Source organism: Paenibacillus dendritiformis, from assembly GCF_015845845.1.
Classification (GTDB): domain Bacteria; phylum Bacillota; class Bacilli; order Paenibacillales; family Paenibacillaceae; genus Paenibacillus_B; species Paenibacillus_B dendritiformis_C.
Genome location: NZ_LDIG01000045.1, coordinates 1 through 57,671, shown reverse-complemented (window position 1 = coordinate 57,671; position 57,671 = coordinate 1). Strand labels below are relative to the sequence as shown.

At 57.5% G+C, this 57,671-nt stretch carries 45 protein-coding genes and 4 pseudogenes (1 of these 49 running past the window's edge); 7 read left to right on the top strand and 42 right to left on the bottom strand.

What is annotated here, in order from left to right; all coding sequences use genetic code 11:
- The 8 genes from ABD76_RS00920 to adhE all read right to left on the bottom strand — a co-directional run.
- A protein-coding gene (locus ABD76_RS00920; protein ID WP_197253501.1) for an ABC transporter substrate-binding protein crosses the window boundary here: on the bottom strand, window positions 1-1,185 show its 5' portion. It extends 498 nt beyond the left edge of the window; 1,185 of the gene's 1,683 nt are visible here — the first part of the coding sequence; the start codon lies at window positions 1,183-1,185; the stop codon falls past the left edge of the window.
- Between the two features lie 113 nt (window positions 1,186-1,298).
- On the bottom strand, window positions 1,299-2,189 hold the full coding sequence (locus ABD76_RS00915; protein ID WP_197253500.1) for a carbohydrate ABC transporter permease: 891 nt from the start codon (window positions 2,187-2,189) through the stop codon (window positions 1,299-1,301).
- Between the two features lie 17 nt (window positions 2,190-2,206).
- A complete protein-coding gene (locus ABD76_RS00910; RefSeq protein ID WP_197253499.1) occupies window positions 2,207-3,184 on the bottom strand; it encodes an ABC transporter permease in 978 nt (325 codons plus the stop codon).
- Window positions 3,185-3,335: 151 nt separating this feature from the next.
- Complete coding sequence (locus tag ABD76_RS00905) at window positions 3,336-5,747, bottom strand: AraC family transcriptional regulator (RefSeq protein ID WP_197253498.1); 2,412 nt, start codon at window positions 5,745-5,747, stop codon at window positions 3,336-3,338.
- Window positions 5,748-5,989: 242 nt separating this feature from the next.
- Entirely contained in the window at window positions 5,990-6,919 is a 930-nt protein-coding gene (locus tag ABD76_RS00900; protein WP_197253497.1) for an alpha/beta hydrolase, read from the bottom strand.
- 231 nt (window positions 6,920-7,150) lie between these two features.
- Window positions 7,151-7,888, bottom strand: a complete 738-nt coding sequence (pflA, locus tag ABD76_RS00895) for a pyruvate formate-lyase-activating protein (RefSeq protein WP_197253575.1) — start codon at window positions 7,886-7,888, stop codon at window positions 7,151-7,153.
- Window positions 7,889-7,927: 39 nt separating this feature from the next.
- Window positions 7,928-10,186 carry a formate C-acetyltransferase gene (gene pflB, locus ABD76_RS00890; RefSeq protein ID WP_197253496.1) on the bottom strand — a complete coding sequence of 753 codons (2,259 nt, stop codon included), beginning with the start codon at window positions 10,184-10,186 and terminating at the stop codon, window positions 7,928-7,930.
- A 449-nt stretch (window positions 10,187-10,635) separates the two neighbouring features.
- Complete coding sequence (gene adhE, locus ABD76_RS00885; protein WP_420901902.1) at window positions 10,636-13,230, bottom strand: bifunctional acetaldehyde-CoA/alcohol dehydrogenase; 2,595 nt, start codon at window positions 13,228-13,230, stop codon at window positions 10,636-10,638.
- A gap of 435 nt (window positions 13,231-13,665) precedes the next feature.
- On the opposite strand from adhE, the gene ABD76_RS00880 reads away from it, so the two are divergent.
- The gene (locus tag ABD76_RS00880) at window positions 13,666-14,376 is read left to right on the top strand and encodes a Crp/Fnr family transcriptional regulator (RefSeq protein ID WP_040730586.1); all 711 of its coding nucleotides are present in this window, start codon (window positions 13,666-13,668) and stop codon (window positions 14,374-14,376) included.
- Between the two features lie 620 nt (window positions 14,377-14,996).
- On the opposite strand, the pseudogene ABD76_RS00875 reads toward ABD76_RS00880, so the two are convergent.
- The 3 genes and pseudogenes from ABD76_RS00875 to nirB form a co-directional block, all read right to left on the bottom strand.
- Window positions 14,997-15,778, bottom strand: a pseudogene (locus ABD76_RS00875) (formate/nitrite transporter family protein).
- Window positions 15,779-15,824: 46 nt separating this feature from the next.
- On the bottom strand, window positions 15,825-16,175 hold the full coding sequence (gene nirD, locus ABD76_RS00870; RefSeq protein WP_197253493.1) for a nitrite reductase small subunit NirD: 351 nt from the start codon (window positions 16,173-16,175) through the stop codon (window positions 15,825-15,827).
- Between the two features lie 19 nt (window positions 16,176-16,194).
- Entirely contained in the window at window positions 16,195-18,618 is a 2,424-nt protein-coding gene (nirB, locus tag ABD76_RS00865; protein WP_197253491.1) for a nitrite reductase large subunit NirB, read from the bottom strand.
- A gap of 367 nt (window positions 18,619-18,985) precedes the next feature.
- On the opposite strand from nirB, the gene ABD76_RS00860 reads away from it, so the two are divergent.
- Window positions 18,986-22,141, top strand: coding sequence for an alpha-amylase family protein (locus ABD76_RS00860; RefSeq protein WP_197253489.1), 3,156 nt, complete (start codon window positions 18,986-18,988; stop codon window positions 22,139-22,141).
- 102 nt (window positions 22,142-22,243) lie between these two features.
- Here the strand turns inward: ABD76_RS00860 and ABD76_RS00855 are convergent, their stop codons facing one another.
- From ABD76_RS00855 to ABD76_RS00835, 5 genes are all read right to left on the bottom strand, one after another.
- Entirely contained in the window at window positions 22,244-22,984 is a 741-nt protein-coding gene (locus tag ABD76_RS00855; RefSeq protein ID WP_197253487.1) for a hypothetical protein, read from the bottom strand.
- A 155-nt stretch (window positions 22,985-23,139) separates the two neighbouring features.
- On the bottom strand, window positions 23,140-25,080 hold the full coding sequence (locus ABD76_RS00850; protein WP_197253485.1) for an ABC transporter permease: 1,941 nt from the start codon (window positions 25,078-25,080) through the stop codon (window positions 23,140-23,142).
- A complete protein-coding gene (locus tag ABD76_RS00845; RefSeq protein ID WP_197253483.1) occupies window positions 25,052-25,831 on the bottom strand; it encodes an ABC transporter ATP-binding protein in 780 nt (259 codons plus the stop codon). Before ABD76_RS00845 ends, ABD76_RS00850 begins: the two co-directional genes overlap by 29 nt.
- Before the next feature lie 249 nt (window positions 25,832-26,080).
- Window positions 26,081-27,136 (bottom strand): sensor histidine kinase, encoded by a 1,056-nt coding sequence (locus ABD76_RS00840; protein ID WP_197253481.1) that lies wholly within the window; start codon window positions 27,134-27,136, stop codon window positions 26,081-26,083.
- The gene (locus ABD76_RS00835; RefSeq protein WP_197253573.1) at window positions 27,133-27,843 is read right to left on the bottom strand and encodes a response regulator transcription factor; all 711 of its coding nucleotides are present in this window, start codon (window positions 27,841-27,843) and stop codon (window positions 27,133-27,135) included. The genes ABD76_RS00840 and ABD76_RS00835 overlap by 4 nt, the downstream gene beginning before the upstream one ends.
- Before the next feature lie 277 nt (window positions 27,844-28,120).
- Here ABD76_RS00835 and ABD76_RS00830 point away from each other — a divergent pair, with 277 nt between their 5' ends.
- Together ABD76_RS00830 and ABD76_RS00825 are read left to right on the top strand one after the other, a co-directional pair.
- Window positions 28,121-28,435, top strand: a complete 315-nt coding sequence (locus ABD76_RS00830; RefSeq protein WP_197253479.1) for a DUF485 domain-containing protein — start codon at window positions 28,121-28,123, stop codon at window positions 28,433-28,435.
- Window positions 28,432-29,964, top strand: a complete 1,533-nt coding sequence (locus ABD76_RS00825) for a solute symporter family protein (protein WP_197253477.1) — start codon at window positions 28,432-28,434, stop codon at window positions 29,962-29,964. The genes ABD76_RS00830 and ABD76_RS00825 overlap by 4 nt, the downstream gene beginning before the upstream one ends.
- 96 nt (window positions 29,965-30,060) lie before the next feature.
- Here ABD76_RS00825 and ric read toward each other — a convergent pair whose 3' ends face one another.
- The 4 genes from ric to ABD76_RS00805 form a co-directional block, all read right to left on the bottom strand.
- Window positions 30,061-30,747 carry an iron-sulfur cluster repair di-iron protein gene (gene ric, locus ABD76_RS00820; protein ID WP_197253475.1) on the bottom strand — a complete coding sequence of 229 codons (687 nt, stop codon included), beginning with the start codon at window positions 30,745-30,747 and terminating at the stop codon, window positions 30,061-30,063.
- A gap of 129 nt (window positions 30,748-30,876) precedes the next feature.
- Window positions 30,877-31,737, bottom strand: a complete 861-nt coding sequence (locus ABD76_RS00815; RefSeq protein ID WP_197253473.1) for a DegV family protein — start codon at window positions 31,735-31,737, stop codon at window positions 30,877-30,879.
- A gap of 470 nt (window positions 31,738-32,207) precedes the next feature.
- Window positions 32,208-32,723: a cob(I)yrinic acid a,c-diamide adenosyltransferase gene (locus ABD76_RS00810; RefSeq protein ID WP_197253471.1), complete on the bottom strand. Its 516-nt coding sequence runs from the start codon at window positions 32,721-32,723 to the stop codon at window positions 32,208-32,210.
- Window positions 32,724-32,864: 141 nt separating this feature from the next.
- Window positions 32,865-33,239: a winged helix-turn-helix transcriptional regulator gene (locus tag ABD76_RS00805; protein ID WP_197253468.1), complete on the bottom strand. Its 375-nt coding sequence runs from the start codon at window positions 33,237-33,239 to the stop codon at window positions 32,865-32,867.
- A 195-nt stretch (window positions 33,240-33,434) separates the two neighbouring features.
- Here ABD76_RS00805 and ABD76_RS00800 point away from each other — a divergent pair, with 195 nt between their 5' ends.
- Entirely contained in the window at window positions 33,435-34,691 is a 1,257-nt protein-coding gene (locus ABD76_RS00800; RefSeq protein WP_197253466.1) for a CapA family protein, read from the top strand.
- 366 nt (window positions 34,692-35,057) lie between these two features.
- The gene (locus ABD76_RS00795; protein ID WP_242069282.1) at window positions 35,058-36,194 is read left to right on the top strand and encodes a GNAT family N-acetyltransferase; all 1,137 of its coding nucleotides are present in this window, start codon (window positions 35,058-35,060) and stop codon (window positions 36,192-36,194) included.
- A 16-nt stretch (window positions 36,195-36,210) separates the two neighbouring features.
- On the opposite strand, the gene ABD76_RS00790 is transcribed toward ABD76_RS00795, so the two are convergent.
- From ABD76_RS00790 to ABD76_RS00740, 11 genes are all read right to left on the bottom strand, one after another.
- On the bottom strand, window positions 36,211-37,008 hold the full coding sequence (locus ABD76_RS00790) for a LutC/YkgG family protein (protein WP_197253465.1): 798 nt from the start codon (window positions 37,006-37,008) through the stop codon (window positions 36,211-36,213).
- A complete protein-coding gene (locus tag ABD76_RS00785) occupies window positions 37,008-38,480 on the bottom strand; it encodes a LutB/LldF family L-lactate oxidation iron-sulfur protein (protein ID WP_242069281.1) in 1,473 nt (490 codons plus the stop codon). Before ABD76_RS00785 ends, ABD76_RS00790 begins: the two co-directional genes overlap by 1 nt.
- Window positions 38,477-39,208, bottom strand: coding sequence for a (Fe-S)-binding protein (locus ABD76_RS00780; protein ID WP_197253463.1), 732 nt, complete (start codon window positions 39,206-39,208; stop codon window positions 38,477-38,479). The genes ABD76_RS00785 and ABD76_RS00780 overlap by 4 nt, the downstream gene beginning before the upstream one ends.
- 96 nt (window positions 39,209-39,304) lie before the next feature.
- Complete coding sequence (locus tag ABD76_RS00775) at window positions 39,305-40,156, bottom strand: fumarylacetoacetate hydrolase family protein (protein ID WP_197253461.1); 852 nt, start codon at window positions 40,154-40,156, stop codon at window positions 39,305-39,307.
- A gap of 79 nt (window positions 40,157-40,235) precedes the next feature.
- Window positions 40,236-41,009: an SDR family NAD(P)-dependent oxidoreductase gene (locus ABD76_RS00770; protein ID WP_197253459.1), complete on the bottom strand. Its 774-nt coding sequence runs from the start codon at window positions 41,007-41,009 to the stop codon at window positions 40,236-40,238.
- A 214-nt stretch (window positions 41,010-41,223) separates the two neighbouring features.
- The gene (gene rbsD / locus ABD76_RS00765; RefSeq protein WP_197253457.1) at window positions 41,224-41,610 is read right to left on the bottom strand and encodes a D-ribose pyranase; all 387 of its coding nucleotides are present in this window, start codon (window positions 41,608-41,610) and stop codon (window positions 41,224-41,226) included.
- Complete coding sequence (locus tag ABD76_RS00760) at window positions 41,607-41,831, bottom strand: hypothetical protein (protein WP_168179465.1); 225 nt, start codon at window positions 41,829-41,831, stop codon at window positions 41,607-41,609. The genes rbsD and ABD76_RS00760 overlap by 4 nt, the downstream gene beginning before the upstream one ends.
- Window positions 41,828-42,499, bottom strand: coding sequence for a cyclase family protein (locus ABD76_RS00755; protein ID WP_197253454.1), 672 nt, complete (start codon window positions 42,497-42,499; stop codon window positions 41,828-41,830). Before ABD76_RS00755 ends, ABD76_RS00760 begins: the two co-directional genes overlap by 4 nt.
- Before the next feature lie 9 nt (window positions 42,500-42,508).
- Window positions 42,509-43,303: an SDR family NAD(P)-dependent oxidoreductase gene (locus ABD76_RS00750; RefSeq protein ID WP_197253452.1), complete on the bottom strand. Its 795-nt coding sequence runs from the start codon at window positions 43,301-43,303 to the stop codon at window positions 42,509-42,511.
- Between the two features lie 98 nt (window positions 43,304-43,401).
- Complete coding sequence (locus ABD76_RS00745) at window positions 43,402-44,565, bottom strand: UxaA family hydrolase (RefSeq protein ID WP_197253450.1); 1,164 nt, start codon at window positions 44,563-44,565, stop codon at window positions 43,402-43,404.
- A gap of 50 nt (window positions 44,566-44,615) precedes the next feature.
- The gene (locus tag ABD76_RS00740) at window positions 44,616-44,939 is read right to left on the bottom strand and encodes an SAF domain-containing protein (RefSeq protein ID WP_197253448.1); all 324 of its coding nucleotides are present in this window, start codon (window positions 44,937-44,939) and stop codon (window positions 44,616-44,618) included.
- A gap of 448 nt (window positions 44,940-45,387) precedes the next feature.
- On the opposite strand from ABD76_RS00740, the gene ABD76_RS00735 reads away from it, so the two are divergent.
- Entirely contained in the window at window positions 45,388-46,392 is a 1,005-nt protein-coding gene (locus tag ABD76_RS00735) for a LacI family DNA-binding transcriptional regulator (RefSeq protein ID WP_197253446.1), read from the top strand.
- Between the two features lie 2,559 nt (window positions 46,393-48,951).
- On the opposite strand, the gene ABD76_RS00730 is transcribed toward ABD76_RS00735, so the two are convergent.
- The 11 genes and pseudogenes from ABD76_RS00730 to ABD76_RS29085 form a co-directional block, all read right to left on the bottom strand.
- Entirely contained in the window at window positions 48,952-49,836 is an 885-nt protein-coding gene (locus tag ABD76_RS00730) for a carbohydrate ABC transporter permease (RefSeq protein WP_197253445.1), read from the bottom strand.
- Between the two features lie 31 nt (window positions 49,837-49,867).
- Window positions 49,868-50,749, bottom strand: coding sequence for a carbohydrate ABC transporter permease (locus ABD76_RS00725; RefSeq protein WP_197253442.1), 882 nt, complete (start codon window positions 50,747-50,749; stop codon window positions 49,868-49,870).
- Window positions 50,750-50,839: 90 nt separating this feature from the next.
- Window positions 50,840-52,180 (bottom strand): extracellular solute-binding protein, encoded by a 1,341-nt coding sequence (locus ABD76_RS00720; RefSeq protein ID WP_197253440.1) that lies wholly within the window; start codon window positions 52,178-52,180, stop codon window positions 50,840-50,842.
- Window positions 52,181-52,422: 242 nt separating this feature from the next.
- Complete coding sequence (locus tag ABD76_RS30785; protein WP_420901901.1) at window positions 52,423-52,758, bottom strand: helix-turn-helix domain-containing protein; 336 nt, start codon at window positions 52,756-52,758, stop codon at window positions 52,423-52,425.
- A gap of 474 nt (window positions 52,759-53,232) precedes the next feature.
- Window positions 53,233-53,523, bottom strand: a pseudogene (locus ABD76_RS30780) (DNA-binding response regulator); the annotation flags it as partial.
- Between the two features lie 249 nt (window positions 53,524-53,772).
- Window positions 53,773-54,075, bottom strand: a pseudogene (locus tag ABD76_RS30775) (response regulator); the annotation flags it as partial.
- A gap of 3 nt (window positions 54,076-54,078) precedes the next feature.
- The gene (locus ABD76_RS00710) at window positions 54,079-55,872 is read right to left on the bottom strand and encodes a cache domain-containing sensor histidine kinase (RefSeq protein ID WP_197253435.1); all 1,794 of its coding nucleotides are present in this window, start codon (window positions 55,870-55,872) and stop codon (window positions 54,079-54,081) included.
- A 269-nt stretch (window positions 55,873-56,141) separates the two neighbouring features.
- Entirely contained in the window at window positions 56,142-56,444 is a 303-nt protein-coding gene (locus ABD76_RS29090; protein ID WP_242069280.1) for a helix-turn-helix transcriptional regulator, read from the bottom strand.
- The gene (locus tag ABD76_RS00705; protein ID WP_242069279.1) at window positions 56,392-56,868 is read right to left on the bottom strand and encodes a response regulator; all 477 of its coding nucleotides are present in this window, start codon (window positions 56,866-56,868) and stop codon (window positions 56,392-56,394) included. The genes ABD76_RS29090 and ABD76_RS00705 overlap by 53 nt, the downstream gene beginning before the upstream one ends.
- Before the next feature lie 192 nt (window positions 56,869-57,060).
- Window positions 57,061-57,288 (bottom strand): sensor histidine kinase, encoded by a 228-nt coding sequence (locus ABD76_RS00700; RefSeq protein WP_197253433.1) that lies wholly within the window; start codon window positions 57,286-57,288, stop codon window positions 57,061-57,063.
- Between the two features lie 218 nt (window positions 57,289-57,506).
- Window positions 57,507-57,671 (bottom strand): annotated as a pseudogene (locus ABD76_RS29085) (IS1380 family transposase); the annotation flags it as partial.

The window sequence follows — 57,671 nt, the reverse complement described above, 5'->3', positions numbered from 1 at the left end:
ATCATAGAAACCGTCCGCCCAACGGAAGGCGACATCCGGATGCTTGGCGTTTTTCGTAATGAGATACGAGCCGACCGAGTACCCGAATGGGTCATAGGCGGCGTATTGGACGCCGTTCGGTCCCTTCAGCGGAGGCACGGTCACATAGTCGAGCCAGCGTCCGCTCTCCCCGGCAATCTGAGTGAAGACGCCCTGGTGTCCGCCCAAGGCCGCCCCGACAATCGGATCGCCGGACGCTTCGCCCAGCTTCAGCAGTTGATCGCTGTCCTGCGTGAAGATTTGCGGATCGATCAAGCCTTCCTTGTACAGCTTGTTCATATAGGCGAGACCGTCGCGCCAGCCCGGCTTGTCGAAGGCGACTTGGATGCGCCTGTCTTCCACGTACATATGACTGCGCGATTCGCTGAATACCGGGTTCAGCACGAAGGAGTTCATCAGGAACGCGTCGATGGACGAATACCAGCCGCTCCCGCGCGGAGCTCCCGTCAGCGGCACTTCATCCGCCTTGCCATTGCCGTTCGGATCCTTTTCCTTGAACGCCTTCAATACGGTGTACAGCTCATCGGTCGTCTTTGGCACGTCCAGCCCCAGCTTGTCGAGCCATGGCTTGTAAATCCACATCTTCTGCGCCATCGAGCAATGGTAGCAGTCGTTGATGCTCGGCAGCGCATAGATATTGCCGTCCGGCGCCGTAATCGCGGTGGCCAGCCCCTCATTGCTGTCCAGCACCTTCTTGAAGTTGTCTCCGTACTGCTCGATCAGGTCATTGAGCGGCAGGAACACGCCCTGCTTGCCATAGATCATCTGCTGCGCCGGCGTGACGCCGAATCGCATGATGACGTCCGGGTAATCGCCCGAAGCGAGCATCAGATTCAGCTTCTCGCTGGCGCTCTGCTGCGGGACGACGATCCATTCCACATGCACGTTCGTCTTCTCTTCATACCATTTCGTGAACTCGTTTGTCTCGAAATTTTCGACCAGCGCCTCCGATGGAACCATAACCTTCAGCGTCACCTTCTCTTCTACGATCGGGTACGTGCCCTTCGGCGTCACGATCGATTCGCTGGCCTGGCCGCCGTCATTCGTTCCGCTCGCATTGCCGCCGCTTCCCGAGCAGGCGGTCAGCATGAGCGAGAGCGTCAACACCGCCGCCAGACATGCCGTACTCCAACGCTTCCATCTCATCACGAATTCCCCCTTTTGTCCTGTTCTTAGTCATCTTGCCATCTATGCCTCATGAAGCGGGCGCTCCAAAAAGCCGGTGCCGAACCTTGAAAAACCTTGCGCCTTTTCATGCCTTATCCTTTGATCGAGCCAATCATCATGCCTTTCACGAAATATTTCTGCACGAACGGATAGATAGCCAACAGCGGCACGGAAGATACGACGATAAGCGAGTATTTGAGCAGCTCGCGCAGCCCTTGGCGCGCGGCTGCCGTCTTCGCGTCCCCGAGCGTCTCCTGACTGACCTGGTTCTGGACAAGAATATCCCGGAGAACGAGCTGCAGCGGGAACAATTTTTCTGATTTGAGGAAAATCAATGCATTGAAATACTGGTTCCACTGGTCCACCGCGTAGAACAAGGTCACAACGGCGATAATCGGCCCCGATAAGGGTAGCAGGATGCGCAGCAGGAAGGTGAAGTCGCTGCAGCCGTCCATCTGGGCCGATTCCAGCAGCTCCAGCGGAATGCTGGTGCGGAAATACGTCATCATGATCATGACATTCCAGACGGACAGGGCCGCCGGGACAATCATGGCCCAGGCCGTATCCAGCATGCCGAGCTCCTTCACGAGCAGATATGTCGGGATAAGCCCGCCGTTGAACATCATCGTGAAGACGAACAGTAGCGTGAAGCCCCGTCTTCCCTTGAAATCGTTCCGGGACAACGGATACGCCGCCAGCACGGTGACCGCCACGCTGATTAAGGTGCCGGCGAACGTATAGAGGAGCGTGTTCTGCAGACCGGTCCATACCATCCGGTGCCGGAATACGGCTTCGTAGCCGTCTAGCGAGAATTCGACCGGCCACAGCCATACTTTGCCGGAGATGACGGCGCTCGCCGAGCTGAAGGAAGCGCTTACGACATACAGCAGCGGATACAGCACGATAAGGAGAAATACGCCAAGCGCCGCATTGTTCACGATATGGAAGATACGGTCGCTTTTATCATGAGCCAGTGAATCCATCTATGTCCTCCCTCCCGTCACCATAAGCTCTCCTGCCCGGTCTTGCGGGCGGTATAATTGACCATCACGATAAGCAAGAGCGAGATGACCGACTTGAACAGGCCGATCGCCGTCGCGTACGAGAAATTCATCGCTTGGGACAGCAATCCGATTTTGTACACGTAGGTGTCAATCACTTCCGATGTCTTCAGGTTCAGCGGATTCTGCATCAAATAAATTTTCTCGAACCCGGTCTCCAGCAGCTGGCCCGTATTCAAGATGAGCAGAATCATGGCGATCGGGAGCACCGCCGGCATATCGATATGCCAGATTCGCTTCATCCGCCCGGCTCCGTCCAGGACGGCGGCCTCATGCAGGGCGGGATCGACGGTAGAGAGCGCGGCGAGGTAGATAATACAGGAGAACCCGATATGCTGCCAGATGCCGGACCAGACGAAGATCGACTTGAAAAACTGCATTTCCCCCATAAAATGAATCGGCTCTACGCCGAACAGTCCCAAAAACTGATTGATCATGCCGGAGCGGGGATCGAGGAACTGCAGCAGCAGGCCGACCATGACGACGGTGGAGATGAAATGGGGGGCGTAGCTGACCATTTGCACCGTATTTTTGAACCACCGTATCCGCACCGCATTCAAGCTCAAGGCGAGCAGTACGGGCAAAGGCGTGCTGACCGCAAGGGAATACAGGCTGATAATGAGCGTGTTCTGCATAATGCGCCAGAAATCATAGGAGTTGAAAAAGCGCGCAAAATGCTTGAATCCTGCCCAGTCGCTCCCCCATATGCCCTTGACGACGTTGTAGTCCTTGAAGGCGATCTGAGCGCCGACCATCGGACCGTACTTAAATAAGATGACATAGAGCAGCGGAAGGGCGAACAGCGCGTACAGCTGCCATGATCGCTTCAAATAGGATACGAACGCGGGCTTGCGCCCCGGTATCGCCGCCGCTGCCGGAATCGATGTTCTTGCCTCTGGCTGCCATTGTTCCGACAAAAGCACACCTCCTGTTTCCGGTCGTGACCGTTATATTGGCGCAGCGATGATGACGCTTACATCTCTCGCTGCGTGCTCACAGTGTATAACGGGACCCCGGAACGGGAAAAGAAGCCGTTTTTAGCGGTTGTGCGATTTTTATGAAAAGCCATTATTCCTTTTTTTGTTCGCTTAACCATTTTCGATATTCGGTGGCGCTCATCCCGTGCGCACGCTTGAATGCGCGGCTGAACGAGTTCAAGGAATTGTAGCCGACCCGCTCGGCAATCGAGGTCAAGGCGTCCCCTTCCAGCATTAACTGCTTGGCATGCTCCAGCCTTAGCTCCTCCACATACTCCGAGAAATTGCGTCCGGTCTGCTCCTTGAAAAACGCGGACACATACGCTTCCGACACCTGCAGCCGATCCGAGATGACAGTGAGAGAGAGCGATGAATCTACATAACCCTCGCGAATGCAGGCCATCATATCCTCCAGCAGCGCCGCGTTGCGGCTGCGCTTGCGTTCATGCACCGTCCGGCTCAATTGAACGAATTCGTTCCGGACAAGCGGGAACAGCTTATGCAGCTCCGACCCTTTCTTTAATACTTTTTGCTGAAAGGCCGCGCTGTCGGTCTGCAGCGGCAGATCGAGCGACTGCGCCAGCTTCATTGCTGCGGCATACATCTCCATCAGCAGCCATCGCTCCATCGGACAGGTAAGCGGCCGCTTCTCCCAATTGTCCTGCCAGACGGTCTGGCACAATCTCGCCACCTCTTCCTCATCCCCGCCGCGGACGGCGTGCGTAAGCCGGTTCTCCATCTCGGCGTTGAACCGGTACATCCCCCCATCCGCATGCTCTTCCTCGTTCCACCAGATCCAATCCTGGCTTCCGTCGGACATTCCGTACAACTGCTGAGCCTGTTCCAGCGACCGCGGCACATCCATCCGATCGGAGACGATGCCGCCGATCGTATACATCGGCAAAATATGGGCGCTTTTCAGCCGCTCGTTCAATTCCATCAAAGTCTGTTCAATCAAGGCCGCGAAGCGGATGGACGCATCTCGGCCCGCTTCCGTCCCCGCCTCGGTGCCATAGAACAGCAAGGCGACCTGATCCTGGCCTACCTCGTGAAGATCGAAGGGAACCCGCTCCAAGCCGGACGCCTCCTCCTTCACGACGAGCATCTTCAGCCCCATCTCATCGAGGACCGGGGCGCTCCAGTCATCGCCATGCCAGCCGAGATGAAGCACCGCGACCGCATACATGGTGGCGCTCCGCTGCAATCCCGCATGCGCCAAGGAGGACTCCAACTGCTGTTCGGTGGCGTACCCCCCGCGCAGCCAGCGATCGAACACCGCCATGCGGGCATATTCCTGCCGCTCGCTCAGCTTCTGATCCAGCGTTTTCGTCGTCTCGAGCAGTTCCGTGAATGCATCGCGCAAATAAGCGAAGATGTCGGACTTGCGGCTCCGCTGCCCCATTCCCGGCTTCGCGTTCGTATGCACGTAGGAGTACAACCCTTCCAAGGGCCGGCTGTTCCGGCGGGACAGCCACAGCGCCAGCAGCACAATGACGACGAGCGACAGCCCTACCAGCGTGAAGGTCGTCCGCTTCATCGCATGGACGCTCTCCAGCACTTCGTCCGCCGGCTGCGCGGCGATATAAGTCCAGCCCGTCTTCGGAGACATCGTCTTCGAGACGAGCATGTCCCTCCCGTTCAGCTCCGTCCGGTAATGGGTATTCGGCCGTTCCAGGATGGCGGCCAGATCATCCCCTCCACCCGGCTGTCCGCTCCCGGCTTCGTCCCCGGCCCGGCCAATGAGCTGGCCGTTCTTGTCCAGCACGCGCACCCATCCCCCGGTCTGCACATTGATGCCGCTGAGCAGCTTGCCCACTTCCGCATGCGGGATGAGCGCCACGACCGCTCCCTGATAATAACCGGGATAACCGAGGGAACGGATGTACGTGATCATCTCCTCCTCGGTTGATCCGTATTTCACGGTATGAAGTCCGATGAAATCTTTGGAATGATACGTCTCCAGCGTCTGTTCCCGCCATTCGGTCATCTCCCAGTCCCGATAGCGAAGCACATCCCCGTAGAACTCATCCAGTCCCACTACCCGATGCGGGGAGATGACGAGAGAGCTGTTGCGGAAGACGACAAAATAATCCTTCAAAAACCGGTTGCTGATGCTGTAATCATCAAGCGCCTTTTGCGTGCTCATGACCTTGTACGTGTTCGTGCCGGCAAAAGGCTTCTGGACGACTTGAAAGCCTCTGACCTTCGGGTGATCGGCTACCTGCTGCACGATCGATTCCACTTCCGCAATCCGTGTCTCCAGCAGCGTCTGAGCTTGATGCAGCGCCTTGTCGTTGCGCTCCAGCACTTCCCGCTCCAGCACGGCGATCGTCTCCTGGTAGGCGATCCAGCCGGCTGCCAAGGTCAGGATCAGAAACAACAAGTAAGGAAGGAGAAACCGGAACCAGAGTTTCCCCATCCATTTCCGGGTCCAGAAGGAAACCATCCGCCCTTTTATGAATTCGCTTACATAATGATTCGGCTTCGGCGCCGGGCTGTTCATTCGAGGCCCCCCTTTTTTGTCTAATTTGTGATATTAAACATACCAGAAAATAAGGCGCTCGAACATCCTATTGTCGGATTTTGTCGATTGGAATGGCACAGGGGGGATTGTGACCTTCGGGGACACCTACATCATGGGCTGCGACCCGGGGGAGGGGGCCGGCCAGGGATATTTATTTCCTCGCACGGCAAAAAGCTCCTGCATTCAGAACGGGCACGTTCCGGTTCAGGAGCTTTTCAACCTTATTTATAGGCTGAATTGGCCAGGAGGGCGGCGACATCCTGCAGCGCCTGTCGGCCTGCCATGCTGATGCCGGCAAGCTGAAAGAAGCCGTGGTTCACGCCAAGATATCGCTTGCATTGCGCCTCGACGCCTGCCTCCGACAAACGGCGATATAACGCCTCGCCCTCGTCAACAAGCGGATCAAATTCCGCAGTAATGATATAAGTTGGCGGGAGCCCTTGCCAATCATTGCGGAAGAGCGGGCTCGCTTCCGGGTGATCGAGAGGCAGATCGGCTAAATAAGCCTCAAATCCGCTTAACAAAGCGTCCCGCGTAACGACATAATCATCGCCGTATTTTTGATAGCTGTCGCTTGCGCCCGTGGCATCCAGCATCGGATAAATGAGAACTTGCCGCTGTGGCATCCACTGCCCTTGCGCTTTCAAGCGAAGACAGGTCACGAGCGCCAAATGTCCGCCTGCGCTGTCCCCGGCGATCGTGATGTTTTCGGGGTCGCCGCCCCAAGTTAGGGCATGTTGGCGAACGAGATGAGAGGCGGCCAGCGCATCGTCATGCGCAGCCGGATACACATGCTCCGGAGCCAAGCGGTAATCGACGGCGATCACCAGTGCGTTACCCAGATTCGCTAACAAACGCATTTGACGATCATGCGTTTCGAAATCGCCGCTCACAAAACAGCCGCCATGATAAAAAATCAAAACCGGAAGATTGCTTCGTTCCGATGGTTTGTAGATGCGAAGCCGTATGCCGTCAATCGTTTGTTCAAAAATATGATGGACCGGGACCGCTTCTCCGGCCAAGCGGACCGAATCCAAGTATCCTTGCCTGCGCTCCCGGATACTTTGCTTTCTTGCCGACGGACGCCCGCTCTCGATAAATTGGGTCACCAAATCGCGAATACCCGGTTCAAGACCGCTAATATCTGCCATTTTTCATTCACTCTCCAAATTTTCACAATAGTATGATTCAGCATAACCGCAGCTTTCAGGTTTTCATCACTGCAAAATATTTTAGCATACTTTGTCTTCTATTGCGGGAGAGCCGTGACAAAATACGATTCATTCAGAGAGTAGCTGCGTTCACGGAAACGTGGGCAAACACAAAACGTGCAGCGTCCCCGTTCGCCGGGCGACACTGCACGTTCCGTTAGCGATATGCGATTATTTTTGAGCTGCGGCTTCGGCCCGGCCCTGTTCAATCAGCCGCTGCGCCCGCTCCGCTTCTTCCGCCGTCGGCGACGGAATGCCTTCCAGCGAATATTTCTCGCCGAGCTGCTCCCATTTATAGACCCCCATCTGGTGGTATGGAAGCACATCCACCTTTTCGACGCCCTGCAGCGTGCCGATAAAGCGGCCAAGATTCAGCAAATCCTGCTCGTCATCGTTAATTGTCGGGACGAGCACATGCCGGATCCACATTTTCTTGCCGTGGTCTGACAGCCAGCGCGCCGTCTCCAGGGTGCGCGTATTGGGCACCCCGGTCAAGGCCATATGCTTCTCATTGTCGATATGCTTGATATCGAGCAGCACCAAATCGGTCAGGTCATACAGCTCGGTCAGCTTCGTCACATCGTTGACGCCGTTCGTATCGAGCGCCGTCGGCAAGTTCCAGCGCTGCTTCACCTGCTTGAACAGCTCCTTCACGAAGGGAACCTGCAATGTCGGCTCCCCGCCCGATACGGTCAAGCCGCCGCCGGAGCTGCGATAATACGGAAGGTAGGACTCGATTTCCGAGAGCGCTTCTTCTACGGACATCTCGGTGCCGCCGTGCAGATCCCAGGTATCCCGATTGTGGCAATATTTGCACTTCAGGGCGCAGCCCTGCATGAACAGTATGAATCGGATACCCGGCCCATCCACCGTGCCGAATGTTTCTACGGAGTGTATGCGTCCAATCATGTCGCTCACGGTCCCTTCTCTTCCGGCTCACATGTCTGATTACATGCTGCCGTGGAATGTGCGGTTGATGACATCGAGCTGCTGCTCGCGCGTCAGCTTGATGAAGTTGACCGCATATCCGGATACGCGAATCGTCAATTGCGGATAATTTTCCGGATGTTCCATCGCGTCAAGCAGCTGCTCGCGGTCGAATACGTTGACGTTCAGATGATGCCCCTTGCTGCTGAAGTAGCCGTCCAGCATCGACGTCAAGTTCGATTTGCGCGATTCGAGATCCTTGCCAAGCGCCTTAGGCACGATGGAGAACGTGTTCGAGATGCCGTCCAGGCTGTGCTCATAAGGCAGTTTCGCGACGGAGCTCAGCGAAGCAAGCGCTCCTTTGCGGTCGCGGCCGTGCATTGGGTTCGCCCCAGGAGCGAACGGTTCGCCCGCTTTGCGTCCATCCGGCGTCGTACCGGTCTTCTTGCCATAGACGACGTTCGACGTGATCGTCAATACGGATTGGGTTGGGAGCGCATTGCGGTATGCATGGTGCTTCCGAATCATGTTCATGAACGATTCAACCAGTTCAACGGCGATGCTGTCCACGCGCTCATCATTGTTGCCGTAACAAGGATATTCGCCTTCCGTCTCGAAGTCTACCGCGATGCCCTGCTCGTTGCGAATCGGTCTAACCTTCGCGTATTTGATGGCGCTGAGCGAGTCGGCTGCGACCGACAGGCCCGCGATGCCGCATGCCATCGTCCGCAAAATTTCACGGTCATGCAGCGCCATTTCGATGCGCTCGTAGCAATATTTATCATGCATAAAGTGGATGACATTCAGCGTGTTCATGTACAGCTTCGCCAGCCACTCCATCATCTGCTTGAACCGCTTGACGACTTCGTCGTAATCCAGCACTTCGCTCGTAATCGGAGGCAGCTCCGGTCCTACCTGCAAGCCCAGCTTCTCGTCCTTGCCGCCATTGATGGCGTACAGCAGACATTTCGCCAGGTTGGCGCGGGCGCCGAAGAACTGCATCTGCTTGCCGATGCGCATTGCGGATACGCAGCAGGCGATACCGTAATCATCGCCATAGATCGGACGCATCAGGTCATCGTTTTCGTATTGAATCGAGCTCGTCTCGATCGATACTTTGGAGCAGTATTTTTTGAAGGCTTCCGGAAGCTTCGTCGACCACAGTACCGTCAGGTTCGGCTCTGGAGCCGGTCCGAGGTTGTACAGGGTGTGCAGGAAGCGGAAGCTGTTCTTCGTGACGCGAGTCGTGCCGTCCACGGACATGCCGCCGATCGATTCGGTTACCCATGTAGGGTCGCCGCTGAACAATTCATTGTAATCCGGCGTACGCAGGAATTTGACGATCCGCAGCTTCATGACGAAGTGGTCGACCAGTTCCTGGGCTTCTTCTTCGGTCAGCGTTCCCTCTTCCAGATCCCGTTCGATATAAATATCGAGGAAGGACGACACGCGTCCGAGCGACATCGCCGCACCGTTCTGTTCCTTGATTGCCGCCAAGTAACCGAAGTATACCCATTGGAATGCTTCCTTCGCGTTTTGCGCCGGCTGGGAAATATCGAAGCCATGCATTTCGGCAAGCTGCTTCAATTCCTGCAGCGCCCGGATCTGCTCGGACAGCTCTTCGCGGTCGCGGATAACGTCATTCGTCATCACGTCCACTTCCAGATCCTTCAGATCCTTTTGCTTCATCTTAATGAGATAATCTACGCCGTACAATGCAACGCGGCGGTAGTCGCCGATAATGCGCCCGCGCCCGTACGCATCCGGCAAGCCGGTAATGATGCCGGCTTTGCGGGCCATGCGCATTTCGGAAGTATATGCGTCAAATACGCCTTGGTTATGCGTCTTGCGAATATCCGTGAACATCTTGATGATTTCTTCAGGCATTTCGAAGCCATACGCTTTGCAGGCGTCAATCATCATCCGGATGCCGCCGAACGGCTGGATGGAACGGCGGAATGGAGCGTCGGTTTGCACGCCGACCACTTTCTCCTTATCTTTGTCCAAATAGCCCGGCTTATGCGATGTAATCGTCGATGGCGTATTGACATCGACATCCCACACGCCGCCGCGTTCGCGCTCTTCCTTCGACAATTGGCTTACGATATCCCATAGATCTTTCGTGTTCTGGGTCGGTCCGACCAAGAAGGATTCATCACCATGATAAGGCCGGATGTTGTTTTCCAGGAAGTTCGGCACATCCACGTGATTCTGCCATTTTCCCGTTTTGAATCCACGCCATCCTTTTGCTTCTGTGTTATTACGTTCCATCACCGACATCGTAATCCCTCCATACCGTTTTACTTTTCGTATGTGCTTGCAACAGAAGGCGCCACCCGACATGGTTCTCTCTAGCCCTAACCTTACCAAGTTGTGATGAATTTCACGTTTAAGGGTATGCGGCCGTTATGTTCCGCCTTCTACTTCGATAACCGCCCGCTTTTTTCCTGCCTGAGTGGCTAATAGCAGCGTCGCCGCTGCCCTGCAGCCTTTATCCTTGCTGCACCTTAATTGTACCTCCTTTCACGTAGTTTCGTTGTGATTTTCATCACAAAGAATCAATTTTTGTGAAAATAATCACATAAAATAGATAAAAGTCCGTTTATTTCGCCGCCCCTTCCCCGTAAATAGAAAAGCAGCGAAGAGCCGCTGCTCTCCGCTGCCTGTTCATGTGCTAGTGATGTGCTAATGAAGTGCTTATTGATGTGCTAGTTGATGCAATATTTATCTTATTCGAAGCGGCCATAAAAAGCGTCGCGGTATACTTCCGCCAGCTCGGACACAAGCGGCAGCTTCGGATTGGCGGTCGTGCATTGGTCTTCGAAGGCGCGATCCGCCAGATAGTCGACGCGGGATTCGAAATCCTTCGCATCGAAGCCCAGCTCCTGGAACGACTCCGGAATGCCCAGCTCGCGGTTCAGGCCGCGGATGGCTTCGATAAGGCTCTTCACGCCTTCTTCCGTCGTGCGGGCCGGCAATCCGAGAATACGGGCGATCTCGGCATAGCGCACATCTGCAACGAAATGGTCATATTTCGGGAAGGAAGCGAACTTCGTCGGCTTCTTCGCATTGTAGCGGATGACATGCGGCATCAAAATCGCATTCGTCCGTCCGTGCGCCGTATGATACTGCGCTCCCCACTTATGCGCCAAGCTGTGGTTGATGCCAAGGAATGCATTCGCGAACGCCATTCCCGCCAGGGTTGAGGCGTTATGCATTTTTTCACGCGCTTTCGGGCATGCTTCCCGGTAAGACTTCACCAGGTTCTCGAAGACGAGCTGGATAGCTTTAATCGCCAGTCCGTCGGTGTAATCGCTCGCCATGACGGAGACGTAAGCTTCAATCGCGTGCGTCAGCACGTCCATACCGGTGTCGGCCACGGCTGTTTTCGGCAAGCTGTAGACGAACTCAGGGTCGATGATAGCCACGTCCGGCGTCAGCTCGTAGTCTGCCAGCGGGTATTTCGTGTTGCCCTTCTCTTTGTCCGTGATGACCGCGAACGAGGTGACCTCGGATCCGGTACCGGACGTTGTCGGAATGGCGACGAATTTCGCCTTCTGGCCAAGACGCGGATATTTAAATGTGCGCTTGCGGATATCCAGGAACTTCTGCTTCAGATTGTCGAAGTCGGTATCCGGATATTCGTAGAACAGCCACATGCCCTTCGCCGCGTCCATCGGCGAGCCGCCGCCCAAGGCGATGATGCAGTCGGGCTCGAAGCTCCGCATCATTTCCGCCCCGCGCTCGACCGTCTTGGTGGACGGATCCGGCTCGACGTCGGAGAAGACTTCGATCGCAACCGGCGTCCGGCGCTGGCGGAGATAGTATTCCAGTTTCTCGACATACCCGAGCTTCACCATCATGGCGTCGGTGACGATCATCACCCGGTGGATGTCCGGCATTTTGGCCAAATATTGCGTTGCACCCTTTTCAAAATAAATCTTGTTCGGCACCTTAAACCATTGCATATTCACAGTTCGCTTCGCCACCCGTTTAATATTGAGCAGATTGACGGCCGTTACGTTGGAAGACGTCGAGTTGCGTCCGTAAGAGCCGCAGCCCAAGGTCAACGAAGGGATATTCGTATTGTAAATGTCCCCGATCGCGCCGTGCGTCGACGGCGAGTTGACGAGTATCCGTCCGGTCTGCAATCGGTCCGCGAAGCGGCGAATCACGTCATCGTCGTGGGAATGAATGACGGAGGAGTGACCCATGCCGCCGAAGGCGACGACCTCGGCCGCCCGGTCGATACCTTCCTGCGCGTTCTTCACCTTGTAGCAGGCGAGCACCGGGCTCAGCTTCTCGGCGGACAGCGGATACTTCGGTCCGACGCCGTCCAGCTCGGCCACCAGAATTTTCGTATCGTCCGGTACCGAGATGCCGGCCATATCCGCAATCTGCTTCGCGGATTGACCGACGATGGCCGGATTGACGGCGCAGGATTCGGCCTTCATCGCCATGCCCTGCAGCTTGCCGGTCTCTTCCTTCGTCAGGAAGCGGCAGCCTTTGGCCTGCATCAGCTTTTTCACTTCGGCAAAGACCGGTTCTTCGATGATGACCGCCTGCTCGGATGCGCAGATCATGCCGTTGTCGAACGTTTTGGACAGAATCAGGTCGGTGACCGCCTGCTCCAGTTCCGCCGTCTTGTCAATGAAGCATGGCACGTTGCCCGGGCCGACGCCGAGCGCCGGCTTGCCGCAGCTGTACGCCGCCCGAACCATGCCCGCTCCGCCTGTCGCGAGGATCAGCGCCACGTCCGGATGATTCATCAGCGCATTGGTCGCGTCCATGGACGGATATTCAATCCATTGGATACAGTGCTCGGGAGCGCCGTATTTGACCGCGGCGTCGTGCAAAATGCGGGCTGCTTCCGCGCTGCATTTCTGTGCCGACGGATGGAATCCGAAAATGATCGGGTTGCGCGTCTTAATGGAAATGAGCGCCTTGAACATCGTCGTGGACGTCGGGTTCGTCACCGGGGTAATCCCCATCACGATGCCGACCGGCTCCGCAATTTTCATATATGCGCCATTCGGATTATCCTCGATGACGCCGACGGTTTTCTCGTACTTTATCGAGTTGAAGATGTATTCCGTGGCAAAAATATTTTTCGTGATCTTGTCTTCATACACGCCGCGGCCCGTTTCTTCGACTGCCATTTTCGCCAAATGCATATGCTTGTCGAGACCGGCCAACGCCATTTGCTGCACAATCGTGTCAATCTGTTCCTGCGTCATGTCCATAAATGCCGCTTGAGCCTTCTTGGCGCGTGCCACCAATTGATCAATATGCTCTTGCGCATTCGGGACGTTTTTCTTTTCCATTGCCGTTGCTTTCGGTTGTGCTGCCATCTTCTCCGCCTCCGCTCCGTAGACCAAGTCAACCCGGGGTTCCGCTTCTCTGTCGGTTTGCTTTCTATTTATGATGCTGCGGATATCATCCGATGTTCCTCGGTTTTTTATTTGTGAATCTTTTCACAATCTAAGTTTAGCTTATTAGTGTTAAGTCTGTATGTGATCTGCATCACATCGCAACTCTTTTTTTCGTCTATCTTTTACAGCCCGTCCAGACTTTGTGACACTCGTCACAATCTGTCGCTATTTTGTAAAAAATTTAAACATTTCTAAATTGACAATACTCGTTGGAACGTACATGATAGTAGTATCAAAGGATTTAGTGAAACATGTCACATGATATATCGTAAAACCCAATAAATAACATTTGGAAATAGACAATTGGAGGCGAATGGAGTGGCCAACATGATGGAACAACTCGGCGAACACTGCAACTTATCGTGTTTTTCGGAGCAGAACCGACAGCGGCTGTTGGAGATAGCGAAGGATCGGACCTACCCCGAGAACTCGCATCTATTCTGGGAAGGCGACGTGTCCGATAAGCTCTTCATTCTGAAGAGCGGCCGCGTCAAAATAACGAAATCGACGGATGAAGGCAAGGAATTGATTCTCTATATGTATCAAGCCGGAGACATGATCGGGCAGGTCGACCCGTTCAACAGCACGAAGCACAGCTTCACGGCGGAAGTGATCGAGGAAGCCGAGCTCGGCCTGATCGATCAGAAGGATATTGAGATTTTAATCTGTCAATACTGCGATTTTTCGATCGACTTCATGAAATGGATGGGAATCCACCATCGTCTGACGCAGACGAAATTCCGCGATCTGATGATGTACGGCAAGCCGGGCGCGCTGTGCTCGACGCTGATCCGCCTGTCGAACACGTATGGAGAGGAGCTGGACGACGGCGGCGTGCTTATCAACAAGAAGATTACGCATACCGATTTGTCGAACATGATTGGCGCTACCCGCGAGAGCGTGAACCGGATGCTGAGCGATCTCCGCAAGAAGGGCGTGCTCGAATACGAGAGCGGCATGATTGTCATCCGCGAGCTGGATCATCTGCGGGACGTCTGCCGGTGTGAAATGTGTCCGAAGGAGATCTGCCGCATCTAGTTATCCGCTTATGACGGCCCTCCTTTCCCCATCCAATCGCATAGCGAAGCCAGCAGCTTGATGCCGCTGGCTTTTTTGCATGCTTGGCCCTGCGCCGCAGCCGCATCCCGTCCGCGTTTGCCCAGTTGCCTCCGCAGTTCTCTGTTTCCATCCGCAGGTGCTGTGTCTCCATCCGCAGGTGCTGTGTCTCACCACAATACTGCAATAACACATTATTTTTCTCCACTTCAGCTTAATTTTGTAAAAATTCCTGCGCTAGTGCATCATTTTGGCCAAATCTATCCCCTACTTCTCGCGATCTTATTAAAATGATGTATTTCTGCAGGAATTCCGGCCATGGTAAGCAGCCGCCATCCGAATGCTGCACTTTTGCAGCATTTTCGGACAGGTCGGGCGGCAACAAGAGGCTGAAGCAGCAAGGCCCCCTTTTATAGACATCAAAAAAACCCAAAGCCGGATGATTGCTCCCGCTTCAGGCTCTCTTGATTCATGCACTTTCATTAATGTGCTGTTGATGTACTGTGATGGACTGTTGATGTGCTCTTGATGTACTGTTGATGTACTGTGATAGACTGTTGATGGACTGACACGATGCAGAGCTGTTCCGCCCTGCGTGCGCATTATGACTGCTTCCGGACCGGGCTGATACACCAATAGGCCATGCCGACGAAAATGGCGCCGCCGACGATATTGCCCAGCGTCACGGGAATCATGTTATGCAGCCATCCCGCAATCGTCACCGTCTCCGGATGCTGAGGCAGCAGCAAAGCCGTCGTCAGCAGCGACATATTGGCCACGCTGTGCTCGAACCCGGTGGCGATGAAGGCGTATAGCATCCACCAGATCAATACCAGCTTGGCGATATCTTCCTTGGCGCGCATCGCCGTCCAGATCGCCAGACAGACGAGCCAGTTGCACAGAATGCCGCGGAAGAAAAGCTGATCGATCGGCAGCTTCATCTTCGTAACCGCCGCCGTGAACAGCAGATGATCGGCGGTACGGCCCCGAACACGCCCGATCCTCGAATGAGCAGACTGAACAGAACCGCCCCAAGCAGATTGCCGAGGAAGACGATGCACCAGTTCGCCCATGTCGTCCGCCAAGGCGTTCTTCCCGACAAGGAGCTGACGGTGAATAGCATATTATTCCCCGTGAACAGCTCGGAGCCGGCGAATATAACCAGGGTGAGGGCAATGCCGAAGGACATGCCCATCACCAGCGGCACGGCAGGAGAGCCAGCCGCCTTGAAGCTGCCGCCAACCGTAAAAATAAGCATAATGCCGAAGCCGACATAGGCGCCTGCCAGCATCGCCGACACGATATAACGCGACAGCCCCGATTGCATCAGCTTCTTCTTCGCCTCTACCGCTTCATTGACGGCTTCCAGGGATCCCTTGAACATCGCGTCTCCTCTCCTCTCTTCTCTATCCAGCAAACGGATCTTTTACCTACATGCCGCCGTCACGGCCTGCCCCGCCTGCCGCTATCATCACGATGCCATCCTCCGCCTTGATCGGATAGGTCTTTACCTGTCCGCTGTCGGGCGCCTGGACGCGGCCGTCGCGAAGATCGATCTTCCAGTCATACAGCGGATCGTACAAATAATGTCCCGATACGATTCCTTCGCTGAGCGGGCCGCCCTTCGGGTGCGGGCTCCGATCCTCCAGCGCATACCATCCGCCTTCCGTCCGGAAGACCGCGACCGCTTCGCCATTCATCCGCACGACGCGCCCCACTCGCGGCAAAAACTGCTCCATCTCCCCTACCGGCACAAACGCTCCGGCTGCTGATTTGGCCATGCTCGTCTCCTCCTCTCCGCTATTGCTCCAAAGTAACGGCTTCGAACAGCTTGCTCCGCAAATCCGGCTGATCCAAGACTTGCTTCCATGGGTCTTCCGCCTGGGCCAGGGCGATGTTGATCCGTTCGACGAGCCGCTTGCGCTCTTCGCCGTCTTCCACCACGGTACGCCGGATCGCATCCAATCCGATTCGTTCTACCCATTCCGAAGTCCGCTCCAAATAGTTGGCCGTCTCGCGGTAATATTGAATGGCGGCCGCCGTCATCTCGACAAGCTCTTCATCCGTCTTGACCTTGCACAGCAGATCCGCCAGCCGCGGCTTGATGCCGCCGTTGCCGCCGATATAGATTTCCCAGCCGCCGTCATTGCCGACGATGCCGATATCCTTCGTGCAGGATTCGGCGCAGTTGCGCGGGCATCCGTTCACTGCCATTTTGAACTTGGCCGGGTAGTCGATCCGCTCGAACTTGCGCTCCAGCAGCGCGCCCATGGCCAGCGAATCCTGGGTGCCGAAGCGGCAGTATCGGGAGCCGACGCAGGTCTTGACCGTGCGCAGCGATTTGGCGTAGGCATAGCCCGACGGCATATCGAGCGCCTCCCACACTTTCGGCACATCTTCTTTTTTGACGCCGATCAGATCGATCCGCTGTCCCCCCGTCATTTTGACGAGCTCCACATTATATTGAAGCGACACATCCGCGATTTTTTTCAGCTCCTCCGGCGAGGTCATGCCGCCGTACATGCGCGGCACGACCGTGTAGGTGCCGTCCTTTTGGATGTTGGCGTTCATTCGCTCGTTCACGAAGCGCGACGCTTTGTCGTCCCGGTAGCTTTCCGGCCAGATCATGCCGAGATAGTAGTTGAGCGCGGGACGGCATTTCGAGCAGCCCTCCGGCTGCTTCCATTCCAGCGCAGCCATCACTTCGTGAATCGTATGGAGCCCCTGCTCCCGAATCGCGGCGACAATCTCGTCGCGCGAATGCTCGGTGCAGCCGCAGATGCCTTGCTTCCCGGCCCCGGCTTCGAAGCCGTCGCCGAGGGCATGCTGGAGCAGCTGCTCCACCAGCGGCTTGCAGCCGCCGCAGGAGCGCGAAGCGCCGGTGCAAGCTTTGACTTCGTCCAGCGTCGTCAGGCCGTTATTCGCGATAGCGTCCAAAATCATCTTTTTGGTTACGCCATTGCAGCCGCAGACGATATCGTCATCCGCCAACTCGGCGGCCGCATTCGCCTTCGAGCCGCAGCAGCCCCCTGTACCCGTCAATTCCTGGTACAGTTCGTCGGTCATGGCAGCCCCCTGCTTCACGAGGCGTTCCAGCTTGGCGGCATCATCCGTGTCGCCGAACAGCACGGCGCCGACGATGATATTGTCCCGGAGCACGATTTTCCGGTACGTGCGTTTCCACCCGTCATGGAAGGTCAGGGTGGTGCATTCCGGCGTCTCCAGGAAGATGCCTGTCGAGAAGACATCGACGTTGGACACTTTGAGCTTGGTCGAGCAGACCGAGCCTTCATACGGCTTCGTCTCCACGCCGGCGAGCGTCTTGGCAAGCACCGCCCCCTGCTCGAACAGCGGAGCGACGAGCCCGTAGCAGACGCCGCGATGCTCCGTGCACTCCCCGACGGCGTAGACGTCTTCGGCGGATGTCCGCATCCAGTCGTCCACCACGATGCCCCGGTTCACGTTGAGGCCGCTCGCCTGGCCGATGCCGACATTCGGACGAATGCCGACCGCCATGACGACGAACTCCGCCTTCAATTCCGTCCCGTCGCTGAAGCGAAGGCCTTCCACGCGCTCGCCGCCCGTAATCTCCACCGTCTGCTTGCCGAGCGCGAACCGGATGCCTTGCCGCTCCAGTTCCTGTTCTAGCAGGCGCGCCGCGGTCATATCGAGCTGGCGCTCCATCACATAGTCGGGCAGATGGACCACCGTCACGTCCATGCCCAGCTGAACCAGCCCCTTGGCCGCTTCGAGCCCGAGCAGACCTCCGCCGATGACCGCTGCCGTCTTATACGTTCCCGCTGCGGCAATCATGCGATCGCAATCCTCGATGCTGCGGAAGCCGATGACGCCTTCCTTGTCCGCGCCGGACACAGGCAGCCGAAATGGCGTCGATCCGGTCGCGATGATAACCCGATCATACGGCACCTCGCGGCCCTTATCGGTCAGGACGACGCGGCGTCCGGTGTCGATCCGCTCCCCTTTCTCGCCCGCCAGCAGCGTAATGCCGGCCTCTTCATACCACGAATACGGATTCAATACGATGTCATCCAGCTTCTTGCTGCCCTCCAGCACGTAAGACAGCAGAATCCGGTTATAGTTGGGATGCGGTTCCTCCCCAATCACCGTAATGTCGTAACGGTCGGTCAGCTTCAACAGTTGCTCCACCGTATTGATGCCTGCCATGCCGTTGCCTACGACGACCAGCCGCCATTTTCGTTCCATGGTGGTCCCTCCTTCTCACAATCGAAAATCCTCATTCATAAATTGTTACTTTTTTCACATACATTTATATTAGTATTTTACCTCTAACTGGAAGCAAGGCGAGTGATTATACGCACATCAAATGTGTCAATTTTCTCTCGGGTTTGTTCACATTTGGCTCAAACCGCTCCGTTCGCGCTCCGGGGTTTTTGCCGCTGCACTTGCCATCGAACCTCAGCACCAACTACGGGAAGGGAATTTCTTATAAAGACAGTCCTTCCCGCTTCCCCTATAATGAGAACAGCGTCAATTCAAGATTTTCAAATTAAAAGATGGTTCGAAACGTCCGCTGCGGCCTTTTGAACACGCACTTAAAGGAGCTGCTGCAATGAAGACTTCTTATGTATGCCTATATGATCCAACCTTCCCGTCCGCTGGCGGCCCACTCCCTTCCGGCATGAGAGAACGCCTCGCCGCCGAATGGAATATCGTGCAAGCGGATCAGCTTGCCGAGGCGCTGGACGCGCAGCAGGGCGGCGTATTTATCAACCTGCACGCCCCGTACTTCCCGAAGAGCGCGTGGACGTCCATCGCCGCGTTCCTCGAACGGGGCGGACATCTGCTCAGCGCCGGCGGCTCCCCCTTCCGCATTCCCGTCTACCGCGACGGCGGCGGCTGGACACCGGAGCCGGAGCAGACGGCCTATCACCAGCGCCTTCGCATCCACGAGTGCATGCCGGTGCAGGCGGAACGGTTCGAGCGCTTCGCCGCCAACGCGGAGCGGCCCCTGTTCGAACTGGCGGCGCCGCTGTGGCCGGCCTCGCCGACCTGCAGCTTCGTGCTATGGGTGACCCGGCACGACGACTGTCCCGGCGAGCACGGTTCCGCCGGCCCGATGGATGCGCATATCATTCCGCTCGTGATCGCGCTGGACCGCGACGGCCGGGAGGTCGGCGCGCCCGTCGTGCTCCTCGAGAACACGAAGGGCGAGTTCGCCGGCACCCGCTGGCTGTTCGTGAACCAGCCGCTGACCGCGGAGTTCCTGGAACAGGCGGGCGCGGAGGCGCTCCTGGCCTGGGCCCGCTATTGCTCGTACGGCGTCAGCGATTGGTGGCTGAAGCCGAGCCTGGCCTGCTATGAGCCGGGCGAGCGTCCGAAGCTGACCCTGCAGACGCAGCTCCTGCCCGCGGCCCGCGCCAGTTACGGCGCCGGCGGACCGCTGGCCGCTTCGCGGCGAAGCGCGGCCGACCCTGCGGAAGTCGTCTGGCAGGCCAGCGTCGAGGTGACAGCGAACGACGGCGAGGTGCTGTGGCGCAGCGAGTTCGCCGTGCGCTGCGGGCGGGAGCTGGAGCGGCTGACCTTGCAGCCGGACACCGTGCTCGCTCCGGGCATGTACCGGGTGAATGCCCGGCTCGTGAGCGGCACTGGCGAGGTCCGCCTGCTCCGGCAGGGCTTCTGGTGCCGCGACGAAGAGCTGCTTCGCAGCGGCTCCTTCCTGAAGGCGGGCCGGGATTACTTCGAGCGCGACGGCGTTCCCGTTCCCATCGTCGGCATGACGTATATGTCGAGCGATGTGGCGCGCAAATTCGTCTTCCTGCCGAACGCAGCGGTATGGGATCGCGATATGGCCCAGATGAAGAAGGCCGGGATCAATCTGATCCGCACCGGCTTCTGGACCGCCTACCGCCACATCATGTATGTGGACGGACATCCGTCGGAGGATGTGCTGTGCGCCCTGGACGCTTTCTTCCTGACCGCGAAGAAGCACGGCATCGAAGTATGCTTCAACTTCTTCTCCTTCGCGCCGGAGCTGTGGGAAGGATCGAACCCTTATCTCGATCCCCGCAGCATCGAGGCGCAGAAGCGCTTTATCGGGGCAGTCGTCGAGCGGCACCGCCACTCGTCGTTCGTCCACTGGGATCTGATTAACGAGCCGTCCCTGTTCGACCCGAAGCGGGTATTCGCCGGACCGCGCAGCGCGAAGGACAAGTATGAGATCGCGGCCTTCCGGGAATGGCTTCAGGAACGCTACGCCGGCGATATCCGCCTGCTGCAGGAGCGCTGGGGCATGACGCCGGAGCAGGTGCCTGGCTTCCATGCGATTATGCCTCCGGAGCCGCAGGAGATTAACTTCGATGCCCAGGATATGATTAAGGAGAAAAAAGGCACGCGCTGGCTCGATTATTCGCTGTTCACGATGGAGATGCTCAACCGGTGGGTGCAGGCGATGCGCGACACGATTTCGTTCCATCAGCCGGAGCAGCTCGTATGCGTCGGCCAGGATGAGGCGCTGGCGGCGCAGCGGCCAAGCCCGTTCTTCTATGAAGCGTCCGTCGACTATACGTCCAACCATTCGTGGTGGCTGTATGATCAGCTTATTTGGGACGGCGTGTTCACGAAAACGCCGTACAAGCCGAATCTCATTCAGGAGACGGGCATCATGTACGGCACGACGCCGGACGGCTTCGCCCTGCGGACCGAGGAGCAGCTGCGCAACATTTTGGAACGGAAATACGCCTATGCGTTCGCGACCGGCTGCGCCGGAGCGGTGCAGTGGATCTGGAACACGAATTTCTATATGAACAATGTGAATGAATCCAATATCGGCGCGCTGCGCGCGGACGGCACGGAGAAGCCGGAGGCCGATGTCTCCTATGACTTCGGCGTATTCATGCAGGCGGCAGCCCCGCTCTTCCGGGATCGCGAGTTGGAGCCGATCGTCGTCGTCTACCCGGAAGCGAATGATCTGTCGAACCGGCGGATGGCGGCCGAAGCGACGTCAACGGCGGCGCGCGTGCTCGCCTATCAATTGAAGGCTCCGTTCCGGGCGATGGGAGAATACCAGCTTGAAGCGCTGGATGATATGCCGCCGCGGCTCATTATCGTGCCGTCTCCGCATCATTTGACCGATGGGGCCCTCGATCGCCTGCTCTCCTTCGCGGAGCGTTCCGGCGCGACCCTGCTCATTACCGGCCCGATCGGACGCAACGAATATTGGCAGGCGACCGCGCGGATGGACAGCCTGATCGGCCCGCGCCGCCTCGCCAGCGTCGTGCGCGAGGAGCGCTTCCACCTCGGAGGACGGGAGATTCCGCTCTCGTTCGGCGGCCGCAAGATCAAGCAAGTGTTCAAAGAAACGAATGCCGACGGCAGCGCGCCCGCGCTCGTGGAGCGGCCGCTCGGACGCGGCAAGCTGCTCTGGATCGGCCTCCCGATCGAATGGAACGATCGGCATTCCTCCGTCGCCGAGCTGTACGCGCATGCCATCCAGACCGCGTCCATCGAACCTGATTTTCGCTGGGAGGAAGGCGGCAGCCGCCCGGGAGTGTACGGACGATGCCTCACCTTCGCGGAGGGCCGGCTCTATCTGTTCGTGTCCGAATCGGGGCAGGACGAGACCGTCCGCATCGTCCAGCCGGATAACGGAACAACGTACGCCTTCAAGCTGGCCAGCGAGCGCACCGTCATGTTCGCTGCCGATTGCCAAGGCGAGCTGATCGCCGTGTACCGGCCGCGGGAAGTCGAGATCGCGGTCATCAAGTAAACGGACAGGCAAGACCAGACACGTCCGGATAACGTCAACAAGCCCTTGCGCCGCAATCGTGCATTGCGTCGCAAGGGCTTGTCCCGTCTGTACCCCATTTATTTATGGTGTAATCTTGAGTTCGATCTCGTCATCAGGCTCCAGCTTCCGCTTGGCATCCTGACTGTAGTTCAGCTTCTTGTCATTCAGCTTCAAGGTGAGAACCGCTGTGGCCTCCGGTTCCTTCTCGCCGATGCGAAGGACATGCTTCCGGTCCTCGTCCAGACTGATCTGGGCGAAGTTCTGAACCAGCTCCTGGAGCGTCAATTCCTCCGTCCAACGGACAAGATAGGAATTCGTAATGTTCGGCGCGACCGTACCGCCGTCGATGCGAAGCGTAACGCCGGGAGCCGCCACATGGTTCGTGCGGACCTCCAGCTTCTTGATGAAGACGCCGACGACATCGTCAGGCTTCAGCTCCTTCTCCATCGCGAATGGCAGCACATATTCCTTCCCGTTCAGCAGCAGGCCCCATTCCATCTTCGGATCGAGAGCCACGTCGCCGACCGAGACGATGGTGGACTTGTCTTCCGATACTTTGACGGTTCCGGATTGCTTCAGCGCGTCGACAAGCTTCATGGATGGCTCATAGCTGAGCACGATGCGCTCCGACAAAGTTGGAACGAATGTGCCTCCGTCAATCGAGACGATGACTTCCTTCCCGGGAGGCTGTGCGTCTTCTTGCTCTCCCCGGTGGGAAACGCTTGAAGCGCATGCTGAAGACACCAAAAAGAGAACGCCCAGCAGAAGCAGTTCCAAGCCGAACCAGCTGCCCCTCCTGAAGCTGACATGATGTTTCCCCATTGCCGTCAACTCACTTTCCCGCCTTCAAGTTAACCGCATTCACTTGAGACACTCTGCCTCTATTATGCATGAAAGATGACGAGAAAAAGTTTCAATCCAGTAACAATAACAGCGGGGTTATCCATCATTCGACACGGATGGAAGATCGCGTCAAGCTAGACGACGGCCTCCTCCAAAATCTTGCCCATATAAGCGCGCCGCGCCATCAAAAAATAGAGCGTCTGCATCAGAACGAACAGGCCGACCACGGTAACGCCGTAGCCCATCACATTGATGTTCATCAAATTGGTCAAGGTCTTCATCGCGAACAGCGTATGGATGCTGCCGACGAAGCACGGGGCGTAGAAGATGAGCCCGACCTGGAAGGTCACGACGCGGCGAATCTCCGCGACCGACAGACCGATGCGGGTCAGCGCCCGGAAATGCGTCTGGTCATCCTGCAGCTCCGTGAACAGCTTGAAGTAGATGACGCTTCCGCTCGCGATGAAGAACAGCAGACTGATGAACAAGCCGATGAACAGTACGAGCGAGGAAGACTGCCGGGTCGCGTTCCAGTCCTCGGTCCGGCTGTACATGTCGAATTCCGATGCCGGATCCCGCATTTCCCGTATGCGTTCCATCAGCGGCAGCGCATCCTCCCAGTCGGTCCAGTTCATGGCATACAGCGTCTGCGCCTGATCCGCCGGCGCCTGGCGATACAGCCGCTCCAACAGGGCATCGGGAACGACGAACAAACTGAAACTGACGCTCCTCGTCAATACGATCTGGTTCGAACGCACCTCCTGAACCTCAAGCTGAAACGGCTTCGCTTGACCTTCGACCCGAACGGAAAGGCGATCGCCTTCCTGCATGTCATGGGATAAATACTCATTAAACAGCATATCGCGCTGATCGACCAGAACCCCTTTGCCTTCCTGAATCCGGACAGGATCATACCCCAACTCCCGGGCAAGCCGATTGAAGTCCGATTCTCCGACCAATGCGCTATAACGCTCCAGCCCGGCACCCTTCACCTTCGCATCGACGACGCGGGCCTTGCCGGAGAAGGTGACGTGATGCTTCATTTGCTCCGCCAGACGCTCAATGCGCTCCGGCGTGACCGGCGGTTGATCCGCCTTGCCGGCGGACATCGTCAAGACGAACGGATTATTGAGTCTGACCGAGATTCTCATCCCTTGATCGAAGGCATATACGGTGGCGGTGGCGGTAAGCACGACGGCGCAGAGTATCGACACGTTGAACAGCACGCGGGCATTATCCTTCATTTTGAAGGCCGCTTGCGAGACATTCAGGAGATGGGTGCCCCGGTAATAGAACCGCTTATTCTTCTGCAGACCTCGAATAACCGCCACGCTGAGCTGCGTGAACAAAAAGTACGTGCCCAGCACAGTCAGTCCGATAATCGGCATTGCCGACAAAATAAACAATCTCAGATCGGTCACAAAAGCGAGTCCATAGCCGCTGCCGAGCGTAAGCACCGACAGGAACACGAGGAACCAGGAAAACTTGGGAGGCGACTTCGGCTCCTTGTCCGCCCGTATCAGATGGATAATCTCGACCCGGCTCACATGTCGCAGCGAGAAGAGCGTAATGAAGGCGAACAGCAGCAGATAGCCGATGGATGTCAGCCCGATCGCGGACGGACTTATATAGAAGCTCAGCGGCTCGTCCACCCGCAGCAGCCGGGACATCGCCATCAGGAACAGCTTCAGCAGCACCATGCCGCTTCCGATCCCTACGACGATCGCCATAATGGAGATCACCATATTTTCATAAAATACGAGCATCCGAAGCTGCCCTTTGGTCGAGCCGAACAGCGACAGCAGGCCAAGCTCTTTTTGCCGGGATTTCAGAAAAGCGGAGCTTGAGTACAGAATGAAAAAAAACGAGAACATCATGATGAGAACTTCGCATACAATCATCAGCTGGCGCACATAGTCGCTTTCCTGGATCTTGCCGTCCGCCACCTCCGGATGGTAAATCATCGACGCGTATACGAAAAAGATCATGACGGCGAAGACGCAGCTCAGAAAATAAGCGCTGTACCGGTGCCAGCTTCCTTTTATATTATTGATAGCGAGCTGTCGGTACGTCATCGAATTGGCCCCCTAACAGACTGAGCGAGTCTAATATGTGCTGGAAGAACGTCTGCCGGTTCGAGCCGCGGCGCAGCTCGGAAAAGATTTGTCCGTCCTTGATGAACAAAATCCGCTTGCAGTAGCTCGCTGCGAACGGATCATGCGTTACCATGAGAATGGTGCGGTTCTGGTTCTCATTCAGATCTTGAAGGGCGTTCATCACTTCCTTCGCCGCCTTCGAATCGAGATTCCCGGTCAGTTCGTCCGCCAGCAGCAGGGACGGCTGATGAATCACCGCACGCGCAATGGCCGTCCGCTGCTTCTGTCCCCCCGATACCTCGTACGTCCGCTTGTCCAGAATCGGCTCGATGCCAAGCCAACGAATGGTATCGGCCAGCCGCTGCTCGATATCGCGCGCCGAGATTTGATCCAGCGCCAGCGGCAAAATGATATTCTCCTTAATGCTGAGCGTGTCCAGCAGATTGAAATCCTGGAACACGAACCCGAGCTCCCGGCGGCGGAAATGGGCCAGCTTCTTGTTGCTCAGCTTCGTCGGATCCGTTCCGTTAATCCATAGCTTGCCGGAAGTCGGCTTGTCTATCGTCGCGAGAATGTTGAGCAGCGTCGTCTTCCCGCTTCCCGACGGGCCCATAATGCCCACGAATTCTCCCTCTTCCACATGCAGATGAATGTCTTTCAGCGCCGTATACGTCATTTTTCCTTTGGTGCCGTATACTTTGGATAGCTGCTCCGCTCGTAGAACCTCCATATTTTCTATCCCCTTTCCCGTCATGCCTGCAAATCATCCCGTTCGTTTCTTTTCTTCAGTATAACCGTTTTCGGGCGGGCCCGACATGGAAAAGCCTTTCGCAAGCTTACAAACTTGTCATCTAAGGCCGCCAGACCGCTGCCCGCGCCCGCAGCTCAGCCAACGCAAACAACGCATGTACGGCAGCCGGCTGCCATGCACGCGTTGTTAGCGAGGATTGGAACGGGGCGGGTGCATGACCCGCCCGGCTCATATGCGGTGGATGCCGTCGGAATGGAAGCCAAGCGTGAAGGTCGTGCCCGCATGCGGTTCCGATTCGACGCTGATCGTATGACCGAGCTTGCCGCACACCTGCTTGACCAGATACAGCCCCATCCCGGTGGCATCCCCTTCCCTTCGTCCATTCTCTCCGGTGAAGAAGGCATCGAAGATACGGGGGATATCATGCGGCTCGATGCCGACGCCCTCATCCTGCACCCGAAGCTGCACGGCGCCGTCCGTCTGCTGCACCGTGAACTGGAGCGACTTGGCCCCTTCCTTATCCTTCATATATTTGATCGCGTTCGTGACCAGTTGGGTCAGAATGAACGCCAGCCATTTCTCATCGCTCTCGACCATCGTGTCGCCGGGCGTGACCTTCGGATAGATCTGATAACGAATGAGTGCTTTCTTATTTTGATTGATCACCTGCCGGATGACATGCTGCAGCGACAGTCCCGTTACGTGCAGATCGAGGTCGAACTTCTCCATGCGGGCCGTATGCAGCATCATGTCGAGCCCGCGCGCGAGCCGATCCGTCTCTTCGGCGATGCTTCGCAGCAACTGCTCCGTCTCTTCCAGCGACAGCGGCTGAGGCGTCTGCTGCGAGATCAGATGCAACACCGACACCGGCGTCTTCATATGATGAACCCACTGGTTCGTAAAATGAAGATGCTGCTCGCGGTTCTTCTGCATCGTCAACAGCTCGTCCATATAGGCGCTGTACTGGCGGCTGATCAGGCCGTGAACCCGCTCCTGCTCCTGCGTCTGCGGATGCTGAAGGCAGAGCGTGAAATCATTGCTGCTCGCATTCTCCTCCGCGTTCTTCATCTCGCGGAACCAGCGCCGCTGCCGTGAATAGTCATAGAGTAAGCCGACGAGGATAACGGCTCCGCCCAGCACGAATACGTAGGTCAGGCTCCCGCTGTACACATAGCGCTGCCCGATCCCGAGATCGAGCCAGACGATAAGCAGGGCGACGAACAGCGCGGCGAAGCAGGCCAGCACCAGGAGCAGCCGATCCTTCACGAAGCGCCAAAAGGTCATGCCCAATCCCCGTCTTCCGTCCACGAGGGCTGCAAGCGGTATCCCTGTCCGCGCATCGTCTCGATCGCTTTATGAATGCCAATCTCCTCCAGCTTCTTGCGCACGCGGGTCACATTCACGGTCAACGTGTTGTCGTCCACGAAGTCGACATCATCCCACAGCGTCTCCAGCAGCGTCTCCCGGGACACGATATGGCCGGCGCGCTCCATGAGCACGGCAAGCAGAAGCGCCTCGTTCTTTGTCAGATCGACGCGGCTCCCCTTCCATTCCAGCGTATTCCGGGAGCGGTGGAGGCTCAGGCCATGCACGACCAGCTCCTCGCCGCCGCTGTTGGAAGCGTACTCTCCATAGGTCCGGCGCAGGACGCCCTTCACCTTCGCCAGCAGGACATCAAGATGGAACGGCTTCGTGATGAAATCGTCGCCCCCATTCTCGATAGCCATCACCTGATCCATCTCTCCGGTGCGCGCGGATACGAAAATAATCGGGGCATTGGTCACCATCCGGAACTGCCGGCACCAATAGAATCCGTCATAGGCCGGCAAATGAATATCGAGCAGAATCAAATCCGGATTTATTGCAAGCAGTTCTTCCTTCAGCGCCTTGAAATCGGTCGCTCGCGTCACTTTGTAATCATATTTCTCCAGTGAAGATTGCAGAATGGAAGCAATCTTGTCATCATCTTCAACGATCATAATCCGATACATGGTTCTCATCCCCCACTCTGTCTGTATACCGATGCGCAGCATATTTTTCATCATATCACAAACCGCCCGCCGGACAAACAGCCGGATTTTTTACTTGGTTCTGGAAAATGTTTGACGATTTGGTGAACGGCTTATATAATAGAAAACAGTCATCGCGGCCATACGAAAGAACCGTTATTTCGAAAGGGGTGTAAGCGTTTACTTTTCCTGTTATAGACTCGTTATCCTGAAATGGTAATGCAATTCTGAACCATTGTTCGGAGGTGTACCGCTTCCCATGAAGCATGAACGCGTGAATTACGGCCAGATGGCCAAGTCGTCCCGGTTTCATACGTTAATCCAGAGCAAGAAGCGCTTCATTATCCCGTTGATTGTCTTCTTTTTCCTCTTCTATTTCGCCCTGCCGATCCTGACTTCCTACACCACGATCTTGAACCGGCCCGCGATTGGCGCGATCTCCTGGGCCTGGCTATTCGCCTTCGCCCAATTCATCATGACATGGGTCCTATGTGTCCTCTACGCCCGCAGAGCGGCCAAATTCGATAAACTGGTGGCCGAAATCAATCAGGAATGGAGTGGGGAACGCGAATGAGCACAACGGCGTTCGTTTTGTTCTTGGCCATCGTGATGCTGACCATGGTCATTACATATATCGCGGCGAAGAAGACGCGCAGCGCTTCGGACTTCTATACCGCTGGCGGCGGCCTGAAGGGCTGGCAGAACGGGCTGGCCATCGCGGGGGATTATATGTCCGCGGCTTCGTTCCTCGGCATCGCCGGATCGATCGCTCTCGTCGGCTTCGACGGCTTTTTCTATTCGATCGGCTTCCTCGTCGCCTATCTCGTCGTCCTGTATCTTGTCGCGGAGCCTCTGCGCAATCTCGGCAAGTTCACTTTGGCCGACATGATTGCCGCCCGCTTCAATAATAAGAAAATCCGGGGCGTTGCCGCGCTGAACACGGTGACCATCTCCACCTTCTACATGATCGCCCAGCTCGTCGGGGCCGGCGCGCTCATCAAGCTGCTCCTCGGCATCGATTATGTATGGGCCGTCCTCATCGTCGGCTGCCTGATGACGCTGTATGTCGTCTTCGGCGGCATGCATGCCACCTCATGGGTGCAGATCATCAAGGCGATCCTGCTCATGGGCGGGACCTTCCTGCTCTCCATCTTCGTCTTCTCCAAGTTCAACTTCAGTCTGACCGGCATGTTCGAGCAGATGAAGACGGCGACGCCGCTTGGGGAAGCCTTTTTGAATCCGGGCAATAAATATACCAATCCGCTGGATACGCTCTCGCTCAATCTCGGACTGGTGCTCGGAACCGCCGGGCTGCCGCATATTCTCATCCGCTTCTTCACGGTGAAGGATGCCCCGACAGCCCGTTCCTCGGTCGTCCATGCCACCTGGATTATCGGCCTGTTCTACATCCTGACCATCTTCCTCGGCTTCGGCGCCGCCGCCTTCGTCGGAACCGAAGCGATTCTCGCGGCGGACAAGGGCGGCAATATGGCCGCGCCGCTTCTGGCCCAGGCGCTCGGCGGCGATTTCTTCTTCGCCCTGATCTCGGCTGTCGCGTTCGCGACCATTCTCGCCGTTGTCACCGGCCTCGTCCTCTCGGCCGCCTCGGCCTTCGCGCATGATTTCTACAATCATATCCTGCGCAAGGGCAAGGCCAATGAACGCGAGCAGATGAAGGCCGCCCGCTTCGCCTCCATCGGCGTATCGGTGCTGTCGATCGCTCTGGCGCTCCTCGCCTCGAAGCTCAATGTCGCCTTCCTGGTCGGCCTTGCCTTCGCTGTCGCGGCCAGCGCGAACCTTCCGGTCATTCTGTTCACGATCTTCTGGCGCCGCTTCAATACGGCGGGGGCGATCAGCGGCATGCTGACCGGACTGCTGTCGGCGATCGCGCTTGTCGCCGTCTCCCCGAGCATCTGGGATCCGGCCGGCAAGGCGATCTTCATCGGCGAGCCGCTCATCACGCTCACGAACCCGGGCATCATCTCGATCCCGCTCGGCTTCATCGGCGCCTGGATCGGTACGATGATGTCGTCCCGCAGTCAGGATGCGGACGCGAAGTTCGATGAGGTGCTGGTCAAAGCCAATACCGGCATTCATATGTAACCGGCCGCGCGGCCGATCCACGCGAAGCAGCCCCGGCGTCTTTGATTGACGCGGGGGCTGTCCTCCGTCCTGTATCCAATATTCGATATCCGTCAATCAACCGGCAATCCGCAGGAACAGCACATTATTTTCCAAATGCACATGCTCGAAGGTCATCGACTCCAGCTCCTCCAGCCGCGCATAGGCGACGCGGTAGGTCGTGCAGGCGCCTTCCGGCGGCGTGAAATCCGAGGTCGCCTCCCGCAGCCGCTTGAGCAGCGCCCCTGCTCCGTCATGCTCGTCCGCCAGTTCCGCTACGACAGCCCGCGCTTCCGCCGCCATCCCTTCCGGGTCGTCCTCATACCGGATGATAAGCGGGAAATGAGACTCTTCTTCCTTGGCGATATGCGCCTCCAGCTCGGCCTTCAGCTGCATGAACGTCTCATGCACCTCGGCCAGATGGGGCTGATCTCCCCCATGCACGTGATATACCCGCGCCACATTCGCCGTGATGGCCGGCAGCTGCTCGCGCAAATACCGGTGATGCTTATTCACGATATATTCAATCAGCGAACGGGAAGACATGAACTGCCAGTCGACGCCCGTTCCCGCTGCAGGAGCCGCTTCGCGAATCCGGTTCAACTCGCCGATAACCTGTTCTGCCGCATATCCCCGTTCCGCGGCCGCTTCGCGTATCGGCCGGTTGCCCCCGCAGCAGAAATCGATTTTCAACCGCTTAAATAAATCGCTCGCCGCCGGATAACGCAGCACGGCATCGCGTACCGTCATCTCCTCCGTAAACATGTGACACCTCTCCCTTCCTCGTCCAGCGCTTCGGTGCGGCTTCATCGCCGCCAAGCTTGCGCCGTAACCCGATCATACGCCCGGCCACGGGACAGGAGAGTGATTGCGATCACCGGAAAATAGACAAATCTACGACAGTGCAGGCGCCTCCTGATAAGAAATGAGGACGCCGCCCTCACCGGCATAGGTTCCGATTACCGGCCCCATATTGACGAACAGCACCTGATCGAACGGATACTTGTCCATCAAATCGCGGAGAAACGCTTTGGCGCGCTCCTCGCAGTTGGAATGAGCGAGCGCAATCCAGTTCTTGTCGACCTGATGCCACGCGTCGCCAACCTTGTCGATCAGCCGCCGCAGCGTCTTCTGGGTGCCGCGGATTTTTTCCAGCACTTCAATCGAGCCTTCTTCGCTTGCCTCCATCAGCAGCTTAATATTCAGCATCGAAGCGACCGTCCCCTTAATCCGGCTCAACCGGCCGCCGCGGATGACATTTTCCAGCGTATCCAAGGTAAAATAAGTCCGTGTATGCTTAATAAAATGAACCATCTTCGCCATCAGGTCCTGCAGCTCTTCCCCCGCCCGGGCCAATTGGGCCGCCCGCACGGCCAGCAATCCAAGCCCCATCGACGCCGTCTTCGTATCCAGCACCTCGATCCGGTTCAGATGCCCTTCTTCCTCATACATCGTCTTGGCCATCAGCGCGTGATTGTAGGTGCTGCTCAACTGAGAGGTCAGCGATAACACGAGAATGTCCTTGTCGGTTCCAAGAGATCGATACATATGATAAAAGTCGGCAGGCGAAGGACTCGCCGTATTCGGCAGGTCGTGCTCCTCCCGCATCCGTTCATAGAAGGACTCCGTATTCATATCGGATGTCAATACGTCTTGCCCGAATCGAACGTACAGCGGAACGACGTGGATGCCGTACTGCTTTACCAGCTCCGGCGTCAGGTCTGAGCTTCCGTCCGTGATGATGTGAATGGTCATGTCAGTCTCCTGTCTCATAGTGAAATGTGATTGTTGATCTTAATCCGCGTTCAAATCGTCGGGTTTTAGCACCGAGAAGGTTGCGAGAACCTGAAGTCTATGCTTCCGAAGCGAGTTTTGCTTCGCAAAACTTGTAAGGAAGAGCGCAGTGTAGGCGAAACCTGCATGAGCACTTAAAATGTTTCCGCAGGAAACATACATCGGAAGCATACGCTCTCCAAGGGTGAACGCAAGATTCGACGTCGAGTACCCTTTCCGTTCTGCTTCGTGATCAAAAGACGACGATTTGAACAACCTCTTAAATTTACCCCTGTCATTCCGCTTAATTATAAGGGCTCCAGGAAAGGTTGACAACGGTAAAAAGGGGGGCGCCGTCCCGCAGCGCCCCCCTTCGACATAAAAAAGCGGGCGCAGAACTCCTTCGGAGCCGCGCCCGCCGTGCCGCCCGGCGAGGGCGTTCGCCCGCAAGCCTACCGCTTGCCCCGCTTCCCGCTCACGCGGTCCGCAAGCCACCATAAGTACGTTGACAACCGATTGATATATTGCAATACGACCTTCGAGGCGATCTCATCACGCATCAAGGTGACGATTCGCCGTTCCGCCCGCCGGCATACGCCGCGGCACACCATCAGCTTGGCAGACAGGGGGCTATCCGGATAGCCGGCTTGAAGCGGCTGCGCCGGAGGATGCTCCTCCATACGCCGTTCCAGCTGTTCGACCGCCTCCGGCGCAAGCCGGTAGGGCCGGAATTCCGGAGAGACGACGGCCAGATCGTGGCTGCAATCGAACAGATATTGCTGGATGTCCGTCAATTCGGCCGCAAGCCCGGCTTCCCCGTCGATCTCCGCCTGGCGGATGGCCGAGCTCATGAAGGTGTTCAACTCGTCGACCGTTCCGTAAGCTTCCACCCGCGCATGATCCTTATCGACCCGCCCGCGAATGACGCTCGTCTTGCCGCCGTCTCCCGTCCTTGTGTAAATACCCAATCATCATTCTCCTTTGCGTGATAAACCGTTAGTCGTTGCTTCATTCATTGCGAAATACGATGCCTTGGGCATGATGCCAATAACGCGCCTCCGGCAGCGCCCGATCTTCCGAACACTGCGGCAAGCGCCGGTTCAACCCTGTCAGGAATCGTCCGAATCGGAATCCGCGGATTCATCCGGCTGTTCACAATCCGCCGGCTCGCTCACCCATGTCTCCGCCCATTGTTGGATGGCTTCCATGACCGGCTGCAGCGCCAGCCCCTTATCGGTCAGCTCGTACTCAATGCGTACCGGCGTCTCCGGATAGACATTGCGCACGACAATGCCGGCTGCCTCCAAATCTTTCATTCGCTCGCTTAGCATCTTGTCGCTCATCGCAGGAATGAGCGCGGAAATATCTTTGAACCGCTTCGGCCCGCTGAGCAAGACCTGAATGAGAAGCCCGTTCCAGCGCTTTCCCAATACACAGAACGCGGATTCAAAACGGGGACACATCCCCAAATGATGGGATTCCATATCATCATCCCTCCTTCATAGCTTACAAAATGTAAGCAAGTTTATTTTACCATAGCGTTTTCAAAAAGAAAATGGGGAAGACTCAAGTCAAGTAACAAAATTTATATTATATTTCAAATATTTTGAAACTTATTTCCTGATGTTAACGAATATAATGAAAGCGGTGAAATGACCATTATACATAGGAGGTGCCCATTGAGCACATTTCGGGAATCACGCCGCGATCGCCACCGGCGGCTGAAGCAGCGCCGCAGGCGGAAATGGACAGCGGCGCTCGCGTTTGCTGCCGCCGCCCTGATGGTCTCCGTTGGCATCCTCCTCCATGCGATGGACGGTCCGCGTCAGGACCGCGGAGAGCAGGCGTCAGCCGCTCCGTACGGCCCCCCGCCAGCGCAGGGCAAGGCTCGCGGGAACGGCGCGATGGGGCCGCTTCCCCCGGTTAACGTCCCCGGAGCCGGCGAGACCGCCATTGACGCCGAAGACGGGCCGATTCGTATCGTATTTGCCGGCGACGCGCTCATGGACTGGTCGGTTAAGGAGACGATTCGGAAGAAAGGTCCGGACTATCCGTTCGTGCATGTGGCCGAGGAGATTCAGGAAGCCGACTTCGCCGTCGTCAACCTGGAGACCGCCGTCACCTTCCATGACCAAAAAGATACGAATCAGCTCTTCAATTTCAAATCCGATCCGATTTCTCTGGAAGGCTTGAAGAATGCCGGCTTCGATCTCGTCTCGATCGCCAACAATCATACGCTCGACTTCATGCAGAAAGGCTTTCTCGATACGCTCGCCAATCTGGAGCATTACGAGCTGCCCTATATGGGAGGCGGCAAAAACCGCGAGGAGGCCTATCGCGCCCATGAAGTGACGCTCAAAGGGAAGCGCATCAAATTCCTCGCCTTCTCCCGCTTCATTCCCCAGACGTACTGGTTCGCCGGGGATGAACGGCCGGGCATCGCGGAGGCGTACAACAAATCGAGCGTGCTGCCCGTCATTCGCCGGGAAAGCCGGGATTGCGATTATTTATTCGTCTATATGCATTGGGGCGTCGAGAAGAATAACAAGCCCGAGCCTTGGCAGCGCACCTATGCCCGCGAGATGATTGACGCCGGGGCCGACGCCATCGTCGGCAGCCATGTGCATGTGCTGCAAGGCTTCGAATGGCACAATGGCAAGCCGATTGCCTATTCGATAGGCAACTTTCTTTTTCCGGATTACGTGAAGGGGAAAAATGCGGATACCGGCCTGCTCACGCTGGCGATCGAGGATGGCGAGATTCGAATGTCCTTCAGTCCGTATCAAATCTACCGGGATCAGATCATCAAAAAGGACGATGCCTATGTGAAGCGGCAATTGAAGTATTTGGAGTCGATCTCTTATGGCGCGGCCATTGGCGCCGACCGGGCGATCAAGGCGGTAAAGGCGAAGCCTCCGGCTTCCGGCAAGCATTAAGCAGTCTTACGGGCTTGCGGAAAAAAGAGCGGAGCATGCGGCGCGGGCGCATGCTCCGCTTTTTGCCGTCGCGGCACGGGCCGGCCCGGCGAAGTCCGGCGGCCTATTAATCGCAGGCCCGCATGCCGTTCTCTTGTCATCGCCATGCTCCATCGTCATGCCCGGCCGCACTCATGCGCAGCTTCCACGGCGATGCACGGCGGAGGGGAATTATGTCTTTTTTATGTCCAATTTGCCATCAAGTAGGTATCTTGCCTCCCTCATCGAAATAAAGTAAGAGCCAGAGGCAAAAAACGGATATATCCCGTCATGCCATTCCCGCCTCCGGAATTGACACTAACCCGCAACCCGATAAGGAGGAGTACCATGGAACAAATACGAATGCTGCAGCCGCTCGATTACGAGCAGGCGGTGGAGTTGTCGGACAAGGTGTTCCGCAACAGCCGGCAAATCTCGATGGAACACGGCTTCCCATACTTGTTCTCGCCCGTGTATGCCCATTCCTACGGCGTATTCCGGGACGATAAGCTTATCGCCCATATGGGGCTCCTGCCTGCCAAGCTGCGCATCGGCACGGCCCGCCTGCCCGTGTTCTCGCTCGGTTCCGTCTGCACCGAGCCGGAAGCCCGGGGCAGCGGAGTCGCGACCGAGCTGCTGCACCGCGTCATGCGCCATGTCGACGATATGGGAGCGGCGCTGCTCTTCATCTCGGGCGGCCGTTCCCTTTACCGCCGGAACCGCTGTTATTCGTTCGGCCGCTTGACAGCGTATACATTGACGGCCGAGGCGAAGCGGGACGCCGCCATGCCGAAGGCGGAAGAAGCGGCGAACGATGCCCGCCTTCGCGAGATCTCCAGCTTCGACTGCTTCGCCTTCCATGATCTGACGCTGCGGCATACGGCTGCCTTCGACATGAGCGTCTGGGATCTGGCCGGCCTGAAGGATGCCGCCGCCTACGCGTCCTGCCGGGAGATGAAGCCGAAGCTGTACGGGCTGGAACGCGGCGGGGCGCTTACGGCGTATGCTTACGTGCTGAAGCCCAAGCCTTCCCAGACCGATCGGCTGCCGATCGTGCTCGAATATGGCGGGACCGACGCTCCGCAGCTCGTGCGTTTGCTGCAGGATATGCCGGCCTATGAGCGGCTGGAGGTGATCGTTCCTTGGCAGGACGAGGCCATGCGCCGCGAGCTGTCCGCCTGGCCGGCCCATGTCCGCCACAATGACGGCACCGTATATGTTCCGTCCATGGCGCGGCTCATCCGTCTGCTTCGGGACTGGTGGCAGTCGACCGGATCGCCTGCCGCCCTCATCGAAGCGGATGATCTCGGGGACGGCCAGGTCCGCCTTCGCTACTCGGACGCGGAAGCAGCCGTATTGTCCGAGGAAGAGACAATACGGCTGCTGTTCGAGCCGGAGGCGGACATTCCGCTCCCGGAATCATGGCCGCGCGATCTCCGCATGACGGTTCCGCTGCCGCCGCTGACCGGCTTATACTATATCTAAATCCGCACCGGCGCCGCTACGTGCCGGAAGATGTCACAATGACGACACCCACCACGCCCGGGCCGTGAACGCCGATCGTGAGATCATTTTCAATATCGGCGCTGCGGCTCGGCCCCGTAATCAGATTCAGCGAGGCTGGCAGGCCGCCTTCCCGGTTCGCCATCCCGTTCACCCGCTCGAATGCCTCGCCCATCCGGGCGACGATCCGCTCGGCCGGCAGTATGGCGAGCAGCATGCCCGGCAGCAGGCTGACCGAGCGGCCTTGGCGCCCGGCGGACCATACCGCCAGCGTGCCGGTGTTGGCGATCGCGGCCGCGGGCGCGACGATGCCGAGCTGGCACCGCTCGGCGGCGCGCAGCAGCGGGCTTCGCGCCTGCCACTTCGCGCCGGCGAGCGCTCCCGCTTCGCCGGGCCCGGACAGGCCCAATTGCTCCAGCTCGGCTTCATTGTCCTGATCATCCGCCCAAGGAACCCCGCTCAAGCCCTGCTCCTGCAGCACTCGCGGCACGCCGTACCCGCGCAGTTCCTCCGTATCCGCATAGAGCACGCGCTCCAGCGGGCCGCGCTGGCGGAAGCGGGCCAGCATCTCCTCGATGCCCGCCGCCGCTTCCTCCCTCGGCACGATGACCGCTTCGCCGGTGAGCGCCGTCCAGTTGCTGACGAACAGCTTCAGGCGCTCATCGGCGTTCAGTCTTGCCATCCGTTCCCGGTATTCTCCCGGCACGCCCCGGTACAGATGGGCCGGCGCCTCCGTCAACGGTCCGGAACGGCCGAGCCGGGACGCAATCGCGGCGAGAAACGCATGACGCTCCATTACGAATCCCTCCCTTGTTCGCGGTCCGCCCGCGCCAACTCCGCCTGCAGCTCATCCCAGCGGTCGCGGAAAGACTGCTTCGGTATCGCCGGGAACGTCCGCGAGGCGGTCCAGCCGCCGAGCGGGCCCGGCCCTTTGCGGATCACCCCGCCCCGCACGAGCGGCTTCTGGCCGTAATAAGCGGCTTTGCCCGCCATCCGGTACCATTTCACCTGGCTGAACACTTTGCCGAACAGCCGGAACCCGAGCCGCTCGGCCTGCGGCGTATAGCCTTCTTTTACTTTGCGGGCGCGCAGATGCACGAGCATGTCATGGAGCGGAATTTTGACCGGGCAGGCTTCATAGCATGCCCCGCATAGCGAAGACGCATAGGCGAGCGTCCCCGCCTCCTTCATATCCTGCTGCAGCAGCGGAGTGAGCACCGCCCCGATCGGCCCGCTGTAGACCGATCCGTACGTATGGCCGCCCACATGCCGGTAGACCGGGCATACATTCAGGCAAGCCGCGCAGCGGATGCAGTGCAGCACCTGCTGGAACTGCGGATCGCCAAGCTGCGCCGAACGCCCGTTGTCGAGAATAATGATGTGCAGCTCCTCCGGGCCGTCCAGATCGCCGCGCTGCCTTGGTCCGGTGATGAACGACGTATAGGTCGTCAGCTTCTGCCCGGTCGCGCTGCGAGCCAGCAGGTTCAGCATCACCTCGACGTCGTCGAAGGTCGGGACGAGCCGCTCCATTCCCATGACGACGACATGCGTCTTCGGCAAGGTCGTCACCATGCGCCCATTGCCTTCGTTCGAGACGATCGTCACCGTGCCGGACTCGGCGATGCCGAAGTTGCAGCCCGAGAGCCCGATATCCGCTTCCAGGAAAAATTGGCGCAGCTTCCGCTTGGCGAACGCGGCCAGCTCCTTCGTCTCCGGCGGAAGCGGCTTGCCGGCCTCCTTCGTGAACAGTTCGGCAATCTGGGACTTGTTCTTATGGATGGCCGGGATGATCAGATGGGACGGCGTCTCCTTCGCCAACTGCAAAATATATTCGCCCAGGTCGGTCTCGATCGCGTCGATGCCCTGTTCGCGCAGCCGCTCGTTCAGATGCATCTCTTCCGACACCATCGATTTGCCCTTCGCCACCAGCTTCGCCTGCTTTTCCTTCGCGATCGCCAGGAAGGCCTGCACCGCTTCGTCGCCCGTCGGGCAGAAATGAACCCGCGCGCCGCGCCGTTCCGCCTGCTCGGCGAACTGGCCCAAATAATAGTCCAAATGCTCGATCGTATGCTGCCGAATCGCCTGGCCGCGGCTGCGCCACGTTTCCCAGTCGCCGAATTCTTCGGCAGCGCTAAAGCGGCCTGTGCGGAGCTTGTTCGTCGTGAACGCCACGGCTTGGCGCAGGAACGCGTCCTGAAGCACCGCCTTCGTCCGCTGCTTCAGGCCGCTGCCGATGCCGCTTTGGGCGGAGGATGTCTCCGTGCTCATGCCCGCTTCACTCCTTCCTCCAGCAGTTGGGCGAGATGCATGACGCGGATCGGCTTGCCGGCCTGGTTGAGCCGGCCGCCGATGTTCATCAGGCAGCCCATATCCGTCCCGATCAGAATATCCGCTTGCGTCGATGCGACATGCTCCGCCTTCTCCGTGACCATCGCGCCGGACATCTCCGGCATCTTCACGGCGAATGTGCCGCCGAAGCCGCAGCAGTCCTCCCGATGCGGCAGATCGACGAGCTTCAGCCCCTTCACATGGCGCAGCAGCGTCATCGGTTCGTCGCCGATGCCGAGCAGCCGCATGCCGTGACAGGACGGATGGTAGGTGGCCGTCCCTTCGTAGGCGGCCCCGATATCGGCGCGTCCCAACACATTGACGATAAATTGGGACAGCTCATAGGTGCGCTTCGCCGCACGCTCCGCCCGGGCCAGCCATTCCGGCTCCTCCCGGAACAAATCCCCGTAATAATGGCAAGCCATGCCGGCACAGGAGCCGGATGGCGTCACAATGTAGTCGCTCTGCTCGAACGCCCGCAGCCACTGCCGCGCGACCTCCCGCGCGTCGTCATGATAACCGCTGTTGAACGCCGGCTGCCCGCAGCACGTCTGGAGCCGGGGGAAATCAACGTCGCAGCCGAGACGGTGCAGCAGCCGGACCGCGCTCTCCGCCACGTCGGGAAAGCAAGTATCCGCCAGACAAGTGACAAATAAAGATACGCGCATCGAAGTCCCTTCTTTCTTCTCGGATCGAATCATCAACTCAATTATCCGCTTCCTAAAAAGCGCTTGAAGGATCTGCCCCTTCAAGCGCCGTCGAATCTACCGTTCGGCCACCATCCGGTTCGTCAAAGCGCCGAGCTTCTCGATTTCAATCGTGACCAAATCGCCGTCCTTCAAGTAGACGCGCTCGGCTTCCGGCAGACCGAACACGACCCCTTCCGGCGTGCCCGTCAAAATGAGATCGCCCGGAAGCAGCGTCATATGACGCGATATATAGCTGATGATCTGCTTGCAGTTGAAGATCATGTCCGCCGTATTCGAATGCTGGCGCGTCTCCCCATTGACGATGCATCGGATATCGAGCCGGTTCGGGTCGCCCACCTCATCCGCCGTCACGAGATACGGCCCGAGCGGACTGAAGCCGTCGCAGGACTTGCCAAGCATCCATTGATGCGTGCGCATCTGCAGATCGCGGGCCGACAGGTCGTTCACGTTGCAGTAGCCGAACACATAGTCCAGCGCTTCCTCCTCCGTTACGTCCTTGGCAGGCTTGCCGATGACGATGACGAGCTCGGCCTCGTAGTCCACCGCTTGACTGACGCGCGGCAGCACGACATCATGGCCGTGGCCGGTCAGTGTATTGTTGAATTTGTTGAACAGTATCGGGACTTCCGGAATCGGAGCATTCGTCTCCTCCGCATGCTTCCGGTAGTTCAGCCCGACACAGATGATCTTTTGCGGGTCGGTGACGCACGGCCCATAGGTCAGCTCCTTCTCGTCGAGCACATCGTCCGCGCCGGCGGCGTACGCCTCGACCTCCCGCAGGACGTCCCTCCCTCCCGAGATGACCTCGCTGATCGTATATTTGCCGCTGATGTCGACGATGCCCCGATCCGTCTTGACGCCCGCGCGCAGCCGCTGATCGTGATCATAGAACGTGATAAATTTCACCGTAATTTCCTCCCTTACTGGATATAATGGGCACTAGACAGGCAGACTTCGGCGGTTCCAGGTCCGCTTCTGCCGCGGATTACGCATTTTTGCCGAAGACGACGCCGCCGTCCACGTACAACGGGGATCCCATAATGAATTTGGCTTCGTCCGAAGCCAGGAACAGCGCCGCTTCCGCCACATCCTCGGGCAGGCCGAGTTCGCCGCTCAGCTGCCGCGTCTTGATGGAAGCAATCGCCTGCTCCGGATCATCATAAGAATTGCGCAGATACTGCTCGACGAACGGAGTGTAGATCGTTCCCGGCAGAAGCGCATTCACCCGAATATTGTACGGGGCGTAATCCACCTGCATCGATTTGGTCAAGGACAATACCGCGCCCTTCGTTGCCGCGTAGGATGCGCGGTTCGCCAGCCCAATCTCGGCGATGCAGGAGGACATGTTGATAATCGCGCCGCTCTGCTGCTCGATCATATACGGAATGACATATTTGCTCGGCAGGAAGACGCCGCGAATATTGATCGCAATGACGCGATCCCATGCCTCGGGTTCGATCTCATGCAGTCTTCCCACGCCGCTGACCCCCGCATTGTTGAACAGAACGTCAATGCGCCCATACTGCCGCATCACCGTGTCGGCCATGGCCTGAGCTTGCTCCGGAACGGTGACGTCCACCTGCACGAACGAAGCGGCTCCACCCTGTTCCGCGATCAGCTGCACGGTCTCCCGGCCTCCATCCGGCTGAATGTCGGCTACGACAACCGTCGCTCCTTCGCTCGCGAAGCGCAGCGCCGAGCTGCGGCCGATGCCGGAGCCCGCGCCTGTAATGATGCATACTTTCCCTTGTAAACGCATGCCGATGACCCCTTCCCTCAATATCCGTTTTCACTTATTTCATTTTCATAAAAGTACATAAAAGTGCATCAACGAAGCGTTCATGATGGAAGCCTTTACAACGATTGCCGGCGCAAGCTGTACATACAAGGGAACAGGCCTGTGACTGCCCGTTCCATCTTCCTGGATTGCAGCTGCAAAGGCCGGCGCAAGACCGGCCTCTTCGCCGCGCCAATCATCCGGATACGATAATCAGATTCGCATACGGGGTCGTGTCCCCCGTCCGGATGACCGCTCTCGACTCCGTGCACAGCTGCTTGAACCGGACATGCGGCAGCACCTTCCAGCGCACTTCCGGCATCAATTCCTTCAGCAGAGCGACCCGCTCCGGACTGAAGGCTTTCATTTCCTCGGTAATGATAATGCAATCGATCACGAATTCGCCGGCGATGGCCCGCAGCGCGTCCGTGACGGCCGGAAGATCATCGGTCAAGGCCAGATCGACCCGCTCCACCCCGAGCGGTACCGGGAAGCCGCGATCGCAGATCGTCAGCATGTCGGTATGACCCGTCTCGGCCAGGATGCGGTTCAGTTGGGGGTGAAGCACCCCGCCTTTTTTCATGACTCCTCCCCCTCCCGGCCGCGGGCTTCCGCCATACGAGCCACTTCCTCGCGTTGATCCAGCGTAATGAGCTCCCGGAACGTCGGACCCGGCCGCTTGAGATACATCTGCTCGATGCCGTCGACCACCGTCACCGCCACCAGCTCCCAGCCGGATTGTCCCAGCTCGTTCAATGCGGCCGCATCATGCTCGATTCGATACTCCCACGTGACGAGACTCATGAGCGGGCCTCCCACTGGATCGCGACGATCCGCGCAGGCGCTCCGCTCGAATCCCGTATTTTGAGCGGCATCGCCATCACATGCCAATCGCCCTCCCGAAGCGCGGGATCATCAAGCTGGAGCCCTTCGGCAACCCACATATCCGCGCCGAGCACGATACGGTGCGTCTCCTCGTTCTCTTCGCCCGTGCCGCCGATGCTGAAATGATCGATGCCGACCGCCTTCACGCCGCAGTCGGCCAAGTAACGGGCGCCCTCATTGGACAGATACGGAGATTCATAGATCCATTCCTTGGTCCAGCCCCGCTTCTCGCCCCAGCCGGTATACAGCAGCACGACCGCGCCGCTGTTCAACTGTTCGGCGTACGGCTCCAAATCCGAACGCCCAATCGGATAACCCTTGCCCCGATCCTGAAGCGGGACGAAGACCATCCGCCCTTGAAAGGCGTCCACCGGGAATTGATCCAGGGTCTTGCTATATTCGCCCAAATGCGCCGGCGCATCCATATGCGTGCCGGTGTGCAGGTTCATCGTCACCTGCTCCAGCTTCCAGCCGTCGCGCGGCCCGACGCAGATATAATCCATTTTGGGCGGTTCGAAATCCGGCAGCACCGGGCACAAATGGTATAGCTCCTGCGAGAGATCCACCATCCGGGTAATGTTCAGCATCCGCCTCACCTACCGTTCCATATGATCGTCCGGCTGCGCCGCCTTCACCGTCAGACCGCCGTCCACCATCAGCAAATGCCCGTTGACCTGCATCGCTTCCTCGGATGCGAGGAAGACGACCGCATCGCCAATCTGGCGCGCGGTGCCGAGCCGCTTCATCGGGTTGGCCTGCTCTTCCTTCTCCCGCATGCCCGGCGCAGCCAGGAATTCCGTGCACATATCGGTATCGACCGTGCTCGGACCGACCGCATTTACGTTGATATTGAATTTGCCGAGCTCGATCGCCATCCCCTTCGTCAGCATATGCGCAGCCGCCTTGGACGACTGGTAATGCGGAATGACCGGACTGGTCACCATCAGGCTGGCCGTCGACAGCACGTTGACGATTTTGCCGAAGCGGTTGTCGATCATATGCTTCGCTGCCCGCTGCGAACACATAAAGATGGATTTCACGTTCGTGTTATAAGTGCGATCCCATGTCTCTTCCGTCACCTGCATGAACGGCTCGAACGGGGCGATGCCCGCATTGTTCACCAGCACGTCGACATGGCCCAGCTTCGCCTCGACTTCGTCGAACATGCGGTTCACTTCCTCCTTGCTGCCGACATCCGCCTGCACGACAATCGCCTTGCGCCCAAGCTGCTCCACCTGCTGCTGCACCTTGACCGCCTTGTCGTAAGAAGCCTCCGACATATAGTTGATCGCGATATCCGCTCCTTCCTCCGCCAGGCGGATGACGATAGCTTCGCCGATGCCGCGGCTGCCTCCTGTCACCAGTGCGATTCGTCCTGTTAAACGACCCATGTTGACACTTCCTTTCTCTTTTTCCCCATGTAAAATAAGTTCCTGCCCGCCATCCGGCACTCCGCCCGCTCAGCCAGCCGCCCGGCTGCTGCCATTCCTTACAGGCTCGGACCGATGCGGTTAATGCTGAACTCCGCGTGGCCAAGCACTTCGGCTGTCGTCAGCTTGCCGCTGCTGACCGCCCGAATCTCGTCCCAGATGCGCTCGCCCGCTTCCTGAAGTGAATACTCCCCTTCGAGCAGGCCGCTGACATCGACGTCCATATTGTCGGCCATCCGTTCCGCGCACACGCGGTTGCCGGTAATCTTGATAACCGGAATAACGGCCGACCCGGTCGGCGTGCCGCGTCCCGTCGTGAAGCAGACCAGATGCACGCCGCCCGCGGCCATGCCGGACACGCACTCGATATCGTTGCCGGGAGAATCCATAAAATAAAGCCCGCCGCGCGGCACCTGCTCCGCATACTCGATAATGCCTTCGATCGGGGCGGTGCCGCATTTGCTGATGCAGCCGAGCGATTTCTCCTCGATCGTGCTGAGGCCGCCCGCGATATTGCCCGGGCTCGGATTGCCGCCGCGCATATCCGCTCCCATCCGCTCGACCTCCTTCTCAAAGCGATCGACGATGCGGTACAAATTGTCCGCAATCTCCGGCGTCCGGCACCGTCCGGCCAGCACATGCTCGGCCCCGATGATCTCTGTCGTCTCGCCGATGACAATCGTCCCGCCTTCCCCGATAAGCGCATCCGCCGCTACGCCGAGCGCCGGGTTGGAAGCGAGGCCGCTCGTCGCATCCGAGCCGCCGCATTTGACGCCGACCTTCAACTCGGATAGCGGGATCTCCACCTTCTCCATCGCATCAAGCACAGCCCGCATCTTGCCGGCCAGCTCGACGCCGTGCTGGATCGCCTTGACAGAGCCGCCGACGCTCTGGATGTCGAACACCTCGACCGGCTTCCCGGTCTTGCGGATCTCCTCGCCAAGCTGTACCGGATCCACGACCTCGCAGCCAAGGCTGACGATGATCACGCCGCCGACGTTCGGATTTTTCCCCGTGCCCGCCAGCACCTCGAACGTGCGCTCCTTGTCGGCGCCGATCTGGCTGCAGCCATGCTGATGCGGGATGGCGACCGTGTTCGGGACAAGCTGCTGAATGCGGTTGCATACCTGATTTGCGCAAATGACCGTTGGGATGATTAGCAGATGATTGCGAATGCCTACCTCGCCATTCGGACGCCGGTAGCCTTGGAATGTCATGCTCATTTATCCGATTCCCCTTCCCTAAGTTGACAAGCTGTCAGAATGAGACCCGCTCACTTGGCCGATGCCGCCTGATCGCCCCGTCCACGAATGCCTTCGATATTGTGCACATGCACATGGCTGCCGACGGGAATGCCGCAGATCGCCCGGCCAATCACTTCTCCGTATTTGCGCACATGATCGCCTTCCGCAATCGGAACGATGGCCACCTTATGTCCGAAGGGAATCGCCTGATTCACCGCAATTGCACGAGTCACCCCTCCGACCTCGCAAGTGACCGCTTCACCCGGCTGCAATTCCCGCAGCGCCGTCGCCACATGATCGCGTTCATCCATGACGATAACGCTTACACCTTTTTGCATGACCTTCTCGCCCACGCTTGATCCCTCCTGATTTATCCCGATAAGATGACTTTAACTGGAAATGTTATCGTTAACTCAACAATATCATGCGGTCCCTCTTGATGTCAATGTTCTCTATAGCATAAAATATAATCGGTATAATTCGGTATAATCTATTTTTAACTTATGGTGAAAATGGTATAATTAGGATTCGTAAGGGACGAAAGACTCGATACCGGGTCCGTTTCCTATTCCGCTTCATGACCAAAAGCGGACTTCGTGAGCCGCCTTTTGATTGGAAATAGGACATGCTTCTTCAGTCTCGCTGCGTCAGTGGTTCCCGGCGCAGCAGACGCCCGGCCCGCGAGAGTTCGCTGTCCCGGGTTCAGCCCCGGACGCCGCCTTCCAGCGGCGCTTCATTCGCTGAACGCAGACTGCAGCGATGCCTCCGGCGCCCATTAAATCATAGTAGGAGATAACGCCAATGGCTACCATTTATGATATTGCGAAGAAAGCCAATGTCTCGGCGATGACCGTATCCCGAGTCATCAACAATACCGGAAGAGTGAGCGAAAAGACCCGCGATAAGGTCAAGCAGGTGATGGAGGAAATGCGGTACATCCCGAACTCGGTCGCCCGCTGCCTGGTCACGCAAGAGAGCAAAATCGTGTCGCTTCTCATTACGGATATTACGAATCCGTTCTTCACGACGATGGCGCGGGGCGCCGAGGATGCCGCCATGCGGCATGGCTATCGGCTCATGTTCGGAAATAGCGACGAAAGCTTCTCGAAGGAAAAGGATTACGTGGAAATGATTCTGTCGATGCGCGTGGATGGCGTGCTGTTCGCGCCGAGCGGGGATCAATCCAAGGAGCATCTGGAGTGGCTGCAGCGCCAAAATGTGCCCTTCGTGCTGCTGGACCGCGAGGTTCCCGGGATCGACTGCGACGCCGTGCTCGGCGACAGCCGCGACGGAGCGAAGCGGATGGTGGCGGAAATGATCCGGTACGGACACCGCCGGATCGCTCTTGTGAACGGCGCCCAGGACGTATCGACCGCCCGCGAGCGGCAAGCCGGCTATATCGAGGCCATGCAGGAAGCCGGCATCGAATTCGACGAGTCGCTCGTCATGCAGACGAGCTATTCACGCGAGCAGGACTTGTCCGTCGCCGAGTGGATGGAGCTCGCTCCGGAAGCGCGGCCGACGGCCATCTTCGCGGCAAATAATATGCTGGCCCTCTCCGTGCTGAAATCCGTCCGCGGCCTGGGCCTGCGCGTGCCGGAGGATCTGTCGATTGCCTGCTTCGACGACTTCGGATGGGTGGAGGAAGCGAACCCGTTCTTCTCCGTCGCCTCCCAACCGGCTTACGAATTCGGAGAACAAGGCATGCAGCTGCTGCTGGACCGGATTAAAAACCGGGAAGAAAAACCGCGCCAGATCGTGCTCCCTTGCGACATATTGATGCGGCAATCCGTCGGGAAAATATAAGCTTTATCGCAAATGCATTTCCACCAGGACATTGGGCAACGCTCAGCAACGCCCTTGAACCGCTATAGCCAAATGTCTATCGCTATAATTGTTATACACCCGGAAGGGACGGCCTCTGTCCCTTCCTTTCCTGCATTTTGACGGGGACACACATGGTCCTCTGTCCCGTTTGCCCCCATATACCGCAAAACTACGGCTGCATCTTTTACTCTGGACTAACTGTCGTGCATACTCCCCATGATACGTCGCCATCGTCGCATTGGCACACCTTTCATTGCTTGTTCCCGTATGTGCAGAACCCCCTTAAAGGTAGATAGCCCCCTCTCGCCTTTTGCTCGCTCTCCCGTCCAGTCAGGTGCTTCGGCTCGCCTTTTGCTTGCTCTCCCATCTGGTCAGGTGCCTCGGCTCGCCTTTTGCTCGCTCTCCCGTCCAGTCAGGTTCCTCGACTCGCCTTATGCTCGCTCTCCCGTCCAGTCAGGTTCCTCGACTCGCCTTATGCTCGCTCTCCCGTCCAGTCAGGTTCCTCGACTCGCCTTATGCTCGCTCTCCCGTTCAGTCACGTGCTTTGACTCGCCTTTTGCTCGCTCTCCCATCCAGTCAGGTGCTTCGGCTCGCCTTTTGCTTACTCTCCCATTTAGTCAGGTGCCTCGGCTCTCCTTATGCTCGCTCTCCCGTCCAGTCAGGTGCTTCGACTCGCCTTATGCTTACTCTCCCGTTCAGTCAGGTGCCTCGGCTCTCCTTACGCTCGCTCTCCCGTCCAGTCAGGTGCTTCGACTCGCCTTATGCTTACTCTCCCGTTCAGTCAGGTGCCTCGGCTCTCCTTATGCTCGCTCTCCCGTCCAGTCAGGTGCTTCGACTCGCCTTATGCTTACTCTCCCGTTCAGTCAGATGCCTCGGCTCTCCTTATGCTTACTCTCCCGTCCAGTCAGGTACCTCGACTCGCCTTATGCTTACTCTCCCGTTCAGTCAGATGCCTCGGCTCTCCTTATGCTTACTCTCCCGTTCAGTCAGGTGCTTCGACTCGTCTTATGCTTACTCTCCCGTTCAGTCAGGTGCTTCGACTCGTCTTATGCTTACTCTCCCGTTCAGTCAGGTGCTTCGACTCGTCTTATGCTTACTCTCCCGTTCAGTCAGGTGCTTCGACTCGTCTTATGCTTACTCTCCCATCTAGTCAGGAAGTAGGTGGACTCTCTGCGAGTTATATTTGTCTACCTCTTCAATCTCTTCTCAATTACAGTTCATCATAGTATAAGACTTTCTTCATGCTAACCCCACTTAACCAACATTATTTCAATTTCCCGCCGTCTCGTGGTTATTGATTAAATGGCCGGCGAGTTCCGTCCTGCGTGAAGGGGATAACGCTCATAAGCAAGAAAAAAGATGCTGATTGGACACCGTTCCTGCTCCAAAGGGATATTGGTGATAGGCGTGGTAGAGACGGTTTTATCTCGGGTTCCTGTGCTGCGGGGATATTGTTCATATGCAAGAAAAGATACGGTTCGCCACCGTTCCTGATCGAAAGGGATATTGCTCATAGGCATGGTAGAGACGGATTCCCAGGGAGTTCCTGTGCTACGAGGATATTCTTCTTAAACAAGAAAATAAACGGAGCGACACCTGTCCCGCCCTAAAGGGATAGTGCTCATAAGCGGGGTAGAGACGGATTCCCGGGGAGTTCCTGTGCTGCGGGGATATTGTTCATATGCAAGAAAAGATGCGGATTCGACACCGGTCCTGATCGAAAGGGATAGTGCTCATAGGCATGGTAGAGACGGATTCCCGGGGAGTTCCTGTGCTGCGGGGATATTGTTCTTAAGCAAGAAAAGATGCGGATTCGACACCGGTCCTGCTCCAAAGGGATATTGCTCATAGGCGGGGTAGAGACGGGATCCCCGGGGAGTTCCTGTGCTGCGGGGATATTGTTCTTAAGAAAGAAAAGATGCGGATTCGACACCGGTCCTGCCCTAAAGGGATAGTGCTCATAGGCGTTGTAGAGACGGATTCCCGGGGAGTTCCTGTGCTACGAGGATATTCTTCTTAAACAAGAAAATAAACGGAGCGACACCGCTCCTGCTCCAAAGGGATATTGGTGATAGGCGTGGTAGAGACGGTTTTATCTCGGGTTCCTGTGCTGCGGGGATATTGTTCATATGCAAGAAAAGATGCGGATCGCCTCCGGTCCTGCTCGAAGGGGATATTGCTCATAGGCGTTGGAGAGGATGTTTCTCATATGTGTTGTAAACGATGTTTCTCATATGCGTGAATAGAAGATGTTTTCTCATATGCGTAGAAGGTACAGGCTTATCTCGTTTTCCTGCGCTAGGAATAGTTGTTCATAAGCTGAGAAGGCCCAAGTTCACATCAATGATTTAAGCCGGCAACCTTGGGGGCTCAAAGGAGCTGCTTTTATCGGTGCCGGCTTTCCTGTTGTGTTCCCGTGGTGAAGGCCTTGCGAATCAATCATCGGCCTCCGAACGCTTCCGTTCGTCCGTTTCTCGGGGCTGTCCCGTAGTTTAGAGTTTTTCAAGGAGGCTTTGTCCTCTCCTCGCTTTTTATCGGTTATCCTTTGACGGCGCCCGCAGCCATCCCTTTCATGACCTGCTCCTGGAAAAGGATGTAGATCGCGATCGTCGGCAGCGCGGCCATCCCAAGGGCGGCCATCGTCAGTTTGTAGTCTGTCGAGTAGCCTGTGGCAAAGACGGACAGGCTGAGCGGCAGCGTTTTCAGCCCCGGGCTGTTGATAAAGACGAGCGCGAACGCGAAGTCGTTCCAGAAGCGAAGGAAGCCGAGTATCGCGACGGTGGAGAGCGCCGGGAGCGAAACGGGGAGCATGATCCGCGCGAAGATCCCCATGTAGCCGCAGCCGTCCACCTGCGCCGCTTCTTCCATTTCTTTTGGCATATTGGCCAGATAGGCAGCCACGATGAAAATGGCAATCGGCAGCTCAAATGCGGTATAAGGGAATATGAGCGCCGCATGGGTGTTCAGAATGCCCAGCTTGTTCATCATGATGAAGAGCGGAACAAGCGTGCTGTGAACCGGTATCAGCATGCCGAGCACGAACAAGCCCTGCAGCAGGCTTCGCCCCTTGAACCGGAACCGGGCCAAAATGTAAGCCGCTAACGCCCCGAGGAGCAAGGTGGCCGCCAATGATATCGTCGTGACGAACAACGAGTTCCACATGGAGCGCCCCATCCCCGACACTTCCCATGCCCGAACGAAATTGTCCCACTGCCATGTGGTCGGAAGTCCGAAGGGATGGGCGAAAAACTGCTCGTTCGTCTTGAAGGCGCTGAGATAGAGCCAGATAAGCGGGTACAGCGTGACGAGCGCATAAATGGCCAAGCCGGCGTTCACGAAGAGCCGGAGCGCCCGCGACCCTTCGCGCGAGCCTGCGGCGCGGACCGTCTCCCCTCTCGCAGATGCGGTTATCAATGATGCCATATCGATTCCTCCTTCCTGTCCTGCCCGGATGCTAATGCGCTTCCCGGCGCATCAGCCGCTGCGAACCGGCGACGAGCAGCAAGCTGATGATGACGATGAGGGTAGAGACCGCGCTGCCGTATCCGAAGCGGTAGACGGTGAAGGTGCTGTTATACATGTACGATGCGAGCAGCTCCGTGGCATGAGCCGGACCTCCGTTCGTCATGACATAGATCAGGTCGAACGCCTTCAGGCTGCCGGAGATGCACAGCACGATCGCCACCTTGAGCGTGTCCCAGATCATGGGCAGCGTCAAGGATGCCAGCTTGCGCATTCCCCGCGCTCCGTCCAATTCGGCCGCATCGTCCAGCTCGGACGGGATGCTGTGCAGAGCGGCAAGGAACATGATGAGATACGGTCCGATATAGTTCCAAATGACGGGAATCGCGATCATCCAGATGGCGATGTCCGGTTCCGACAGCCAGGCCCGTTTCCAATCGGCTAATCCTATCGCATCGAGCGCCGCATTCACCAGTCCGGTCTGCGGGTGATAGATATTCGTCCAGATGATCCCGATGACGACCGAGGACAGCACCATCGGCATGAATACCGCCGAGCGGACGAAGCGCTGGAACCAGGTTCCGCGCTTCAGCAGCAGGGCGAGCAGCAATGCGATCGGGACCTGGCCGAAGACGGAAGCTCCTACAATAATCATGTTGTTGCGGAACGAGAGCCAGAACACCGGATCCCGCAGCGCCTCGCTGAAGTTGGCGATGCCGATGAAGCTCATCTCGCCGATGCCTTTCCAGTCAAAAAATCCGTAGTAGGCGGACCAGAATATCGGCACAATGACGAACAAGGCGTAAATGAGAAGCGACGGCGCCAGCCCTGCCGCAATAAATATCCGCTTGCTTGACCCCGCATGAGCGCGCATTCGGCTCAGCCTCCTCTCTTTGATGTTGAAGCCGCCGCCCGCCCCGGCCTGAACGGTCAGGGGCAAGGCGATGCGGCAGCATACGGCATGTCAACGGCCGAGCGATTTCGCCTGAGCCTCTTGAATCTTACGGGCGATCTCCTCCGGATTGCCGCCCATCAGCAATTCCTGCAGCCCGTTATTGACGGCGTCGGCGCCTGCGCTTGTCATGACGGCGTCATAGACCGGCGTACGCTTGACTTCATTTACAAGCCGGTACACTTTGGCGAACAGCGGAGATACGGCGCCCTCATCGAGATCCAGCTTGTAGCTGACCAGTTGATTCGCTTCCAATGTGCGCTTCTGCGCCTCCGGACCGGATAAGGCGTAGATCAGTTCGTAGGCGGCTTCTTTGCGCTTGCCGTCGACCTTGGCGCTCAGACCGAGCCCGACGCCGACGACCCCGGAGGTCGAATTCGGATCGCCCTTGCCATCGGGAACCGAAGGCAGCACCGTCGCGCCCATGCTCTTCAGCGCTTCCGGCGACGCATTGGCCGACAGATTCGTCAAGGCCCAGCCGCCGTCGATCATCATCGCAGCCTGGCCTTGCGCGAACATCATTTCCATCTGCGTGTTGTCGATGCTGTTGAAGCCGATTTGGAACGCTCCTGCCTGCTGCAGCTGTTGCAGCAGCTCCAGCGCTCTCACGAATTCCGGATCCGTGAATTTGGCTCCGTCCTGGTTCGCAGCCTTCAGGAACCATTCCGTTCCGGTCACCCGATCCGCAAGCGAGCTGAGAATGCTCGACTGAGCGAGCCAAGCCGCCTTGTTGCCGAGCGCAATCGCCGTTACCTTGTTCTCATTCAGCGTCTTCACGGCGGCAAGCAGTTCATCCCATGTCTTCGGCACCTGCAGGCCGTAGCGGCTCAATATTTCCTCGTTATAATAAAGGATCGAAGTCGGCGACAATCCCATCGGAGCGCTGTATATGCGGCCGTCGATCGTAAAATCGTCGAAAGATCCCGGCAGGAAGCCGCTCTTCCACTCCGCTTTGCTGTCCAGCAGATCGTCGATCGGCTGAATCAAGCCTCCGCCATGAAATTCCTTTGTCATCATGCCCGGCCACATCAGGAAGACATCCGGCATTTCATTGGCGGCCGCCACCGTCTTCAGGCGCGTTTTGTAGCCATCCGGCGGAATGGCTTGAATATCGAGCGTGATATCCGGGTGCTCCTGCTGGTATGTCTCGATGATCTCGCGCATCGCTTTGGCGCGAAGATCGTCTCCCGTGAAGTTATGCCACAACGAGAGCTTCACCTTCTCCGCCGCGCCCTCATCCTTCAATTCGCCCCCAGGCCGGTTCTGCCCGGCATCCGTGCCTCCTGAACCGCATGCGGAGAGCAGGGAGACAGCCAACAGCACAACGAGCATCGTCATCCATCGTGTACGCATAGAACAACCCCTCCAATTATCTATCATGTCGAGTAATTCAATCGCATTAAGGCCAGCAGAGGAAGTGCGCTTTCGCCCGGACCGCTCTGCGTACGTCCAGTATACGAAAGCGCTTCCTTCTCGAGTGAGGGAAGAAATTAAGCGGCAGGGGGGAATGTTTTCGCCGATTGCGGCGAAGCCCGGCGCTTGGCCGCGCTGGCGGGATCGTTCATTTGTCCGGGTGCTCCCCCGCTCTCCGCTTCTCAATGCGTGGTGATGCTGTCCGAGCCGCCTGCAGCTCCGCCGCTCCGGCTGCTCCGATATTCGGAGGGAGTGCAGCCCATATGCTTTTTGAACAGTTGGGAAAAATACTTCAAATCCTCGTACCCCACCATCCGGGCGATATCCGACACCAGCCCCGATCCGTCCTGCAGCAGGCGGCATGCCCGGGCGATGCGGGCCTGGGTAACGTACTCGATATAGTTCATGCCTGTCTCCTGCTTGAACTTATCGCTCAGATGATTCGGGTGGACGTTCACTACGCTGGCGACATGCTGCAGCGTCAGGCTTCCGTCGGCGGTCTCCCGGATATAGCGCATCGCCCGGGAGACATAAGGGACCGCGTCGTCTGCATACCGGTCCCGGTAAATTTGCATCGCCTCCTGCAGGGCGGCGAAGAGCGAGCCTTCCCATTGCTCCGGCTCGGCAGCCGCGGGGTCGGGGAGCGCATGCGGCTGCCAGCCCCAGCCGTCCCACGCCTCCGCGGCCGGCCGTTTCAGCGGCGCATCGGCCTGCGCGCACCGCTCCAGCCAACGCTCGGCCGCGATCAAGGCGGATTGCCCATAGGAGCGGACGGACTCCGGCGTGGCGTGCGGATGCGCGATCAGCTCCTTCACCCGCTCCCCGATCCAGCGGCGCAATCGCTCCGGCCGGCCCGAGGACAGCGCCTGCAGGAGGCCGTTCTCCTCCTGCGCCGAGCAGATCGACGGACGGCCTTCGCGCGCCGCCGTCTCTTCATAATGAAGCAGGCGGCGGCCGTCCGCGAACCAGCGGAAGCGCCCGGCGCTGCAAGCTTCCCGGCAGGAGCGGCCGATGTCCGCGGCATCCGCGGCGGCTCCGCCGATCCCGGCAAAGAGCCGGCACTTGAGGAGCTGCTCCGTCCGGCGGAGCGCCTCGTCCCAGCCGCACGGCAGACGGCCGGGGACCGAGTCCGACCGGCGAAGCGCCAGCAGCCGCTGCTCGTGCCGGACGACCGGGCCGCCAAGCAGCTCGGCCAGCAGATTGGCGGCCGCGAACAGCAGCAGCCCGTGCCGGGCTTCGCCCCAGCCGTCCGCCTCGATTATGGCCGCCTCATACGAAGCCGCATCGCTTCCGCTTCCCTGCGGGGCGCCGTCGCAGCGGAACAATTCGGCGGCGATACGGCGGCAGTCTTCCGCAGGCAGCGGCTCGGTCAGCAGCTTCAGCACCTGGCGCTCCCGGTGGGACGCCTCCTTCGCCGAATCATGCACCGCCGCGTCCTGCTTCTCCAAGATGCGCGCCTTCGCCCGCAGCGCCGCTTTCACGATGTCGTCGGGGCGGCTCGTTTTCAGCAAATAATCGCATACCCCTTCCCGCAGCGCACGCTGGGCGTAATGAAAATCGTCGTAGCCGGTCAAAATCAGCGTCTCCGTTCGCGGGCTGACCTCGCGGATATAGGCCGCCAGGGCGATCCCGTCGGCGCCGGTCATCCGGATGTCCGTCAGCACGAGATGCGGCTTCTCCGTCCCGATCGCCTCCATCGCCTCCTCGGCGGACGCGCAGGGCGGCAGCACCTCGAAGCCGAGCTCGTTCCACGGAATGACCTGGGCCAGCCCCGTCCGGATGATGACCTCATCGTCAACAATCAATAGTTTCACGGATATCTCCCCTTTGCGCATAATTCATCTGGTGCTTCGATCCGCCGGAATGGAAAAGGAGACCGCGGTCCCTTCCCCTGGCCGGCTCTCCATGTGCAGCTCCGATCCGGTTCCGTAATGGAGAAACAGGCGGCGCTGAACGTTGAACAGGCCGTAACCGCTGCCTCCCGAGCGGGGTGCTTCGGCATTCGCCGCGGCCGGCTCCGGGGCGCTCAGCCGCTCCCTGACCCGCTCCAGCTCTTCCGGGCCGAGACCGCCCCCGTTATCCTGTACCGTGAAGCGGACCCGGCCGCTATCCATCATGACAATCTCGATGAGCAGACGGCCTCCCGATACCGGATATGCCGGAAGCAGCCCATGAGTTATAGCGTTTTCAACGAGCGGCTGCAGCAGCAGCCTCAGCATCGTAAATTGTCTCAGCTCCTCCGGCAAATGAATGCGGTAATCGAAACGGCCGGGATAGCGAACCGATTGAATCTCCAAGTAATTCGCGACATGCTCGGTCTCCTGCTCCAGCGAACAGGTCTCCAGGCCCCGGTTCAGGCTGAAGCGCAGGAAGTCGCCCAGCGCGCCGACGAGGCTGGCAATGCGGCCGTTCCCTTCCATGTAGGCCATCCATTGAACCGATGACAGGGTGTTGTATAAAAAATGGGGGTGGATTTGCGCCTGGAGGGCCAGCAGATCCGCTTCCTTTTTCCGCGCCTCGTTCTCCTTCACCTGCTCCGTCAGGCTTCGGATATTGTCGCTTAACTGGTTGTAGCTGTGCACGAGCATTCCGATCTCGTCGCTGGAGGTGAGCGGCAGCGGACGGAACGGCCGTTCCGGCTCCACGGCGCCGATCGATCGGGCGAGCCGGATAATCGGCTTCGTCACCCGCTTGACGACATAAGCAGCCACGGCGGCAATCACCGCAATGACGATCGCGACCGTCACGGCCGTAAATTGGAGCAGATACCTATTCTGGGCGCTGAATGTCTGATAGGGAATAAGCGCGTATACGCTCCACGGGGCAATCGGCACGGACATCGACACGACAAAGTGGCGATCGCGGCCCTCCCCGATCTCCGAGAAGCGCGCGGCGCCGGGATGCGCCTCTTGCCGGGCAAGGGCTCTCAGCTTCGCGGACCACGGTTCGGCCGCGTCCGGATCGGCGTTGGCGGCGACGATATTGCCTTCCGCGTCCAGCAAGAACAGACTGCCTCCGCCATCCACCGCCGCCTCGCGCAGCCGCTCGGCAAGCGCGTCACCGTCAATGCCGATCGACAGCATGCCGAGTTTGTCGAACGTATTCATATTGCGGATCGGGCGCACCAGCGAGACGGTCCGCTTCTGGCCCAGCGTCGTGTCGCTCAGCGTCGGCGGCGACCACCAGACCGGGTGATCCCGCCAATACGCCTCGTCGGACGGGGCCTGTCCGAACAGATGGGAGGACAGAAGCGTCGTATTGGACAGCTCCGGGTTGCCGTTCAGCGGAATAATGCGGATGTCTGCGATGTAGCTTTTGGAAAAGGCAAGGTTCGTCAAAAAACCGACCATGCGCAAATAATCGTTGGCGCTTGCCCGGTCTTTGGCCAAATATTGCTGGACATCATGCTGTCCGATCAAAAATATCGACATGTTCTCCACGTCCTGAGCGATCGTCTCCAAAATGGCGCTGATCTGACGCAGCGTATTGAGGCTGGCCTGCTTGCTCTTCTCCTCGCTAATCGACCATGCCGTCCGGTAGGAGACGTAGCCGAGCAGCAGCACAGGGATGATGATGAAGGCGATAAGCAGGGTCGATAATTTGCGGTGCAGCGAACGGGTCATCCAGCGCATAACGTTCCCCCTCTCTCGGGTAAGTTCAGCAATAGATGTGGTTCAAAGCTGCAATCAGTGTTTGGATGAATTCCAATGTGAGATATGGAATTGTTGTAAGTTGCACCACACAACAAAAGGAGAGGCAGATGCCCGTTCAGTATATCAACGAATTGATAGATTTTCCAGAACTAAATATCTGTTCCCGATCCCGGAATCATGGGGACGAGCAGTGAAAGACGGCCGGCTTGCGGGGCGCAATAGACATGAAGATCGTCACATAGGGGCGGCTACATCGATTGCTCCAAAAAGCTGCTTGGAGTGTGCCCGATGTATTTCTTAAACACTTGACTAAAATATTTATAATCTTGGAAGCCCACCCGTTCCGCGATTTCATAGATTAAGAGATCCCCTTGCTTCAGCAATTCAATGGCCTTGATCATCCTGTATCGGTTAAGAAAATCATTGAACGTATAGCTTGTTTCCTCTTTAAATTTGGAGTATAGATACACCGTTGAAATCTGAAGGCTGGCGCTAAGATCATTGATAGAGATTTTTTTCGAAAAATTTTGCTTGAATATCCAATAATTCATTGTACAAATGGAGCTCATCAAAGAACCGTCTCTCGTTTTGGCGCTGTAGTTTTAATTGTATTTTGGCGGTGAGCTTGACGATCGCCGCATTTAATTTATCAAAGTCAATCGGCTTTAACAGATATTCGCTTACGGATAGCGATATCGCTTGCCGGGCATATTCTAACTCGCTATATCCGGAAATAATGATTGCTTCATAGTCATGCTCTGCTTTGCTTTGCCTTAACATTTGGATTCCGTCTTGAAAAGGCATTCTCACATCGGTAATGACGATATCAGGCTGCAGCTCCTTGATTTTGGCCAGGCCCTCGATTCCATCGGCAGCTCTTCTCACGACTATAGAATTCAGCTTCGGCCAGTCCACCATATAGATCAGACCGTTTCGAATAATATCCTCATCTTCAACGATTAATACCTTATACATTGTTCACATCTCCTATATAAGGGATTCTCGCTATCACCGGGCACCGTGTTTGCTTTGTATGGAAAGCCCATATGTCGGCCCATATAAAAGCTGCATCACTCTATGGGAGTTGTATAACCCAACATGCTCTGGCATGGCATCCTTATCGTCTAATAATTTTTGTAAATAATCGAGCCTTTCCTTATCCATCCCTTATCCGTTATCCTCTACTACGATTTCAATGTCATTCCTGGCTTTTCGAATCGCAATTCGAATCCATAAATGCTTCGTATGCTCCAGTCCATGCTTGATGCTATTTTCAATGATGGGCTGTACTAATAATTTCGGCAGTTTATATTCCAAAAGATCCGGATCAATATCCACTTCATAATCTAACCTTGTATTAAATCTCATTTTTTGCAGCCGCAAATAGTCTTCCATGTAACCTATATCCGTTTGGAGCGTGACCTCTCCATTGCCGTAATGGATATAATATCTCCCTGAATCCGTGAAAGGGTTACGAATAAGAGAACCATCACTATCAGCTGTAACGATAGGCGCAGAAAGCAGAGGTGATGACTCGATTCACTTGAAAAAGACATCACGAAACAAAGCTTCCCTTGTGCAAAGCTTGAACGGAAACATAGGTTCGCAATCTATTATCCCGACAAGGTCCCGTAAATGCGCTGGAATGTCTGAAACCATGGACTATGTCTTCCGAAGCGGAGCTTCGTTTGTCTGGCATGCTCTACCATTCGAGAGGCCAGCCAGATCAGATTTTCGATGACCGTTTTGACCCGCCTGCGGCTGACTTTGTTTCGAAG

Bases quoted from the DNA above. Each gene is read 5' to 3' on its own strand.
- ABD76_RS00915 (WP_197253500.1), bottom strand. From the start codon at position 2,189: ATGGATTCACTGGCTCATGATAAAAGCGACCGTATCTTCCATATCGTG.
- ABD76_RS00905 (WP_197253498.1), bottom strand. From the start codon at position 5,747: ATGAACAGCCCGGCGCCGAAGCCGAATCATTATGTAAGCGAATTCATA.
- ABD76_RS00900 (WP_197253497.1), bottom strand. From the start codon at position 6,919: ATGGCAGATATTAGCGGTCTTGAACCGGGTATTCGCGATTTGGTGACC.
- pflA (WP_197253575.1), bottom strand. From the start codon at position 7,888: ATGATTGGACGCATACACTCCGTAGAAACATTCGGCACGGTGGATGGG.
- pflB (WP_197253496.1), bottom strand. From the start codon at position 10,186: ATGTCGGTGATGGAACGTAATAACACAGAAGCAAAAGGATGGCGTGGA.
- adhE (WP_420901902.1), bottom strand. From the start codon at position 13,230: ATGGAAAAGAAAAACGTCCCGAATGCGCAAGAGCATATTGATCAATTG.
- ABD76_RS00880 (WP_040730586.1), top strand. From the start codon at position 13,666: ATGATGGAACAACTCGGCGAACACTGCAACTTATCGTGTTTTTCGGAG.
- nirD (WP_197253493.1), bottom strand. From the start codon at position 16,175: ATGGCCAAATCAGCAGCCGGAGCGTTTGTGCCGGTAGGGGAGATGGAG.
- nirB (WP_197253491.1), bottom strand. From the start codon at position 18,618: ATGGAACGAAAATGGCGGCTGGTCGTCGTAGGCAACGGCATGGCAGGC.
- ABD76_RS00860 (WP_197253489.1), top strand. From the start codon at position 18,986: ATGAAGACTTCTTATGTATGCCTATATGATCCAACCTTCCCGTCCGCT.
- ABD76_RS00855 (WP_197253487.1), bottom strand. From the start codon at position 22,984: ATGGGGAAACATCATGTCAGCTTCAGGAGGGGCAGCTGGTTCGGCTTG.
- ABD76_RS00850 (WP_197253485.1), bottom strand. From the start codon at position 25,080: ATGACGTACCGACAGCTCGCTATCAATAATATAAAAGGAAGCTGGCAC.
- ABD76_RS00845 (WP_197253483.1), bottom strand. From the start codon at position 25,831: ATGGAGGTTCTACGAGCGGAGCAGCTATCCAAAGTATACGGCACCAAA.
- ABD76_RS00840 (WP_197253481.1), bottom strand. From the start codon at position 27,136: ATGACCTTTTGGCGCTTCGTGAAGGATCGGCTGCTCCTGGTGCTGGCC.
- ABD76_RS00835 (WP_197253573.1), bottom strand. From the start codon at position 27,843: ATGTATCGGATTATGATCGTTGAAGATGATGACAAGATTGCTTCCATT.
- ABD76_RS00830 (WP_197253479.1), top strand. From the start codon at position 28,121: ATGAAGCATGAACGCGTGAATTACGGCCAGATGGCCAAGTCGTCCCGG.
- ABD76_RS00825 (WP_197253477.1), top strand. From the start codon at position 28,432: ATGAGCACAACGGCGTTCGTTTTGTTCTTGGCCATCGTGATGCTGACC.
- ric (WP_197253475.1), bottom strand. From the start codon at position 30,747: ATGTTTACGGAGGAGATGACGGTACGCGATGCCGTGCTGCGTTATCCG.
- ABD76_RS00815 (WP_197253473.1), bottom strand. From the start codon at position 31,737: ATGACCATTCACATCATCACGGACGGAAGCTCAGACCTGACGCCGGAG.
- ABD76_RS00805 (WP_197253468.1), bottom strand. From the start codon at position 33,239: ATGGAATCCCATCATTTGGGGATGTGTCCCCGTTTTGAATCCGCGTTC.
- ABD76_RS00795 (WP_242069282.1), top strand. From the start codon at position 35,058: ATGGAACAAATACGAATGCTGCAGCCGCTCGATTACGAGCAGGCGGTG.
- ABD76_RS00790 (WP_197253465.1), bottom strand. From the start codon at position 37,008: ATGGAGCGTCATGCGTTTCTCGCCGCGATTGCGTCCCGGCTCGGCCGT.
- ABD76_RS00785 (WP_242069281.1), bottom strand. From the start codon at position 38,480: ATGAGCACGGAGACATCCTCCGCCCAAAGCGGCATCGGCAGCGGCCTG.
- ABD76_RS00780 (WP_197253463.1), bottom strand. From the start codon at position 39,208: ATGCGCGTATCTTTATTTGTCACTTGTCTGGCGGATACTTGCTTTCCC.
- ABD76_RS00770 (WP_197253459.1), bottom strand. From the start codon at position 41,009: ATGCGTTTACAAGGGAAAGTATGCATCATTACAGGCGCGGGCTCCGGC.
- rbsD (WP_197253457.1), bottom strand. From the start codon at position 41,610: ATGAAAAAAGGCGGGGTGCTTCACCCCCAACTGAACCGCATCCTGGCC.
- ABD76_RS00760 (WP_168179465.1), bottom strand. From the start codon at position 41,831: ATGAGTCTCGTCACGTGGGAGTATCGAATCGAGCATGATGCGGCCGCA.
- ABD76_RS00755 (WP_197253454.1), bottom strand. From the start codon at position 42,499: ATGCTGAACATTACCCGGATGGTGGATCTCTCGCAGGAGCTATACCAT.
- ABD76_RS00750 (WP_197253452.1), bottom strand. From the start codon at position 43,303: ATGGGTCGTTTAACAGGACGAATCGCACTGGTGACAGGAGGCAGCCGC.
- ABD76_RS00745 (WP_197253450.1), bottom strand. From the start codon at position 44,565: ATGAGCATGACATTCCAAGGCTACCGGCGTCCGAATGGCGAGGTAGGC.
- ABD76_RS00735 (WP_197253446.1), top strand. From the start codon at position 45,388: ATGGCTACCATTTATGATATTGCGAAGAAAGCCAATGTCTCGGCGATG.
- ABD76_RS00730 (WP_197253445.1), bottom strand. From the start codon at position 49,836: ATGGCATCATTGATAACCGCATCTGCGAGAGGGGAGACGGTCCGCGCC.
- ABD76_RS00725 (WP_197253442.1), bottom strand. From the start codon at position 50,749: ATGCGCGCTCATGCGGGGTCAAGCAAGCGGATATTTATTGCGGCAGGG.
- ABD76_RS00720 (WP_197253440.1), bottom strand. From the start codon at position 52,180: ATGCGTACACGATGGATGACGATGCTCGTTGTGCTGTTGGCTGTCTCC.
- ABD76_RS30785 (WP_420901901.1), bottom strand. From the start codon at position 52,758: ATGCGCTATATCCGGGAGACCGCCGACGGAAGCCTGACGCTGCAGCAT.
- ABD76_RS00710 (WP_197253435.1), bottom strand. From the start codon at position 55,872: ATGCGCTGGATGACCCGTTCGCTGCACCGCAAATTATCGACCCTGCTT.
- ABD76_RS29090 (WP_242069280.1), bottom strand. From the start codon at position 56,444: ATGAATTATTGGATATTCAAGCAAAATTTTTCGAAAAAAATCTCTATC.
- ABD76_RS00705 (WP_242069279.1), bottom strand. From the start codon at position 56,868: ATGTATAAGGTATTAATCGTTGAAGATGAGGATATTATTCGAAACGGT.
- ABD76_RS00700 (WP_197253433.1), bottom strand. From the start codon at position 57,288: ATGGAAGACTATTTGCGGCTGCAAAAAATGAGATTTAATACAAGGTTA.